The following is a 57,671-nucleotide window of genomic DNA, read 5'->3' as shown; positions in this document are numbered from 1 at the left end:
AAAGAGAAAAGAGTACACTTCACTTAGTAGTATCAGGAACTAAAGATGCTATAATGATGGTTGAAGCTGGTGGAGAAGAAATACCTGATGCATTAATGCTTGAAGCTATATTATTTGCACATGAACAAATTAAAGGAATAGTTGAATTCATAGAAACTATAGTTTCTGAAGTTGGAAAAGAAAAGATGGAAATAACACTTCATCAAGTAGATGCTGACGTTGAGAAAGCTGTTCGTGCATTTGCAACTGCAGATATGAAAGAAGCTGTTAAGACTATAGAAAAGCTTGAAAGAATGGAAAAGATGGATGCTGTTAAACAAGCAACTCTTGCTCATTTTGAAGAAGTAGTAGAAGATTTCGGTTCAGATATAGAAGAAACTCTTCAAGCTATAATAAAAGAAGAAGTTAGAAAACTTATAGTACATGAAAATATAAGACCAGATAACAGAAAGCCAGATGAAATAAGACCAATATGGTGTGATAATGGATTTATACCTAGAACTCATGGTTCAGGACTATTTACAAGAGGTCAAACTCAAGTTATGTCTATAACTACATTAGGTGCTCTTGGAGATGCTCAAACATTAGATGGACTTGATGAAGAAGAAAGCAAGAGATATATGCACAACTACAACTTCCCTGCATACAGTGTTGGTGAAGCTAGACCATCAAGAGGACCAGGTAGAAGAGAAATAGGTCATGGAGCTTTAGCAGAAAGAGCATTAGTTCCAGTACTTCCTTCAAAAGAAGATTTCCCATACGCAATAAGAGTAGTATCTGAAGTATTAAGTTCAAATGGTTCAACATCTCAAGGTAGTGTTTGTGGTTCTACAATATCACTTTTAGATGCTGGTGTACCTATAAAGGACATGGTAGCAGGTATAGCAATGGGTCTTATAAAGCATGATGACAAGGTTGCAGTATTATCTGACATACAAGGTATGGAAGACCACTTAGGAGACATGGACTTCAAGGTTGCAGGTACTGAAAAAGGTATAACTGCTATACAAATGGATATAAAAATAGCTGGAATAGATGAGCAAGTTTTAAGAGATGCGTTAACTCAAGCTAAGGCTGGTAGAATACACATATTAAATGAAATGAGAAAAACAATCTCAGCTCCAAAGGCAGAATTATCTAGATATGCTCCTAAGATAATAACAATGAGAATAAACCCAGATAAGATAAGAGACGTTATAGGACCTGGCGGAAAGGTTATAACTAAGATAATCGATGAAACTGGTGTTAAGATAGATATAGAACAAGATGGAGAAGTATTCATAGGTGGAATAGATCCAGATATGATAGCTCTTGCTCAACAAAGAATCAACGATATAGTTGCTGAGGCTGAAGTAGGACAAACATACACTGGTAAAGTAACTAGATTAATGAACTTCGGTGCATTCGTTGAAATACTTCCAGGTAAAGAAGGATTACTTCACATATCTCACATAGCACACGAAAGAGTTGCTAAGGTTGAGGATGTACTAAACGTAGGTGATGAAGTAACAGTTAAGGTTACTGAAATAGATGAAAAAGGAAGAGTTAACTTATCTAGAAAAGTACTTTTACCTAAGCCTGAAAAAGTAGAGAAAAAAGAAGAAAAGTAATATATAAATTACTCAATATAAGAAAGAGGAGGTCGTAATATACGACCTCCTTTTTTATATACTAATTATTATGAATTATCTGGTAAAGTTTGAGTGAATCAAATTTTTTATCCAATTAGCTGTTGACTTTATTTACCTGTATAATATATAATGATTATAGAAAATGAAACGATGTTCCGAATAATGGAACACGAAAAGAGAGGGGTTATTAATATGGATATAAGATATGCGAATCATCCAGCTGATTCAAAAAAATATGGGACACAAGAATTAAGAGAGCATTATTTAAAAGAAGAAATATTTACGCCAGATTCTATTGGCTTAACATATAGTCATGTAGATAGAATTATATTTGGTGGAGCAATGCCTATAAATGAAACATTAAGTTTAGTTGCAGGAAAAGAAATGGGAGTTGAGTTTTTCCTACAAAGAAGAGAAATGGGAGTTATAAACGTAGGAGAAGATGGTGTAATAATACTTGATGGTGCTGAATATGAAATAAAAAAGCACGATGGTATGTACATAGGTATGGGAGTTAAAGAAATATTATTTAAATCAAAAGATGGTGAAAAACCAGCTAAGTTTTATATAAACTCAGTACCAGCACATAAGGAATATCCAACAGTTAAAATAAATATAGAAGATGCAAGACCAGTTAGACTTGGGGAAAACGAAAACCTAAATAAGAGAACTATATACCAATATGTTCATCCAAATGTATGTCAAAGTTGTCAATTATTAATGGGTATGACAATGTTAGAGCCTAACAACGTATGGAATACTATGCCATGTCATACACATGAAAGAAGAATGGAAGTATACTTCTACTTTGATATGAAAGAAGATACAAGAGTTATACACTTAATGGGAGAGCCATCAGAAACAAGACATTTAGTAGTTGAAAATGAACAAGCACTAATATCTCCAAGTTGGTCAATCCACTCAGGAGTAGGAACAAGTAATTATACATTTATATGGGGAATGTGTGGAGAAAATCAAACATTTGATGATATGGACCATGTAAAGATGTCAGACTTAAAATAAAAACAGAGGGGCTAAAGGAGTATATATTATGGGATGTTTAAATGATTTTTCAATGGACTTTTTCTCACTAGAAGGAAAAGTAGCAATGGTAACAGGTGGAAATACAGGACTAGGTCAAGGATATGTAGTTGCATTAGCCAAAGCTGGAGCTGATGTAGTAGTTCCTACTCATAACAGAGATTGGGATGAAACAAGAGAATTAGTAGAAAGCTTAGGTAGAAAAGTTCATTTTGTTCAGGGAGACTTAACAAAAGCTGAAGATAGAGAAAACGTTGTTAAAGAAGCTGTTGAAGCTTTCGGAAAAATAGATATACTAGTAAATAATGCAGGAACTATAAGAAGAGCACCTCTTCTTGAATATAAAGAAGAAGATTGGGAAGCTGTAATGAACATAAACTTAAATGCAGTATACTACCTAAGCCAAATGGTTGCAAAAACTATGGTTGAAAACGGTGGAGGTAAGATAATAAACATAGCATCTATGTTATCTTTCCAAGGTGGAAAATTCGTACCACCATACACTGCAAGTAAGCATGGTGTAGCTGGTATAACTAAAGCATTTGCAAATGAATTAGCTGATAAAAATATACAAATAAATGCTATAGCACCAGGATATATAGAAACTGCTAATACAGCACCTATAAGAGCTGATGAAAAAAGAAACGAAGAAATATTATCAAGAATACCAACAGGTAAATGGGGTAAACCATTTGATCTAATGGGTGCAGTTGTATTCTTATCTAGTAAAGCATCTGATTATATAAATGGAACTATATTAGCTGTTGATGGTGGATGGTTAGTAAGATAATTATATATTAAAATCAAAGAACTATACTTATGCAAAACTAAGGGTATAGTTTCTTTGCATTTCACAGATAAGGAGATTGGGGATGAATAATATTTCTATAAAATATGATTTTAAAAGTTATCTTAATCTAGATATATATACATGTGTAGGTGAAATAGATAAGATAGCAAGATACTGCAAGGATAATTTTCAAGAAGAAGTAAATGAAGTAATAAGAATAGCTGATGATGTGGTTAATAAAACATTTAAATTTGAATGGAAATGGGATATGGAAAGAACCTATATACCATATACTTTTGAAGATGAAATAATTTGGGACATGATTCCTAATGATGACCCAGAGTGGATTTTTATGCTAAACAGACATAGATACTGGGTTACACTAGGACAAGCCTATGCGCTTACTAATGATGAAAAGTATGCAAGAGCCTTTGTAGAGCAGCTAAGCCACTGGATAAAAATTGTAAGACCAATTGAAAATACAGACAAGACAACGTGGAGAACTATCGACACAGGTATAAGATGCGAAAACTGGATAAAAGCATACACGTACTTCCAAAGTAGTGAATATATAACTCAAGAGTTTACTCATATATTTGTTAAATCTCTAAAAGAGCATATGGATTATTTACACAAAAATTACAAAGAGTCAGGCAAATTAAGCAACTGGGGTGTATTAGAAAACCATGGACTACTGGTTGCGAGTATATTTTTAGAGAAGATAATAGAAGAGAAAGACTATTTAAATATATCTATAGATAGATTACAAGAGCAGATAAATCTTCAGGTTATGGAAGATGGTATGCATTGGGAGCAGTCACCAATGTATTTAAATGAGGTGCTTCATTGTTATATGGATACTTTAATAGTATGCAAAAACAACAATATAGAATTACCAAATGACATAGTAGAAAAAACTAAGAAACTAGCTTATGCAGATTTCTACATGAAAAAGCCAAACCATACTCAAGTATGCCAAAGTGATAGTGATGATACTGATTTAAGAGACATGATAACCAAAGCAGCTTATTTATACAGTGATGAAGTCTTGAAATTTGGTGCATATGAAGAAATAGATTTTGAGAGTATATGGGACTTAGGTTATAAGTCTATAAAGGAGTATAAATCTATAAACACGAAAGCTCCAGATCAGGCATCTTATGCATTTGAAGATAGTGGTAACTATTATATGAGGTCAGGATGGGGAAGTGATGATAACTATATGTACTTCCACTGTGGGACTCTAGGTAGTGGTCATGGACATGCAGATTTATTACATGTCAGTATATTTGCAAATAAAGAAGATTACTTAATCGATTCAGGTAGATACACGTATATTGAAGGAGATGCTAAAAGAGAATACCTAAAAAGTTGTAGAGCTCATAATACAACAACTGTTGATGATACAGATTTTACAATTATAGATGGTTCTTGGGGTTATAAGAAAGTGGCAACACCTATAAAGCATCCATTTATAACTAAAGATAATTTTGATTACTGTGAAGGTTCACATTTAGGATATATCGATAGAGGCATATTTACAAATAGAAAAGTACTTTATATAAAGCCTAATATATGGATATTGGTAGATGAGTTTTATGGAGAGGGAGAGCATGAGTACAAGCAGCATTTCCATTTTGCACATGATGTATATCTTGATGAGCAGAAGACTATATGTAAAGGTAAAAATGGACGTTTAACACTACATCACCTAAATATATTAAATAGATCTATAGAAAAAACACCAGTATCTTATAACTACAACAAGTTAGAAGAGCAGGACACTCTAACAACAAGCTGTGAAAATAATGGATTTACTTCAATCATAACTGTAATTACATCACAAGACTATGAAGAAAAAAATATTAGTGTAGAAAAATTAGAGGTAAAAAACTGTAATGATAGATTACTAGATAATTTTGAAGCTGAGGCTATAAAAATATCAACACAAAATGAAACTTACACTGTGTTAGTTTGTCACAATGAAATCTTTAAAGGCAAAAAATTATTAAAGGTAAATAATTATGATATTTATGGAAAAGTCGTTCTAATCACTGAAAAAAAAGGTAAAATAACTAGAGAAGTTATAAAATATTAAAGACTTATGGGGGAACTATTATGAAAAAGATAAAAGTATTAAGTACACTAGAAAAATGTGGAGTAGTTGCGGTAGTACGAGGAAATACAAAAGAAATGGGTGTTAAAATATCACAAGCTTGTATAAAGGGGAATATAGGAGCTATAGAGGTTACATATACTAACAAATTTGCTAATGATATAATACGTGAACTTGATGAGATGTATGGACAATGTGAAGACGTAGTAATAGGTGCTGGAACAGTACTAGATCCTGAGACTGCAAGACTTGCAATACTTTCAGGGGCTAAGTATGTAGTATCTCCATCTTTTAATGAAGAGACTGCAAGACTTTGCAACAGATATATGGTTCCATATATTCCTGGTGTAATGACTATAAATGAAATAGTAACAGCTCATGAAAGTGGAGTTGATGTAGTTAAGATATTCCCAGGTAGTGCATTTGGACCAGGATACATAGGGGCAATCAAAGGTCCACTTCCTCATGCAAGTACTATGGTAACTGGTGGAGTAAATTTAGATAATATAGATACATGGGCTAAGGCAGGAGTAGATTTAGTTGGAATAGGTGGAGAACTAAATAAGCTTGGAGAAGTAGATAAGTTTGAAGAAATTACAGATATCTGTAATCAATACGTTGAAAAGTTTAAAGAAGCAAGAGGTAACTAGTATGAGAGTGGCTGGGTTTGGAGAGATAATGCTTAGATTATCTACAGATAAAGGGATGATGATTTCTAATTCTACAGGTTTAAATGTCCACTATGGAGGTGGAGAAGCTAATGTATTAATCTCTTTATCTAAATTTGGAATAGACTCAAGGTCAATAACTAGTGTTTCAAATGATGATATAGGAGATGCAATAATTGGTTATTTAAAGAGTAAGGATGTAGAGACTAAATTTATATCAAGAAGTGAGAAGAGAACAGGAATATATTTCTTACAAACGGGAAGTGGTAATAGATCCTCTAAAGTTATATATGACCGTGCTGATTCAGCTTTTAGTAATATGAAGATTGATGATTTAGATATTAAAGAGGCTTTAGATGGGGTAGATATATTCCATTTTTCAGGGATAACTTTAGCTCTATCTGAGGAGCTTAGAAGCTTAACATTAAAAATATTGAAGCACTGTAAGGAAAATAACATAATAGTAAGTTATGACTCTAATTATAGAGCAAAGCTATGGTCTTTAGAAGAAGCTAGTAAAGCTACTTTTGACATACTTCCATATGTAAATATACTATCAGCAGGGATATTAGACGCAGAAAATATTCTTAACATGAGTTGTGAATATGAAGATAAGTATGAAAAATTAAATTACTATTATGGTGAAATAAGCAAATTATACCCACATATTAAGCACATTTTCTCATCATTAAGAGAAAATATATCTGTAACTGTAAATACATTACAGTGTAATTATTATAGCGATAATAAGCTATACTCTTCTAAAATGCATACTATAGATGATATAGTAGATAGAGTTGGAGGAGGAGACGCATTAACAGCAGGTATTTTATATGGTGTCTTAAACAACAAAACTCCAGAGTATATTTGTGAATTTGCAACATCAGCATCTGTATTAAAACACAGCATAAAGGGAGATGCAAACTTAGTTTCTACAGAGGAAGTTGAAACTTTAATGAACCATGGTGTGGGAAAAATAGCTAGATAATAAAAAGAGTTGTCCAAAATATAAATGGACAACTCTTTATTTTGCTTATTAAATAATTAAAGATACTTAATAGTATTACTTATCTCTTTAGAGACCTTTCCTAAAGAATCCTTTAGGCCGATAAGATCTTCAACAGTTGAATATATGATTAAACCAGTAACACTCATTGCTAATTGTATTTTGCCATTACTTCCGTATATAGGCATAGATATACAAATTATACCAGAGTCATATTCATGCTTATCAAGAGCATAACCCTTTTCTCTTACTTCGTGTACTTCATCTATAAATTCATCTATATTCTTGATTGTTCTCTCTGTATGAATTTTAAAATCAACATCCTTCATTATCTCTCTGATTTCTTCGTCGCTATAATCAGAAAGTAATAACTTACCAGCAGCAGTACAATAACATGGAGCTTTTTTACCTACTTTAGATGACATGACAAATGTCTTATTTGAATTTGATGGCTCTATCTTATCTACGTAGATAATATTTGTATTGCTATCGTCTAGTGTAGACAGATGAACTGTTGCATCAACCGTATCTGCAAAGCGGCTAATAATAGGTCTTGAAACTTTAAATATATCCATATTTTTACTTACACAGTTTGATAAGTATAATAATTTGTACCCAAGATGGTACTGTTCTGTGTCTCTTGATTGATTCACGAAATCTCTAGACTTTAATGTTGATATTAATCTGTGCACAGTTGCTTTACTTAATCCAAGAGATTTAGAAATCTCCGTAATTCCGGCTCCATTAGGAAAATCAGCTAATACTTCTAGTATACTTAGTGCTCTATCAACTGATTGGACTAAATTATTATCGTTCATTTCTATCCCCTTAATTGAAAATTTAATTTATATTACTAAGATATACTATATAAGATTTTTTTAAAAGAGTAAAGTTGTAAATGTGGAAAAAGAAAAAGAACGCTAAAAATAAAATATATGGCAAAAAAGTATTTAAAAGAATTGACAAGGGTTTATATATTATTTATAATGAAATTAAGAAAAAGCGAAACACTGTTTCATAATATGGAACACTAGGGTTTGGGTTTTAATTTATATTATGGAGGTATGGCATGATTAAAGATATCAACATCGAAAAAATAGCGAAACATAATGTATTCAGGGAAAACGATTTTGTTTCGAAGGCAGAAGTTCAAGCTGCAATTGAGGAGTGTATAAAAAGAATCGAAAAAAACATGGATAAGTTTGGGGAAATGTATCCTACTCCAGCTACATTTGATAACAAGTACAAAATCATAGACAACATAGAGTGGACTACAGGTTTTTGGACAGGGATGCTTTGGTTAGCTTATGAATATACAAATGATGAGAAGTTTAAAAATTTAGCTGATAAAAATGTTGATTCATTTAAGCACAGAATAGATAACAAAATAGAAGTAGATCATCATGATATGGGGTTCTTATATAGTTTATCATGTGTAGCATCTTACAAGTTAACTGGTAATGAAGATGCAAAAGAAGCAGCAATTAAAGCAGCTGATCAATTAATAGGAAGATATCAAGAAACAGGTCAATTTATACAAGCATGGGGTGAGCTTGGTGCTAAAGATAATTACAGATTAATAATAGATTGCTTATTAAATATACCGCTACTTTACTGGGCACATAATGTTACAGGAGAGCAAAAATATTACGATATAGCATTTAAGCACTATACTACTTCATGTAATAATGTTGTAAGAGATGATGCATCAGCATTCCATACATTCTACTTTGACAATGAAACGGGTGCACCTCTAAAAGGAGTAACAAGACAAGGATTTAGTGATACATCTTCTTGGGCAAGAGGGCAAGCATGGGGAGTATATGGACTACCTTTAAATTATAGATACACAAAAGATGAGCAATGCTTTAGATTATACAAAGGGGTTACACACTACTTCTTAAATCGTCTTCCTGAGGACAACGTTTGTTTCTGGGATTTAATATTTAATGATGGGGATGATCAATCAAGAGATTCATCAGCAGCAGCTATAGCAGTATGCGGTATGCATGAGATGAACAAGTATTTACCAGAAGTAGATGAAGATAAAGAAACTTATAAGTATGCAATGCACACAATATTAAGATCATTAATAACTAACTACGCTACAAAAGAAAATGATGATGCAGATACACTATTACTTCACGGAGTTTACTCATGGCACTCAGGAAAAGGTGTTGATGAAGGTAACATATGGGGAGATTACTTCTACCTAGAAGCATTATTAAGATTCTACAAAGATTGGGAATTATATTGGTAAAATAATATTAAAATAAAAATTGAGGGGTGTTTATTATGGGTGTACCAGATATAAAAATGATGAGAATTGATGAAAGATTAATACATGGACAAGGACAAATGTGGTTAAGTGCTTTAGGAGCTAACTTAGTAATAGTAGCAGATGACGAAGCAAGCACTAACAAAATGCAACAAACATTAATGAAAACAGTAGTACCAGCATCAGTAGGGATGAGATTTTTCTCAATAGCTAAAACTTGTGAAGTAATACATAAAGCAGCACCACACCAAAAAATATTTATAGTTTGTAAAAGTCCTGAATCAGCACTTAAATTGGTTGATGGTGGAGTACCAATAAAAGAAATCAATATTGGAAACATACATAATCAAGAAGGAAAAGAGAAAGTAACTAGATCTATTTACTTAGGGGAAGAAGATAAAAATGCATTAAGAGCATTAAGAGATAAACATAGTGTTAAATTCAACACTAAGACAACTCCAATAGGTGGAGATGGAGCAGCAGAGGCGGATATAAGTAATTACTTATAAAATTTAATTAATAGGGGGATAAAGTAATGGAAATCGGAATATTCCAGTGTGTACTGATTGGTTTATGGACAGGATTTTGTTTGGGTGGACAGTTATTAGGAATATACACTAATCGTTCATTAGTATTAGCAACAGGAGTTGGTTTAATATTAGGTGATTTACCAACTGCATTAGCAATGGGTGCAGTTTCAGAAATCGCATTTATGGGATTCGGAGTTGGAGCAGGTGGTACAGTTCCTCCTAACCAGCTAGGGCCTGGTATAGTAGGTACTTTAATGGCTATAACATTAAAGTCTTCAGGAATGAACCCAGAAACAGCACTTGCATTATCTATGCCATTTGCAGTTGCATTCCAATTTATTATAACAGCAACATATACAGGTATGGCAGGTATACCAACAGCAGCAAGAAAAGCTTTAGAAGCAAAACAATTTAAGAAGTTCAGCTTCTTATCTCATTTATCATTTTGGGCATTTGTAGTAGTAGGATTTATAATAGGATTTGCAGCAGCATTTAGTGTTGAAGGAGCTCAAAGCTTAATAGCAATGATTCCAGTTTGGATAATAGATGGATTCTCAGTAGCAGGTAGAATGTTACCAGCAATAGGATTTGCAATGATACTTAACGTTATGGTTAAAAAAGAATTTACTGCATTTGTTGTATTAGGATTTGTTGCAATTACATTCTTTGAATTACCAGTTATAGGTGTGGCATTCTTAGCATTAGTATTTGCATTATATGATTACCATAATAAGCCGGTAGCGGTGGCAGTAAATCAAGTAGAAGGCATAGAGGAGGATTACTCAGATGGAATCTAAAAAGAACCCAGTATTAAAATTAAAAGATTATTTAATAGTAGCATTTAGATCGTTTTTCTTACAATCAGCTTTTAACTATGGAAACTACCAAGGTCTAGGATATGCTAACGTTATGTTACCAGCACTTAAAAAAATATATGCAAACAATGAAGACGCGCTAAAACAATCTGCGATTGAAAATATAGAGTTTTTCAACTCAAACCCTCAGACCTTACCATTTATAACTAGTATACATCTAGCTCTATTAGATAATGGTGAATCTGCTGAAAATGCTCGTTCAATAAAAATGGCTTTAATGGGGCCTTTATCAGGAATAGGTGACTCATTCTTCCAATTTGGTTTAGCTCCATTATTCTCAAGTATAGGTGCAGGTTTAGCTGCAGAAGGATTAATACTAGGACCAATATTATTCTTCTTAGGAATAAACGCATCTTTAATAGCAACTAAGGCTTTAACTGGATTCTATGGATACAAATTAGGTACTGAGTACATAGAATCATTAAGTGATAAGATGGCAAGTATATCAAGACTTGCAGCTATAGTTGGTATCACAGTAGTATCAGGTCTTGCAGTATCGTTTGTAAAGATAACTATACCACTTAAGTATGCAGCAACTTTACCAGATGGATCAGTTAATGAAATAGCATTCCAAACAATATTAGATAAAATAACACCAAACTTATTACCAGCATTATTTACATTATTTATATTCTACTTAGTTAGAAATAAAAAATGGAATGTATATCAATTATTAGCATTAACATTAGTTATAGGTATGGCTGGATCAGTACTTGGAGTAATAGCATAAGAAGGGGTGTAGTATGTATAATATATTAATAGTAGGACACGGAAATTTTGCAACAGGTATGAAGTCTGCATTTGACTTATTATTAGGAGAAAGTGATAGAGTTCATGCTCAAGATCTTTCAGGAGATATAACTCATGAGAAATTTGAAGATATAGTAAGTGATTACTTAAATAAACAGGATCAGTTAATAGTATTTGCAGATTTAATGGGAGGAGCTCCAAGCCAAATAGTAACAAGAAAAATAGCAGAACTAGCAAAATCAAAAGAGCAGTTTGTAGTTTCAGGAGTATCTTTAGGGCTTATGATAGATGTAGCTACAAACATATTAGTATTAAATGATGAAGAAAATATGTTAGAAAAGATAAATAATTCATTAGACTCAGTAAGAAATATTATGGGAGTTATGAGTTTAGCTGACTTTGAAGAAGATGAAGAAGTAGAATGTGAAGATATGATATAGAGTTTTAGTTTATATCAATTAAGGAGCAATAGCATGAGAGGTAGCACAATTTTATTGGTAGTAGTAATATTTGCAATGTATATTGCCACTATGGTAGTTATGCAAAATAAAAGAAAAAATCAAATGCAAATAGAGCAATCTAAAAGAGATGAATTTATTAAAGGTATAAAGGTTGGAGACTATGTACTGACTATGTCTGGAATATATGGATATATAAGAAAAATTAGCAACAATAGAGTTTCTTTAGAAGTTGCTAAAAATGTAGTAATAGAGATTGATGTACAGGCTATAATGGCTACCTTAGAAAATTAATCTATATAATAGAAAGAAAGCTACTAAGCATACTAAAAAATAGAAGAAGTAATAAAGAAGACGAGAATAAACTCTCGTCTTTTTTTATTACCAAGGAAATTATAACACTTCAAAGTATATTTTAGTGAACAATTTGCGAATCTATAAGTTCTGATATAATATAGATAAATAGGGATTTGTAGAGTGTCAAATACTTTTGACATGCGAAAAATAGGCAATATCAAATACTTTTGATGGTGAAAATTAACTGGAGGTTATAGACTAATGGTGCAGGAGGTCATTGTATGGAGATTGGAAAACAAATAAAAAAATATAGAACAGAAATGGAGCTCTCACAAGATGGATTAGCTGAAAAGATATTTGTATCTCGTCAAACTATCTCAAATTGGGAAAATAATAAAAACTACCCTGATGTGAAAAGCTTATTACTGCTAAGCTCTCTTTTTAATGTATCTCTTGACATATTAATTAAAGGGGACCTTGAAGAAATGAAAGAACAAATTAAAAAAGAAGACATTGATGTATTTAAACATGATAGAAATATTTTTAGCATATTGATGCTAGGCACTATTTTATTACCTATTCCACTTGTACGATTCATGGGAGATATTGGGTTTGGAATTTGGGGATTGATAGCTGTAGGATCAATATATTATGCAATTCGAGTTGAAAAACATAAAAAGAATTTTAATATCCAAACCTATAGAGAAATTATTACTTTTTTAGATGGTAAAAATATGGATGAACGTGAAAAGAATCAGGAGTATGGGAAACGAATATATCAGAAAATTTTGTTAGCAATAGGCTCTGGTTTAGTGACATTAGTAGTAGCGATTGTTATGATATTTATCTTATTCTAAAATTGTAGAATACATCTATCTAGTTAAGTTATAGAAATATGTCTTATTATGTTATCAACATTTTTAATTAAATCATATATTATAGTAAATAATTTGAAAAAAGGTGATAATTTTGAAAAAAGATACACTATCAGTTATGACATGGAATATTTATTTTGGAGCAAGCTTACTACCTTTATTTAACGCTTTACCTGCGCAAATACCTTTTAGAGTAACAGAAGTTTTTAGACAATTTTTAGCTACAAACTTTCCAATGCGTGCAAAAGCAATAGCTCGTATTATTAAGTTAAAAAATCCAGATATTATTGGGTTACAAGAAGCTGCCATATGGAAACTAATTCCACCTAATTCTAATGTAGTTGAATATGATTTTATAAAAATACTTCTTTGTGAGTTGAATAAGTTAGGATTATGTTACAAAGTAGCAATACTAAATAATAACTTTGAAGGTACGCTTCCAAGTAGCTCTAATAACTTAGTTAGCTTACATGATAGAGATGTTATATTAGTTCGTGAATATAGTGAAATAGAGATTATAAAAAGACAAGAGGCTAATTTTGTAAATAACTTAGTGGTAGATGTTGGAGGATTTCCAATAACAATATTACATGGATGGTCATATATTGATGCTTGTTTTAGAGGTACTATATTTAGATTATTAAATACACATCTAGAGGTAAATGATGAGAATATACAAATAGCCCAAGCAAACGAACTAATTTCTGGACCAGGAAATACAGCTTTCCCACTATTTTTTATAGGAGATTTTAATGCTAATGCTAATGATGGCAGTATAACTTATGAAAATTTAATTTCTGCAGGTTTTAAGGATGTATGGGATATTTCAGGTGTTGGAGATGGATTTACTTGTTGTCAAGATAATGACTTGCTAAATGCTTTTTCAACACTAAGTACACGAATTGATTTGATTTTGGTTAAAAATTTTGTAGACTTAGATGTTATTAGAGTTACCGTAGTAGGAGATAAGGATTCAGACAAAACTAAAACAAAATTATGGCCATCTGACCATGCAAGTGTTGTGGCAGAATTTAATATAGGGCAATATTGTTAATCCTATGATGATATTTAAAATATAAATAAAGTATTAAAAGATGACTTTCGATTTTTATGAAAGTCATCTTTTAATTTGTAAATAAAGAGCAATTAGTTATTAAAAAGTAGCTAGCTTGATATAGTAACCAATTCTATTGTAAATAGTATAATATATTAAATCTAGATATATAAACTGCTTTATAAAGAGAGGTGGATAGTATGGCTAAATATCCAAATGATAGTGTATACTCATGCAAAAATTACGACTGTAGAGAGTGTAATGAAAACTCGTGCCAAAATTGTGATTGCAGAGACTGTAGTGAGGACTCATGTAAAAATTGTGATCACAAAAAAGATTGTAAGCAAGAATACAAAATCCATTTTAATGATGAGCTTAGCATTGAATGTTGTGGAGATTTTGTGAAACAACGATTTGTTTTAAGTACAATTCTAAGAAATAATGTATCAGTTATTTATAATTCTACAAAGTTTCAAACTAGAGTAAAAAATGCACAGACTTTTATTAGTCAAAATCAATGTATTGAAGGTTTCCCATCAGGTAGAGTAATAGCAAGAAACTTATCATCAAACACATCAATAAGCTATACCGTAATTGGAGGCTCTGGCCAAGTTACTACTATAGAAGTAGGAGCAAAATCAGAAGCGGTTATTTTAGCTCAAGATATAAGTCGTGTAGAAGCATCTTCAGTTCGTTCTAAAGATCCAGCAAGGGTGTTATTTATATTTGATATAATAAATCCAATTAATGAGGATTAAGAAAATATTATATATTAAAGCTTGAAGTGTAAATTTGCATAAGGAAAGAGGTATATGTTATGGATAATTGCACGTGTAAAAAATGTACATGTAGTAAATGTAGTACATCTACTTATAATCACTTAGATGATACATCTACTGTTGATTGCGGTTGTAATATAGTAAGTCAGCAATTTTTTGTTGATGTAACAATAACTAATGGAGAGGAGAATCCACAGACAATTTATGAATCAACATTGTTTCCAGCAGTTGATCAGGAAGAGCTATCTAATATAAAGTTAACAAATGGAGGAGGCTCATGTGATGGAGTATATCCATCAGGAAGGGTGATAGCAAGAAACTTATCACAAACTACTGCCATGGTATATACAGTAACAGGAGAATGCGGAGATATTACATTAGAAGTAGCGCCAAATTCAGAAGCAGTAACACTAGCAAATGGAATAAGTGTGGTAAAAGCATTCTCAAAGCATCCAGGAGACCCGATTATAGGTAGGTTCTTCTTTGATGTAAGATATCCAACAGATCCAGTTATACCATCTAATGTAATAGGAGATTAAAATGAAGGCAGAATTTATTCTGCCTCTTATTTGTAGAATATACATACGGCTGTTATATATCAATAAACTCTAACTAATTTACTATGCATAAATAAGGCTTGTTTTTAATAGTATTAACTAAGATATAATTTGTACATATTTAGGAGGAAGTTCTCATGGTTATGATGGTAATCAACAAAAAAAAACTAAAGAAAATAGCTATATCAGTAGCGGTAATAATAGTAGCACTAGTAGGGATAGTATTAATGATAAATAGAGGTGATGGCTCTAAACCTACGTTTAACCTTAATGATGTAGCTGATATGCCATACTACCAAGGTACAAAACCAAATAGTGGATACGTTGCATTAACCTGCAACGTAGACCTAGGTTGGGAAAGCGAATACGTAGAATCAATACTAGAAACTCTCAAAAAAGAAGACGTTAAAATAACATTTAATGTAACTGGTAGATGGGCAGAGAACAATAAAGATCTCTTACTAAAAATCAAAGAACAAGGTCATGAAATAGGAAATCATGGTCACAAGCATCTAGACTATGCAAAGCTATCATATGAAGATAATCTAGAACAAATATCTACTTCTAAAAAGATAATTGAAGACATAATACAAGAAAAGACTAAATTCTTCCAAGCACCAGCAGGATCTTTTGGAGAAGGCACAGTAAAGGCAGCAAAAGAACTAGATTACATATGCTTCAAATGGGATATAGATACTATAGACTGGAAATATAGAGAACAGCCAGATGTAATAATAAACAGAGTTAATAATAAAGAAATGAAAGATGGAAGCATAATATTAATGCATCCAACTAATGCAACTACACAATGTATAGACGATATTATAAAAATAGTTAGAGATAAAGGATTTAAACCAGGAAGACTAAGTGATATATTCTAAAATGGAGCAACAGGATGCGAGCTTGCCAAGGGCACGTCACTCAAGCGTAGAGCATTTTATAGTTGAATAAATCACTTCACTAACCTATAATTTAATACATGTAGAGTAAGGAATCATCAGCAAATGTTAGAAAAATGGAGGACGAGTATGTATAAAAAACACACACTAAAGAATGGACTTACTATAATCGGGGAAGAAATACCATATTTAAAATCAATTGCACTTGGAGTTTGGATAAATGCTGGTTCAAGAATAGAGGACGAAAGTATAAGTGGGGTTTCTCATTTTATAGAGCATATGATGTTTAAAGGTACAAAAAACAGAACATCAAAGGATATAGCAAGTGAAATGGACAATTTAGGGGGACAAATAAATGCTTTTACGAGTAAAGAGTGTACATGTTATTACGTAAAGCTATTAGATGAACATATAGACAAAGGTATAGATATCCTGAGTGATATGATATTGAATTCTAACTTTGATCAGGCGGAAATAGATAAAGAAAGATCAGTAATATTAGAAGAGTTAAAAATGTATGAAGATTCACCAGAAGATCTAGCTTATGACATGTTAGTTGAAAATATATACAAAGATGATAAGCTTGGAATGAATATAATAGGAACTGTTAAGTCTTTATATGATATTAATAGAGAAAATATGTTAGAGTATTTTAATGATTATTATGTTCCTAATAATTCGGTAATATCTATATCTGGTAACTTTAAATTTGAAGAGATGGTTGAAAAACTAGAAAGTAAATTTAAAGATTGGAAAAGTAAAGAAGTAAATCTAGATATAAATGAAGCCAAGTTTAATTCTTGTTTTATATCAAAAAACAAAGATACTGAACAAGTTAACTTAGCAATGACATTAAAAGCAGTACCAGCAGATAATATAGAAGAAGCTTATGCACTAGCAGTTATTAATAATATATTCGGAGGAAGTATAAGCTCAAGGCTATTCCAAAGAATAAGAGAAGAGAGAGGTCTTGTATATTCTATTTATTCATCTCAAGCATTATATAGAAAAATAGGTGAGTTTGGTATATTTGCTAGTATGAGTAACGAAAACCTAGAAGAAGTATATAATTTAATTATAGAAGAAATTAAAAAAATAGGTAAGAACTACTTAACTAACGAAGAAATACATGCAAGTAAAGAACAGCTAAAGGGAAGTTATATATTAGGCTTAGAAAGTACAAGTAGCAGAATGATGTCAATAGGAAAAGATATGCTTTTAGGTAAAAGTGTAAAAACAACTGATGAAATACTAGAGTGCATAAATAATGTAGATATTGATACTGTAAACAGGGTTATTGATAAGGTATTTAACCTTGAAAACTTAGGAGTATGCATTGTTGGTAGGGATGTAGAAAAAATTATATTATAAGGAAAAAACCATTGGGGGGATAAACATGAATTTATCTGAAATAGCAGGTAAAGAGATAGTTAACTTAGTTACAGGAGAGAGACTAGGTGTAATTGGAGAATGTGACCTTATACTAGACGAAACTACAGGAAATATATTAGCATTGTTAGTACCTAAAGAAAGGGGATTTTTTGGACTTAGAAAAGATAAATCAGTACTTGAGGTACCTTGGAGAAGTGTTAAAAAAATAGGAAATGATATGATAATAATAGAGTACGACGGTATATATTAGGAGGATAGTATGGGGGTTTTAGTTCAGAAGTTTGGTGGGACATCGGTAGAATCATATGAAAAAATGGGTGAGGTTTGTAATATAGTTCAAGCCTATAGAGAAAAAGAAATAGATTTAGTAGTAGTAGTATCTGCTATGGGTAGAAAAGGTGCTCCATATGCTACAGATACGCTTATAGGATTATGTAATGGGGTAAATAAAATCCCTAAAAAAAGGGAGTTAGACCTTATAATGTCTTGTGGAGAGATTATATCAGGTACTATACTTGCTAGCATGTTACAAGGCAAAGGTATAGATGCAATATTCTTAACAGGAAGACAGGCAGGAATACTTACTAATAACAAGTATTCAGATTCTAAAATAATAAATATTAATCCGAAAAGAATAAAAAAAGAAATATCAGAAGGCAAAGTAGTAGTAATAGCAGGCTTTCAGGGAGGCACTGAAGATGGAGAGATAACTACTCTTGGAAGAGGTGGTAGTGACACATCGGCAGTAGCTATTGGAAAAGCTCTAGGTTGTGAAGAAGTTGAAATATATACTGATGTAGATGGTATAATGACTGCTGACCCTAGAGTAGAGCCAGATGCAGAAGTTTTAGAATTTATAGACTATGAAGAAGTATTCCAAATGGCAGATAAAGGAGCTAAGGTTATTCATCCAAGAGCAGTTCAACTTGCAAAAAGTGGAGATATAACTTTAGCTATAAAAAATACATTAAATCCAGAAGGTGATGGTACTAGAATAGGTTCTATGTACAAAAACCATAGCTCTGAAATTGAGTTTGAAGAGGATACTGGATTTATGACAGCAGTTGCTCATAAGGATAAGATAGCTCAAGTTAAAATCAAAGCTCAAGAAGCTGATTTTACGACTATATTAAATGAGATAGAAGAAAAGAATATAAGTTTAGATATGATAAACTTCTTTATAGAGGAAAAGGCATTTGTAATTGATGAAGAGGATATAAAGGTGTTAAGTGAGATACTAGATAGATATCATATTGATTACGAAATAAATGCAGACTGTGCAAAGGTGACATTGATAGGTCAAAAGATAACAGGTACACCTGGTATCATGGCAAAAGTAGTAAGATCCTTATCAAAAGCTGGTATATCATTGCTTCAAACATCGGATTCACATATGACAATATCTTGCTTAATTAATAAAGCAGATATGGCTAACGCTGTTCATGCAATACACAATGAATTTTATGTAAAATAAATAATAGTAAGAGAGCGATAGATTATATATCGCTCTTTTTTATTGTATATATAATAATTATTAGAAATTTAAACTAATGCTTGAATGTAGAAAATTTTAATACTACAATATAATTAACTAATCAAATATTTTTGACTAATCAATTATAAAATAGGGGTATTTAGGAGGATAATATGAATTACTTAGATTTATATTTAATAAGAAACAACTGTAAGAGATACGATGTACATAAAAAAACGGGAATTAGTCAACAGCTGCTTTCGACTCATACCAAAAAAGAAGTTGGAAAGTATTCAGTAAAGGTATTAACAGCATTAGCAGATACCTTAGGAAAAACATCTGGTGAGGTATTAGACGAACTTTTTGCCTTGGAAAAAGAAAATCTAGCATGGGAAGTATTTAATCCAGAGGAACTACTAATTGGCTTAAAAGACAAGTGGGACATTATAATAATCAAAGGTGCATACGCAAAAGAGATATATAAGCTAATGAAATATCAGTTATCAGAAACTGAACTTATGGGTATGGAATTAGGAAGTGCTGGTGTATTAAGCGTTTTTGCTTATGCAATAGATTCGGTTAGAGACCTTTTTAGTAATTTGGAGAAAATAGATAAGGACATAGAGACGAAATTAAGATTATATAAATTGAAAGAAGTTTCTGATGATAAATTAGTTTTGAGTTTAAAGCAATTAGACTATTAATATCTATATAATTATACCTTTCAAATTACCATACTTAAAATTAGAGACCTATTTATAAATACTAAATGAATTTTTTTGATATACATGGGAAAACTAGCTTAAAAAGGTAATCTGAGAGGAGCATAACAATGAGATATTATGAAGATGATATGATACATAAAAATTATATAGAGTTTTGTTCAAATAATAATCCTAAAAAAGATAACAATATAAAAAATCAACAAGAAGATCCTGATGAGGATGATTCAATGCAAGAAGAAGAGGAAATCCAAAATATTAAGCAGATGGGAGTTCCTGGTATGCCTCCTCAACCTCCAAAAAACATACAATGTATAACAATAATAGGAGAAATTGAGGGTCACTTCGTAGGAAATCCTCAAAAGAAAGCTACAAAATACGAACATATAATACCCATGATATATTCAGTAGAAGAAAGTGAAGAAATAAAAGGAGTACTAGTAATCTTAAATACTGTAGGAGGAGATGTAGAAGCTGGTCTTGCAATAGCAGAGCTTTTAAATAGTATCTCTAAAAAAGTAGTAACTTTAGTACTTGGAGGAAGTCACAGCATAGGAGTACCTCTTGCCACTGCAGGAGACTATTCATTTATTGCACCAACAGCAACTATGATTGTTCATCCAATAAGAACTAACGGACTTGTTATAGGTGTCAATGAAACATTTGAATATTTTAAAAAGATGCAAGACAGAATATCAAGCTTCATAACAAGAACATCTAAAATCGATAAAGATGAGTTAAATAGAATAATGCATGAAAAAGAAGACTTAGTTACTGATGTGGGTAGTGTTCTTATAGGTAAAGATGCAGTAGAATGTGGTCTTATTGATGAGGTTGGCGGTCTAAAAGATGCATTAAACAAATTAAAAGAGTTAATTAAAGAAGGTAATGAAGAAAATACTAACAAAGACATGTAAAATAAATAAATTGTTTAAATAATACGTTATATGTTATAATTAAAAATTATAAGCAAAAGTGTTAGTGTCAAGGCATTAGCACTTTTTGCTATGAATGGCAACTTATTAGAATACAAGAGGTGAGATTGGTGGCTAGTAAAAAGAAGAAGAAAAAGAAAAAAGATAATAAGTTAAACTTTAATTCAGAATATCACAATTTGGTAACAATATTTGTAGGTATATTTTTATTATACGGTCTAAATTCAAACTCAATGGGATGGATTGGTACTTTTATCCAATCTATATTTAAAGGTTTGTTTGGGGGGCTTTCGATTTTCATACCATTTATGGTAATTATAAGTGGAATACTTGGTTTCTTTGATGGAAATGAATACATATATAGATTAAAAAATACCAAGACATATTACTTAGGTATAATGTTTATATTTGTGTTTTATGGGTTATTAAATTCGAGAACACTGCCTGTTGACAGTCCGATTAGTCCAGAGATGATTAAACCAGTAATGGAAATGGGAGCAAATGGAGAAGGTTGTGGATTAGTAGCTACAACTATCACATACTATATCAAACAGGTATTTGGAATAACAGGTGGATGGCTTATAAGTATATTTGCACTTTTTATAGCAGTATTATTTACATTTAATATATCTATTAAAGATTTAATAAGCAATATAAAAGCAACGGCAAATAATTCATCTAAAGAAAACTTAACGTTTAAAGATAAGATGTCAAATTTAAAAGACTCTGCTTTAAATATGATAACTGATGAGGTCGATGAAAATACAGTAGTCAAAAAAGAAAGTTTCTTAAAAGGTGTTATGTCAAAATCAAAGAATAATTCTAAAGAAGAAGATAAAACAAATGTAGAAGATGCAATAGATGATAAAACTATTAAAATAGTAGGATTTAATAAGGCTGAAGATGAATACTTAGAAATACTAGAAGGTACTCAAAGTATGTCAGAGTTAGAGGTATTAAAAGAACTACAAAATGTCAATAAAGATAATAAGGTAGATAATACTCCTAAAGCTAAAGAAGTATCATCTAATACGAAAATTGGACTTGAAAGAACTCAACCATTAGATATAAAGGTTGAATCATATGCCAATTATAAAAAACCTACACTAGATCTTTTAAATAAATTAGACAAAAAATCTGATGATAATGGAAAGAAGAGAGTATTAAAAAATGCATCATTACTTGAGAAGACATTATCAGATTTTGGAGTAGAAGCAAAAGTAAATCAAGTTACAGTAGGACCTACTATAACAAGATATGAAATACAGCCAAGTCCAGGAGTAAAGGTAAGCAAAATAGTTAACTTAACTGACGATATAGCACTTAGCTTAGCAGCGAAGAGTATAAGAATAGAAGCTCCAATACCGGGAAAGAGCGCTATAGGTATAGAAGTACCTAATGAAGAGCCTCAAATGGTAACTGTAAGAGAAGTATTAGAAAGTGAAGAATTTAAAAAGTTTGAATCACCTCTTGCAATGGCACTTGGAAAAGATGTAGCTGGAAAGCCAATAATAGGTGATATAGGTAAGATGCCACATTTACTTATAGCAGGATCAACAGGTTCTGGAAAGAGTGTGTGCGTAAATACTTTAATCAGTAGTATATTATACAAAGCAAATCCAGACGAAGTAAAATTACTTCTTATAGACCCTAAGGTGGTAGAACTTGCAAACTACAATGATATACCGCACTTATTAATACCAGTAGTAACTGACCCTAAAAAAGCTGCAAATGCACTTAACTGGGCAGTAGTAGAAATGAATAGAAGATACAAGCTATTTGCAGAAACACAAGTAAAAGATATAACAAGCTATAACGAAAAATCTGAAGAGAAGCTTCCAAAGATAGTAATAATAATAGACGAACTTGCCGACTTAATGATGGTAAGTGCAAATGATATAGAAGACTATATCTGTAGATTAGCTCAGATGGCAAGAGCAGCAGGTATGCACTTAATAGTTGCAACTCAAAGACCATCGGTAGACGTAATCACAGGAGTTATAAAGGCTAACATTCCATCTAGAATTGCCTTTGCTGTTTCATCTCAAACAGATTCAAGAACTATACTTGATATGGGTGGAGCTGAGAAGTTACTAGGTAAGGGAGATATGTTATTCTACCCACTAGGCGCAGCTAAGCCAGTAAGACTTCAAGGGGCATTTATCTCAGAAAATGAATCGGAAAGAGTAATCGAATTCGTAAAAAATCAAGTTAAAGATGAAGTTAAGTATGAAGAGAGTATCATGGAGACTATAGCTAAGACTGCTATTACAAAAACTAGTGATGAAGATGACTTACTAAGTGAGGCAATCGAATTTATTGTAGAAAGTGGACAAGGATCTTCTTCTATGCTTCAGAGAAAGTTTAAGATAGGATTTAATAGAGCAGCAAGACTTATAGACTCAATGGAAGAAAGAGGGATTGTAGGTCCAAGTGAAGGAAGCAAACCTAGAAAGGTATTAATAAGTAAACAAGACTTACAAAACTTAGAAGGTGAATAAAATTGAAAACAATATCAGTAGAAAATGCTTTAAAACTTGAAAATGTAATTTTTATAGATGTAAGAACAGAAGCAGAACACAAAGAGGATAATATATTAGAGGCATTTAATATGCCTCTTTTCAAAGATAATGAGCACAACGAAGTAGGTACAATATATAAGACTTTAGGTAAGCATGAAGCTATACAAAAAGGATTCGATTATGTTTCATATAAGTTAAAAGATATGTATGTACAGGCTACAGCACTAGCTAGTGAATACGACAATATAGTGATATATTGTGCTAGAGGTGGAATGAGAAGTGGTAGTGTAGTTAATCTACTGTCATCTCTAGGGGTAAATGTATATCAATTAGAGGGTGGATATAAGTCTTATAGACATTATGTTTTAGATTACCTGGGAAATATAATGGACACTAAAAACTTCATAGTTGTTCATGGATTAACAGGAGCAGGAAAGACTGACCTTTTAAAATTATTAGAAGACGAAAATATAGATAACATAGACTTAGAAGGAATTGCAAAGAATAGTGGTTCAACATTTGGATTTATAGCTTTTGATGAAAAACCGCCATCTCAAAAGAATTTTGAAACTAAGATATTTGAAAAACTATTTTACTCAAAGAGCGACTATATATTTATAGAAAGTGAAAGTAAAAGAGTAGGGCACGTACTTATTCCAAGTGAAATATATGATGCAATAGTAAGAGATGGGTATCATATACTTCTAGAGTGTAGTCTTGAAAACAGAGTAAAGAGACTTTGTAGAGATTATATAGATGGAAAAGGACCAGAAAATATTGAAGTATTAAATCAATGTATAAGCAAGTTTAGAAAAAGATTAGGTAACAATAAGGTAGACGGATATATTGGCTTACTAGAAGAAGGAAAGTATGATGAACTAGTAGAAAAGTACTTAGTAGAGTACTACGACCCATTATACATGCACTCAGTAGATAAGTATAAATATAATCAGACAATAAATTTTGATAATCAAGAGAAAGCTTTAAAGGAAAGTATAGATTTTCATAAGGCAGCAGTGGAAGGAGCAATATAATGTTAAAAGTAGCACTAGAATCACTAGGATGTTCGAAAAACTTAGTAGATGCAGAAATAATGATGGGTATCCTAAATAGAAAAGGGTACAAGTTAGTTGGAGATTTTGATGAGGCAGACATAATACTAGTAAACACTTGTGGGTTTATAGAATCTGCAAAGCAAGAATCAATAGATACAATATTAGAACTTGCAGAATTAAAAGAAACTGCAAACTTAAAATTATTAATAGTAACAGGATGTTTAGCACAAAGATACTCAGATGAGTTAAAATCTGAAATACCGGAAATAGATGCAATAGTTGGAACAGGAAGTTACCAACAAATAGACGAGATAATAGCAAACCTAGAAAAAGAAAATCATATAGTAAGTCTTAATGATATAGAATTTGCATACAACGAAGATCTTCCAAGATATGTATCTACTCCAAGTCATATGGCATACTTAAAAATAAGTGAAGGATGCGATAAGCACTGTACTTATTGTATAATACCTAAGTTAAGAGGTAAGCAAAGAAGTAGAAAAATAGAAGATATAGTTAAAGAAGCTAAGGACTTAGCAGCTAGAGGAGTAAAAGAGCTTGTAGTTATAGCACAAGATAGTACTATGTATGGTTCTGATATATATGGAAAAGCTGTATTACCACAGTTATTAGAAGAGCTTGCAACTGTAGAAGGAATAAAATGGATAAGAATAATGTACTCATATCCAGAATCAATAACTGAAGAATTAGTTCAAGTTATCAAAAAACATGATACTATATGTAACTACTTCGATATGCCAGTGCAACATGCAAGTAATAATATATTAAAATTAATGAACAGACACACAACTAAAGAAGATATCTTAAATAAAATAGAAATGATAAGAAAGTATATACCAGATGCAACTTTAAGAACTACAATAATAACTGGATTCCCAGGTGAAACTGATGAAGACTTTGAAGAATTAATAGAGTTTGCAAAAGTTGCTAGATTTGATAGACTAGGTGCATTTACTTACTCAAGAGAAGAAGGAACTGCAGCAGATAAGCTTCCAGGTCATATAGAAGAAGAAGTAAAGGCACAAAGAAGAGACTCTTTAATGATGGTTCAGCAAGGTATATCTCAAGAGCTTAATGCAGCTAAAGTAGGAAATGTGTACGAAGTATTAATAGAAGAGCAAATAGAAGACAAGGTTTATATGGGAAGAACTCAAGGTGATGCTGAAGAGATAGACAGTATAGTTTATGTAAAATCAGGTCTTAAACTTAACGTAGGAGACTTTGTTAAGGTTAAAATAAACAATGCTTTAGAGTATGATTTGATGGGGGATGTAATGAATGAACTTGCCTAATAAATTAACTTTATTTAGGATATTTTTAATACCAGTATTTATAATCATGATGCTTTCAAACATTGAGTCTAAGTATTTAATATCATGTATAATATTCATAGTTGCATCAATAACAGATGCAATGGATGGACATATTGCAAGAAAGCATAACTTAGTAACTGATTTTGGAAAATTTATGGACCCACTTGCAGACAAGTTATTAGTAATTGCAGCTTTAACTTGTATGATAGAGGTAGGTCTAGTACCAGCTTGGATGGTAATAATAATAGTGTCAAGAGAGCTTACTGTAAGTATACTTAGAGCCATAGCAGCAGCTGATGGTAAAGTAATAGCAGCGAGTGGTGGTGGAAAGATAAAGACAATAACTCAAATGTTATCAGTTGTAGTATTGTTACTAGGAGCTCAATACAATAACTCTACAATACTTTTAGTAGGTGGAGTACTTATATTAGTAGCGACTTTAATCACTTTATATTCAGGATTTGAGTACTTATACAAAAACAAAGAATTATTTATGGAAAGTAAATAATTTAGATAGAGGGGGGAGTCGTGTTTCACGACCCCCTCTTTTTTTATTGTAAAAAATAAAACTATTAAATTAATAAGCATAAGAATACACATATGTTAGCATATATTATATAATAGAAGAATATTATATAAACTTTATTAAGGAGGGATTTTTTGATAGACTTAATGATTGTTAGTGCATTAGTGTTATTAATATGTATAACATCAAGTAAAATATTATATAAATTTGGTGTACCTATTTTATTAATATTCATAGCCTTAGGAATGGTATTTGGTTCTGATGGTATTGTAGGAATATATTTTGATAATTATGAACTTACAAAGCAAATATGTTCATTAGCACTAGTTTTTATAATGTTTTATGGAGGATTTGGTACCAACTGGAATATGGCAAAGCCAGTAGCTGTTCAGTCAGTACTTATGTCAACCTTAGGAGTAGTTATTACTGCCGGTTTGACAGGATTATTCTGTGTAAAGGTTCTAGATACCAATATACTTGAAGGTATACTTATAGGTTCTGTAGTTGCATCAACAGATGCTGCTTCGGTCTTTGCAATACTTCGTTCTCAAAAACTAAACTTAAAAGGATCCATCGCTTCAATACTAGAAATTGAAAGTGGAAGTAATGATCCATTTGCATATATGTTAACTATTATTACATTGGGATTGATGGGCAACATTGATCATAGTACAATACTACCTATGCTTTTAAATCAGGTTGTAGCAGGAGTTATATGCGCAATTGTATTATCAAAGTTAACTATTTATTTATTAAAGAATGTAAATTTTGAGATAGAAGGATTTTACACAATATTTATTACTGCAATTGCAGTATTATCTTATTCATTAAGTGAGTACTTAGGTGGAAATGGATATTTAAGTGTATATATTTCAGGTATTATTATAGGTAACAGTAAAGTGCCACATAAAAAGAGTATATTCCAATTCTTTGATGGAGTATCGTGGATTATGCAAATCATGCTATTTTTCTTATTGGGATTATTAGCTTTCCCATCTAAAATACCATCAGTAATGATACAAGGTATAGCAATATCAATATTTATGATTCTTATAGCAAGACCAATTGCAACCTTTAGTATATTAAGTTGGTTCAAAGTGCCATTAAAACAACAGATTTTTATTTCTTGGGTAGGTCTTAGAGGAGCAGCATCAATAGTTTTTGCTATATATGCAGTTACCTACAATGTAAATATTGAAAATGATATTTTTCATATAATATTTTTTATAGCATTATTTTCTGTTGCAGTCCAAGGAACACTTATACCTACTGTAGCTAGAAAGCTTGACCTAATAGACGATGATTCCTCAGTGTTCAAGACGTTTAATGACTACAAAGAAGAAAATAATACTAAGTTAATAGAAGTAACAGTAGATGAGAAGAGTAATATTGCAAATAAATCAATAATGAACGCTAACATACCAGAAGATATTCTTGTAGTAATGATAAAGCGCAGGGGTGACGTATTAGTTCCAAATGGCTCTACAGTAATACTTCCAGAGGATGTTTTAGTTGTAACAGGAAATAACTTTGAGAAACTAAGCCAATATAAAGAAGAAAAAAGTGCAAAAATAATGGAAATCAAGGTTTCTACAAATAGTAATATTGCAAATAAACAAATAATGAATGCTAATATACCAGAAGATATTCTTGTAGTAATGATAAAACGCAGGGGTGAAGTATTAGTCCCAAATGGAAATACAATCATTCTTCCTGAAGATATATTAGTTATAACTGGAAATGACTTTACTATTATAGATAGTTTAAATATTATATAAACTAACAAAGTATAGTGTTGATTTCCTGATCTAAAGTAAGCGCTTAAATAAAAAATCTGTAAAATACTATAAGATAGATCCTATATAATGGACACGAAATAATATGTCTATATATAGGATCTTATTTTGTGCAGTTAAATATAAATTCTGAAAATAATACTTGCACTATAACCGTATTACTAATATAATACAGTTATAGCTGTACTACTGAACTAGTACGGTAATACGGAGGTGAATATATGAATTTTATACCCAACGATAGAGAGCCAGTCTATCTACAAATAATAAGATACATAAAACAAAAGATTGTAAGGGGAGAGCTAAATCCAGGTGATACTATAGCTTCAAGAAGAGAGATGGCTGTAAATTTAAAGGTAAATCCAAATACAGTTCAAAAGTCATATAAGGAGATGGAAGATATGGGGATTATAAATACAATAAAAAGTTATCAAAGTAGTATAACAACTAATGAGAATATAATAAATAACATAAAATCAGAACTTATAAAGGAGTCAATGCAAGTATTTATAGAAAATATGAAAGCTATAAATGTGGAAAAAGAAGAAATATTAAAAATAATAAACGATAATTATTAAGGGGGAAACTTAATTGATAGAAGTAAAAAATGTAACCAAGAGATATAAAAGAATAAAAGCACTGGATAATATATCTTTTAACATAGAAGAGGGAAAAATAACTTGTATACTTGGAATCAATGGTGTTGGAAAATCAACAACACTAAAAATAATTTCAGGTCTTGTAAAACCGGATAAGGGAGAAGTTTTAATTGATGGAGAAAAACTAAGTTATAAAATTTATGATAAATTAGCTTTTGTTCCAGACTTTGATATAAACTTTTCTCAATTCACAATAAAAGAAAGTTTTGAATTTATGAAGATCTTTTATAAAAACTGGGATAATGAAAAAGCATATGAAATGCTTGAAATGTTTGACTTAACTGATGATAGGAAAATATCAAAGCTTTCAAAAGGAAATATTGGAAGAGTAAAAATCATATTAGGATTTGCGCAAAATGCAAAATACACATTACTTGATGAACCATTCTCAGGTATAGATATATTTAAAAGAGAAGAGTTTTTAGCCGTCATGACAAAATACATAAATGATGAGCAAAGTATAATACTAACAACTCATGAAATAAGTGAAATAGAAATGTTAGCTGATGAGGTTATTTTAATAGATGAAGGTAAAATTTCTTTAATATTTAATGCAGAAGAAGTTAGGGAAAATGAGGGGATGTCAATAGTAGATAAAATGAGGGAGGTATATAAAGGTGAATAATATATTAACTTTATATGATATGGAGTTTAAGAGAATATACAAAATATTTTTTGCATGTCTAGGATTATTACTTGTAGCCAATATAGGTGCGACCGTTCTTAGTATGTATAATGTAGTTAGGAGTATAGCACTTCAAGAAGGAGTAAACAAAAGTCTAGATATTTTAAGAGGTAGTAAAGGGTTAACTTATGTATATCATTATTTAATTAATGAGTTAGCTTCAATGACTACATTTACTTTTGCAATAGCAATATTAATGTGCTTAGGTTATGCACTTGTAATATGGTATAGAGATTATTACTCAAAAAATAAAACAATAGCTGCATTATTTATGCTTCCGCAACCAAGGTTTAATATATATATATCTAAGCTTTTACTTATTGTAACTTTAATATTTTTAGTTATATCATTTCAAGTTCTATTTTGGTTTATCGATTTAAGTATATTAAAAATAGTATTAAATATAAATAATAAAGGTTTTACAGATGTATTTAGTACAATACTTTATAATAACATAACATTAATGAAATTAATATCACCTAGTATATCAACATTTATAATGATAGATTTTTTAGGGGTAATATTAGCAGTAGTAGTTATATTTACAGGAGTACTTATTCAAAGAAGTTATAAAAAACTTGGAGTTTTCTTAGGAATTATATATATTGGAGCTGTAATTATGTTATATATTTTCTTATCAGGATATTATGGAATATATACAGATATATTATTAAAAGTGCATCTAGCGTATTATGCAGTGATATTTGCTGGATCTATGTATTTATCAAATAAATTATTAAATAAAAAGGTATATTTATAGGAGGTAAATTATGAATAAAAAAATATCAAGAATAGCTTTAGGATTATCATTATCTTCTATAATAGTACTAGGTATACTTATAAATTCAAATTCTCCAAAAGATAAATTAAAAGATATAAATGGAGATAGAAATTCTTTAGGTGATGTAACTATATTATCACAAGAAAGATTGGGATTCTACTCAACAAAGATTATAACTTTATATAAAGATAATTATGAAGTAAATAATAATAGTAAGCAGTTAGCAAATTCAAATGAGGTTTATTCAAAAATATCTAATGAAAATAGAACTTTCCTTAGAAATAGCGTTATAAGCGATAATAATTATTATGAAACTAATGATAGTATAGGATATATAGGTTACCTTGATGAATACTATGACAATGAGGATGTATACATTATGACTACTATACATGAGAAAAATCTAAAAACAAATAAAACTACAGAAGTAGATATAAAACTCCCAACAAAATTTAAACAATCCAATAACAGTAACTACAAAAGCATAATAGCTAAATATAAAGATGATCTATACCTGGTAGTACATGGCGTAGATGGTATATTATATAATGACAGTGGTGAAATAGTAGATGAAGGTAGAGATTTTATTAAATTCTATAAAATAAATTTAGATAATAAAGAAGTAAAAGAACTAGATATTAAGACTGAATTTAATGAAAATGGAAAATACAAAGTAGTGGAAGATGGCATGTTTGTAAATAACAATAAGATTTATTTTAAAATGGAAAATAAAGAAACTAAAAAATATAATTTAGCTTATTATGACTTAGCAAGTCAAAAAGTTGAGACTATAAAAACAGAAATAAGTCTAGAAACAGATATGTCTTTATATGAGAGTTCAGTTGAAGATAACAAATTAAACTTACTATATACTAATAAAGATATAAAAGACAAAATAGCACTTCACTTAACTACTATTGATTTAAAATCTGGAGATATATTAAATGACAATGTAGTGTATGAAATGGATAAATTGAATAGATTTAACGATGCAACTAATTTTAGAGTAGTGGATAATAAACTTTATGTAACACTAAAGTCACATAAGATTGATAAGCAGGAAGTAAGAACAAAAGATAGAGAGTATGCAGATAGTATAGCAGTATTTGATGAAAAAACTAAGAAGTTACTATATGTAGGAGAGTATTCTCAAGGGTCTGGTTATTATGAAGGGAACTATATACTTAAAAATGAAGAAGTATAAAATAAATAATAATCTATGAATATTTAGATAGAAAAAGGTGGGGAGTCGTGTTTCGCGACTCCCTCCTTTTTCTTATAAAAATTTACCTTTAAATCCTCCACCTTTTACTTCATTTACATCATTTATACATATTAAAGCTTTATCATCAACAGAATAAACCAATTCTTTAAATTTAGCTATTTCGCTAGTTTTTACAATACAATATAATAATTTTTTCTTATGGTGTGTGTAAGCTCCTTCTGCTTCTAAATATGTAACACCTCTTCTTAATTTAGTCATTATGTAATGTGCTATTTCCTCATCGTAATCGGATACTACCATTATTGATTTTTGACTATTAAAAGAATCTTTGACTATTGCCATTGTATGAGATGCTAGATACATTGCTATTAAAGTATAAAGTGATAACTTAAATCCAAATAAAAGTCCTCCAGCACTAACAACAAACAAATTTACAGTAACAAATGTATTTTTCATTTCAATATTAAATTGTTTCTTTAGTGCTGCAGCAATTATATCTAATCCACCTACACAGGCTCGAGATTTAAAAATCAATCCCATACCAGCACCATTGAGTAAACCACCATATATACATTGAATCATAGTATCATTAATCTGTACGTATTTGTATAAATCCTGAGTTACACCAAGTGCAAAAGAGAATAAAAACATATTTATAAAACTCATTATTAAAAAATCTTTATCTAAATATTTTATCCCGACTATAAATATTGGTATGTTAATTAGGAATGTACTTACACCTTGATTTATTCCAAATATTGTATGAAGAATTACACCGATTCCAGCAACCCCTCCACTTAGAAGCTTAGCTGGAGTTAGAAAAGCATTTATACCCATTGCACATAAAAATATACCAAATACCATTAACATACACCTAAAAATATAGTCATAACTTTTTCCTATAGACACATCTTTATTTCTCATGTATATTTCTCCTTAATAAATATATTTATAATACATAATATTAATCAGGTATAGCTTATATGATTCGTGAATATTTTAAAGGTCATAAAATTAGTAAAAAGTAACTACATGAACTATGGTCTTCAATGTTACTAAAACGTAACATTGGAGGTTAAAAAGTAACCTTAGTATAAGGAATAAATCACTAAAAAAGTTTAAAATATAAATATAGAAAACAAAGAACAAATAAATGCGGAGGGGAATTTTATGAAAGAAATATTAAAAATAAAAGATGTATCAAAGGATTATGGAATAAAAGGATTTAAAACTAACGTACTGAGAAACATATCACTAACGGTCAATGAAGGTGATTTTGTATCAATAATGGGGCCATCAGGTGCAGGTAAGACAACTCTACTTAATCTGATGTCTACTCTTGATAAAGCAACATCAGGAGAGATAATACTAGATGGAATAGATGTGTCTAAGGTGAAAAATAAAGAATTATCTAAGTTAAGAAGGGATAAAATCGGATTTATATTTCAAGATTATAATCTTTTAGACAACATGACACTTATGGATAATATAGCACTTCCTCTAGCATTAGGTAAAAAGAAAAGTAAAGAAATAGAAGATAGAGTCATAGAAATAGCTAAAAAGTTTGGCCTAGCTAATCATCTAAACAAGTATCCTTATCAATTATCAGGTGGTCAAAAACAAAGAGGTGCAGCCGCAAGGTCTTTAATTACAAATCCATCAGTAATATTTGCTGATGAACCTACAGGAGCATTAGACTCTAGATCTGCATATGAGCTATTGGATTCGCTAGATAGAATAAATAAAGAAAATAATGCGACTATAATAATGATTACACATGACCCTATAACCGCAAGTTACTCAAATGAAGTATATATGATAAATGATGGAAATATAAAATGTAAGTTAAATAAAGGGGAAAGTAGAAAGGAATTTTATCAAAAGATAATGGATATGTTGTCAGCTATGGGAGGTGAATTGTAAGTGAGTGTATTTAGTATTGCTTATAATAATTTTAAAAATAACTTAAGAACATATATGGCATTTTTTATATCAATGGTATTTTCGGTAGTGGTATTAACCAACTTTGAAATACTAAAGTATGGTGAGACTATAAAAGTATTACAAGGAGAAAATAGAAAATTTACAGAAGCAATGCTTATATCTGTAATAGTAGTATTAGCAATATTTTTATTTTTCTTTATATGGTATGCGACCAATGTATTCTTTAAAAATAGAGTGAAAGAAATTGGTATACTATCATTTATGGGATTAGATTTATTTACAATAGGTAAAATATACTTTGTTGAAAATATGCTAATAGGAATAAGCTCATGTATAATGGGACTAGCAATAGGCATAGTATCAGCAAGATTTTTTCAAGTTATAATTATAAAACTGTCAGGATTTGAAATAGATGTTTCCAATGATTTTAGTATAAAAGCAATAATTTCAGCTAGTGTAATATTTATTTCTATATTTTTAATTATGACTATAAAAGGTTTCGTTACTATAAGCAGAAGTAGTGTAATTAATTTAATAAATGCTTCAAAGAAACAAGAAAAGATACCTAAGGTGGGTCTATTATTATATTTGTTAGCAATAGTATCAGTAGCGATAATTGTATATGGGTATTACCTTTCGATGGATATAAGAAGTGGAAATATAATGGATATAGTTCCTATTATATTAATAATAGTAGTTGGGACTTATGGTTTATTTAAATCTGTAATACCAGTAATATTTAATATGTTGATGAAGAATAAAAAGATATTATTTAATGGAGAAAACATAATCGCAATAAATAATATTAATTACAGACTAAACAAAAATTATAAAACATATGCAATTATTTCTATAGTAATAACAGCTACTATATCTACACTTGGAGCTGCTGTTGCCATAAAGGCTATTCAAGAAAATGCCGAGGATCAAAGAAATATATATACAGTAAGTATAGTATCATCAAATAAAGATGAAGCTAACCAGGAAAATATAGAAACTATAATAAAGGATACTAATGAAGTAAATTACTCTATAAATCCTGAATTAACAGTGATAGAAGATAAAAATAATAAATATATTGGAGATTTAGGCCATGTATTGATGAAATATAGTGATTTAGTAAATATACTTAAAGCAAATGGTCAAGAAGAGTCAATAAAAGAATTAGGCAAAGAATTAGTTGAAGGAAAAGATATAATAGAGCTAAAAAGCCCTCAGACAATAGCATCTGTAGCTGAAAAAGAATTTATGGCAGAAATAGGTGGAGTGAAATACAATATATCTAAAGGTGAAGTGAAAGTTCCTGTTTTAGGTACAGGATTTAATCAATCTATAAAAGTTATTAATGATAAAGAATATGAAAAATTAAGAAATAAAGGACAACAATTATATTTTTATGGTGCTAAAATAAAAAATGAAGCTAATAGCCAAGAGGTGTTTGACAATCTTGAAAAGCAGTTAAATATAAAAGATGGCTATATCCGAAACGGATATAAAGCACAAAATGAAAGCCAATGGATGAAATTTGCTTATGCAGTTTTAGTATTTTTATTTATAGTGTTCATAATGGTTGCAGGAAGTATAATTTACATGAAAATATACAATGATGCATATGAAGATAAAGAAAAATATAATATATTGATAAAAATAGGTGCTACAGAAAGAGAAATAAATAAAGCTATACTAAAAGAAGTAGTTATATTTTACGCATTACCTATGATAAGTGCCACTATATCTAGCTACTTCGCACTTAGACTGGCAGGAGATTTATTGATGACAAATTTATTTAATATATATATATTAAGTTTAGTTATATGCTTTATAATATTTATATTATTTGGCGTAATTTCAGTAAATAAATTCAAAAAAACAATAAAATATAGTAATTAATAGATGTGATTTACTAATAAATAAAGAGACTCTTAACATAAGAGTCTCTTATTATAGTTGTGTATATAATATCTTTACATGAGATAGTTATTTATAGTATAAATAAAATAGCAAAATGAATGGAGATGAGGTTAATGAACAGAATATTACTGATAGAAGATGATATAGATTTAGCAAAAGAAACATCTTTGGCTTTAGAAAAATGGGGATTTTATGTTGATTTAATCGAGAACTTTGAAAAAATTTTAGAAGAGTTTATTGATAAAAAACCAGACGTTGTTATTATGGATATAAACCTACCCTTATACAATGGATTTTATTGGTGTGAAAAAATAAGAGATATTTCAAATGTACCTATTATATTCTTATCATCAAGAGATTCGGATATGGATTTAATCATGGGTATAAATAACGGAGGGGATGATTATATAACAAAACCATTTTCTATAGATGTTTTAGTTACTAAGGTAAAAGGAATAATAAGAAGAGCTTATAAATATAGTGACTCAAGTAGTATTATGCATTACGATGATTTAATATTTGATATAGAAAAAGGAACTATAAAGTATAAAAATAAGTGTGAAGATTTAACAAAAAATGAGATAAAGATATTTACAAGTCTCTTAAAAAATAAAAATAAGGTAGTATCTAGGGAAAGTCTTATGATGTCTCTTTGGGATAGCGATGAGTTTGTAACAGACAATGCTTTAACAGTAAATATAAATAGACTAAGAGGAAAGATTAAGGATATAGGGTTTAATGATATGATTAAAACTAAGAAGGGAATGGGATATATAATCCAATGAGTATGATAGAGTATATAAAAAATAAGTTTAGGTATATATCATTTATATTCATAATACTTGCTATAACTAATATATATTTATTTTCATTAAATTCATTTAAAGATAGGTATGGAGAATTAATTTACTTAGATATACTTCTTATAATAATTATTGCGGTGTTTTTTATTTTAGATTATAGGAAATGGCTAAATAAATATAAAGGCATTTATGAGTGTATAGAGGAGAATAATGATATAAGTGAATACTTAATTTATGGTGATTCTTTTGAAGAACGTATAATGAAAGATATTATATCAAGCATAAATAATAACAATAATAAAGATATAAGAAAATACAAAGAATCACTAAAAGAACTAGATGAGTATATAGCTAAATGGGTACATGAAATAAAAATACCTATATCATCACTTAATATAATTACAGATAGACTAGAAAACATTGATGAGAGCATAAGTGTAAAAAATCAAGTCGAGAAAATAAATTTTTTAGTAAATTCTATATTATATGGTAGTAGAAGTACAAGCCTATTTGAAGATATGTTTATAAATAAAGTTAATTTAGTAGATATAATCAAAAAATCTATAAAGAATAACTCCTTTCTTCTTATTAGAAATAACATAGATATTGATATAAAGGAATTAGATTATCAAGTTTATACAGATTCAAAATGTATGTCATATATACTAGATCAAATCATAAATAATGCTATAAAATATTCTAAAGAAACCGGGAAGGTAGAGTTTAAGGCTACTAAAGAAGAGAATTGCATGATATTATCAATTAAGGATTATGGGATTGGTATACACAAAGAAGATTTAAAGCGAATATTTGATAAAGGATTTACAGGAACTAATGGAAGAGAAAAGATTTACAAATCAACAGGTATGGGTCTTTATTTTTCTAAAAAAATAATAGATAAACTTGGTCATAAGATAGAGGTATACTCTGAAAAAGGTATTTATACAGAGTTTAAAATATATTTTTATAATATTATAGATTATCTAAATGTAGATAATCATTAAAAAAAGAGGGCGTCGGTTTTTACGACTCTCTCTTTTTGTTATAAATTACAAACATATATCAATAAAATAATAAAAACTTGAGAATCATAAGTAGAGATAAAAATTATTAAAATGAAAGGATATATAATTATGTGCACTGCATTAACTTTAACAACAAAAGATGGTTATCATTTATTTGGAAGAAATATGGACTTAGAATACTCATTTAACCAATCAATAGATCTTGTACCTAGAAACTTTAGCTATATAAATAAAATAACAAACGAAACTGAAAAAACAAAGTATGCTATGATTGGTATGGGAATAATAATGGATAACCATCCATTATTTGCTGAAGCTATGAATGAAAAAGGACTAGCTTGTGCAGGTTTAAATTTTCCTGGATATGCTCATTGGGAAGAAACTTCTATAGAAGGTAAAACTAATATAGCGCCATATGATGTAATACTTTGGATACTAGCAAACTTTGAAACTATTGAACAGTTAAAGCCTGAATTAGAAAAATTAAATATTGTTGGAAAGCCATTTGCTAAGTCAACACCTCTTCCAACGCTTCATTGGATAGTAACAGATAAAAAAGGTGATTGCATAGTAATAGAAAAAACAAAAGATAAATTAACTGTATTTGATAATAAAGTGGGAGTGCTAACAAATTCGCCTACATTTGATTGGCACATTACCAATTTAAATAATTATATGGGCATAACTCCTTATCAGCCAAGTGATATGACATGGAGTGATCAACAATTAAAACCATTAGGGCAAGGTGCAGGTGGATTTGGGCTTCCTGGAGATTTTTCGTCAACATCTAGATTTGTAAAGGTAGCATTTTTAAGAAGTAATGTAGCTTTTAGTGAAGCCGAAAATTCAGGAATAATTGAGTTTTTCCATATACTTAATGGCGTAGCTTTTGTAAGAGGTTCAGTAGAAACACCTGAGCAAAAAAATGATATTACTCAATACACTTCTTGTATGTGTCAAGAGAAGGGAATTTACTATTACAACACATATAACAATAATCAAATAAGAGTTATAGATATGAATAAAGAAAACTTAGATGATGATAAAATTAAGATATTTGAATATAAAGATAAGTTAAACATGGAGTATGAGAATTAGTTTATTAAAGCTATAAATAGGGGGAAGTCGTGTTTTACGACCCCCCTATAAATATTATATTTCTAATATAAAAAATACCTGATAACTATGGTTTATGATTAATCTTAACATATTTTAAAATACTATAAGTTCTAAAAATAGAAGATACCACCAATACTCCAAGAGAAATGGATCCGCCAACAAAAATTGTAGTAGTACCTGTAGCTATAGCCGAATTAAAATTGTTTTGAACCAAATAAAACATAGTATTATAAAGTCCAAGCCCAGGTATTAAAGGTATAACACCTGGTATAACAAAAACCGTAGAAGGTTTTTTCATAACTCTAGCCAATAGCTCCCCGCAAATAGCAACTAAAGATGCAGCAAGAAAATTTGACGTCATAACATCAAGCCCAGCTCTATTTAATAAGACATAGAAAACCCAGCCAAAAGTACCAATAATACCAGTAGGGATTAGCGATACCACTGGAGCACAATTAAATATAGCAAATCCAATAGCTGCTAAAAAGGAAAATATGATATGTATACTTAAAGGAAGATCAATCATTATAGTACTCCTCCTGACTTAAAATATATATTGAGAATAACACCAATACCGCTGGCAATACAAATAGCAGTAATAGCTACATCTAAGATGAGTGTCATACCAGATATTAAATCACCAGAAATTAAATCACGAATAGATTTTATAAAAGGAACTCCTGGAAGCAATGGCATTATAGATCCAACTATAAGCATTTTTGGACTAGGTATTATATTAGCTAAAGTTAACGACACACCAACTAATCCTATAAAGAAAGAGGCAACTATAGTTGAGAACGTCGAAATACCACTTATTTTTAGTACCCTATTGTAGCAGAGATTTGCAAGTACAGAAGTAATAAGTGTTAGTATAAATACAACAGTATTATCTCCACCTGCCAATACTGCAAAGCTTGCAGATCCTACAGCAGTAGCTAAGTTTACAACGTATCTTGGATAGGGACTACTTACTTCTAGCTTTTTCAACTCATCTAAAGCATCATTGGAAGATAAGTTAGGTCTATTAACAAACTCTCTAGAAAAGGAGTTTAATAAATCCATCTTTGCTAAATTAGTAGCTCTATATCTAATAGTTTTCATAAAGCTATACCCATCGAATCGTTCATCTGAAATTATTATAACAGTAGGTGTAGTGAAAACACTTATATGATTAAACCCTCTAGATTTACAAATTCTAATTACGCTATCTTCTACACGATAGGTTTCTGCACCGCAAGAGAGCATAAGTTCACCAAAAAATAGTGCTAATCTGAGAATATTTTTTTTATCTTTATCATTATATTCTGGACACATGATTCCTCCTAAATAAAAATTACGCAATTATTGCATATAATGCTATCATTGACTATTATGGTGAAATGTATTACATAAAAATCCATAATATATAATAAATGTAAAATAAGTTTCGTATGCAAATAAAAATAGAGTACCTAGGTACTCTATTTTATTACGCTACATATAGTTAGTTGTAATATTATTTAAATTGATTTGTATATTTTTGATTCTTTTCTTCTTTACATTGGCATCCATCTTTATATTCTGGACAAGTTCCTTGTAGTCTTTTCTTTGTAGTGCAAGACATTTTAACATCACTGTTGCTATTAAACTTTGGTTGTTTGTTTTTCATTAAGTTGTCCTCCTAGTAATAGTTTTAATACATTCTTATTATTATCTACTTTGGCAAAAATATTGTATTAATTTGTTTGAAACTAACAATTTAAATTTATAATATATCAAAACAATAAATTTATTTTATTTAAAATAAGATGAAAAAGATGTAATTATTCTTGTAAAATCATGTTATTATTTAAACAAATACATAGGCTTAAAAAACTTATTCAACATATTGGCATCACTACATTGTCATAATATTTGGACTATTCCTTTTTTGTTGAATATTAAGACACTATGTGCTACGATTTACGTGAAGTAATAAATTTAAAGGGGAGGGGTGTCAAATGAATATCAGTCAAAAATTGTCTGAGTTGAGGGAACTTATGAAGGAAAGAAATATGGATGCATATATTATTCCTTCAGCTGACAATCATCAAAGTGAATATGTAGGGGAACATTTCAAAGCAAGAGCTTTCATATCTGGTTTTACAGGATCAGCAGGAACAGTGGTTGTGACAAAAGATGATGCTGGGCTGTGGACTGATGGAAGGTATTTTATTCAAGCTGAAACTCAGCTTCAAGGAAGTGGCATAAGGCTTTTTAAAATGGGAGAACCAGGAGTACCAACAGTAGAAGAGTACCTTTACTCAACACTTACTGACAATGGAACACTAGGATTTGACGGAAGAGTAATTGCTGCACAAGAGGGAATCTCTTTTGAAGAAAAGCTATCAAGTAAAAATATAAGCATTGCTTATAATGAGGATCTTGTGGATATTATCTGGAAAGATAGACCTGCAATTTCACAAAAACCTGCTTTTTTACTAGATGTAAAGTATGCTGGTGAAAGTTTTTCATCAAAACTTAGAAGACTTCGTGAAAAGATGCAAGAATCAAATGCTACTACTCATATAATTACAAGCTTAGATGACATTGCATGGTTGTTTAACATTAGAGGAGATGATGTTGAGTACTCACCTTTATTTCTTTCTTATTGTGTAGTAACAACAGACTGCGTGCATCTTTTCGTTGATGAGAACAAATTAAATAATGATATTGAGAAAACGTTATCGAATGAGACGGTTATAATTCATCATTACAATGATGTATATGATTTTATTAAAGGTATACATAAAGATGAAGTAGTAATGGTTGATTTAAGAAAAATTAACTATGCAATTCTTAATAACATACCAAATGATGTAAAAAAAGTGGAAAAAGAAAATCCAACAATACTTTTTAAGGCTATAAAAAATAATGTTGAATTAGATAACATAAGAAAAAGCCATATAAAAGATGGTGTAGCCTTTACAAAGTTTATGTACTGGATAAAAAATAACATAAGTAATATGGAAATAACTGAAATAAGCGCATCAGACAAGCTTGAAGATTATAGACGTGAGCAAGAAGGGTTTATTAGTCCAAGCTTTGCACCTATATCAGCATACAAAGATCATGCTGCTATGATGCATTACAGCGCAACTGATGAATCTAACTACAAGTTAGAACCAGAGCATTTATATTTAGTTGATACTGGAGGAAATTACTTTGAAGGTACTTCAGATATTACAAGAACAATTTCACTAGGTCAAATTAGTGAAGAATTAAAAATCCATTTCACTGCAGTTGTCAGGGGGATGATTAATCTTTCAATGGCAAAATTCTTATATGGAGCAAAAGGATTCAACCTTGATGTACTTGCAAGACAGCCAATATGGCAACTTGGTATAGACTACAAGTGTGGAACGGGACATGGAGTTGGATATCTTTTAAATATCCACGAAGGACCTGCAGGATTTAGATGGCAGATAGTTCCTTCAAAACATGAGACTGCTGTAATTGAACCTGGTATGGTAATAACTAATGAACCAGGAATTTATATTGAGAACTCTCATGGTATTAGAATAGAAAATGAGTTGATTGTAAAGTCAGCTGAAAAGAATGAATTTGGACAATTTATGGAGTTTGAACCTGTAACATATGCGCCTATTGACCTTGATGCTATAGAAGTATCTGAGCTAAACAAGCAAGAACGCAATTATATTAATAATTATCATAAATTAGTTTATGAAACAATATCACCGTATCTTTTAGATGAAGAAAGAGCTTGGCTAAAGACATATACTAGAGAAATATAACACTATTATAATCTTGAAAGGATTTGAAATTATGAGCACAAATGTAGTAAGTAAGAAAAAGAAATACCCTCTAGGATTTTATTTCTGTGCAACAACTTTCTCTTTTGAAAGAGCTGCATATTATTCTTCAAAGTATTTAATCTATATGTTCTTAACAGCATCAATAATAACTGGGGGACTTGGAATAGATAAAGGGCAAGCTGCAATAATGCAGGCGAATCTTGTTGCATTTACATATCTTTCTCCAATAATTGGAGGATACATATCAGATAGATGGATAGGTGCAAGATATACTATACCAGTAGGTATGTTTTTAATGGCAGCAGGATATTACTGCGGATCAATAGCCGAGTCTACTTCAATGGTAATTGCTATGATTGTACTAGTTTCAATAGGTACAGCGTTCTTTAAAGGTAACGTATCAGCTGTAAATGGGCAATTATTTGATAACCAAGAAGACTTAGATTCAGCATTCTCAGTACAATATTCTTTTGTGAACATAGGATCTTTTATAGGAACTACAGCAGTTGGTTTTCTTTACATGAAGACATTTGCAAAAAATGGAGTACTTGGCTTTTCTCAATGTTTCTTATTAGCTGCTATTTTATGTATAATAGGTGGGATATGGTTTATAATTGGATGGAGATTCCTAGGAAATGCTGGAAAGAGACCATTTAAAGAAGGTGTTGTTGCAGAAAAGGTTGAGATAAAAGAAAAGACTCCTCTTACAAAGACTGATAAGAAGAGAATTGGAGCTATAGTACTTGTATCATTCTTCTCTGTAGTATTCTGGGTGTTCTGGTACTTAACTTATCTTGCAGTGTATGATTATGGTGCAGAGTTTGTTAACTTACTTGTTGGTGGATTTGAAGTTCCTCTTGCTTGGTTTGACTCTTTAAATGCATTAGTTTGTATAATACTAGGTCCAGTACTTGCTGGAGTATGGGCAAAACTTGCTAAGAGACCACAAGGAGATATGAGTATATTTAGAAAGCTTGGACTAGGTCTTATATTCTTAGGACTTTCATTCTTAATGCTTGTTGGTGCTGAGCTTACAAGAGGAGCTGGTAAAGCTAGTATAATGTGGATAGTAATGTTTGGTATACTTTTAAGTATTGGTGAAATGCTATTCTCACCACTTGGAAACTCTTTTGTAAGTAAGTATGGACCTAAGCAAATACTATCAGTTCTTATGGGAGTGTGGATAGTTGCTACCTTTATTGCGGCTCAAGGATATGGATATATATATAGCTTCACTCTAAACTTTGACTTTATAAAAGTTTATACTATAATTCCAATAATCACATTTGTTACAGCAATAGTACTATTTGTATACGATAAGAAACTAAGTAGTCTTGTTGAAGAAGATGAAGCAGTTGAGGCTACTAACTAGAAATATTAATAAATCGAATAATAATTATAAGTAAAAATAATTGCTTATAATTAAAGTTATAATGAAAGACCGTATTAGCAAATAAGCTGATACGGTCTTTTTTATTACAATGAATCTTTTATTATAGTTTTAAAATTATCTATAAAACTTTATAGAATCTTTAAAATTATAAATTAACATCTAAATATAACTTAACAACAAATATTTGGAGGTGCTCTTATGAGAAAATATATTTTAAAGGTAGATAACGTGTCAAAAAGTATTAAAAGAAAAAAGATAATAAATAATATTAGCTTTGAAGTAAAAGTAGGAGATATATGCGGTTTTATAGGTCCAAATGGAGCAGGTAAGACAACTATGATAAGACTTATTACAGGACTTATTACTCCAACAGAAGGAAATATTTATATAGACAATTACGATGTCAATAAACAAAGAAGAGAAGCATTAGAAAACTTAGGAGCCATAGTTGAAGCACCTATATTCTTTTCATATTTGACTGGAGAGCAGGTACTTAACAATTTATCTACACTAAATGAAAATATGAGTAAAAATGAAAGAAAAACAAAGGTTGAAGAAGTATTAAAAATAGTAGGACTTTACGATAGAAGAAAGGATAAGGTATCAACTTATTCATTAGGTATGAAGCAAAGGCTAGGTATTGCACAGTCACTACTTAATAATCCGAAAATAATAATTCTAGATGAACCAGCCAATGGACTAGATCCTATGGGTATGATTGAGCTTAGAGGATTGATTTTGAAATTAAATAAAGAAAAGGGTATAACATTCTTTATCTCAAGTCATTTGCTAGATGAACTTCAAAAAATATGCGAAAAGCTTGTAATTATAAAAGAAGGAAATTTAGTTTGGTGTGGGGATACTAGGGATTTAATAGATGAATCAGAAAGTAATAATTTAGAAGAAATCTTTGTAAGTCTTATGACTAAGTACTAGGAAGGTGATAGATTATGAAGAGTTTATTTATCAGTGAATTTCAAAGATTATACTACAGAAAATCTACTTGGGCTTGCTTTTTAGCGATACCTGTTTTATTAATAGCCTCAGCTAAATACTATTTAGGGGTTAACATTACTATGGAGGTATCTAATCCACAGTTTACAAGCTTTTTAAATTTTCCGGTTGCAGCTATGCAAGAGCAACTAATTTTAGGTTTTAACATGATAGTTGTATTATTAATGATTTTATCAGTTACACAAGAAGTCAGAAATGCTTCTATTAGAATGGTACTTATTCGTAAGTTTAAGCCAATTGAGGTATTTATGGCTAAGTTTTTAGTAATAGTAGCTACGATTTTTATATACTTAGTAGCTTATCTAATACTTGGATATATAATTGGATTTATTATTTTTCCTAAGATGGATAATGTGTATATATTTTATTGGGGTAAAGCTTTTGATGAAGCTCAAGCATTTATTTATACAATCAAGTATTACCTAATATCATTTTTGACCCTATTATCTATAGCATCAGTAATGTTTTTTATAGCAACAATAAGCAAAAGTGTTGTAATTGCATTAGGATTAAGTGCATCTATACTTCTAGGTCTAATAGCTTATCCTACAATTATTCAGATTTTACTATTTGATAATATAAATCTAATTAAATACCAGTTGCTATCTATTACTCAAGTACAATACCAAGGTATAGCAATGATGATAGGAGAAAAGAATAGCTTTAACGTATTCAATCTATCAATAATAGGCAGCTATATACTAATTTTCTTGTTAAGTAGCTATGCTGTTTATAAGAAAAATGATAACTTAATGTAGGAGGAATTAAAGATGAAAAATATAATTTTATGTGAACTAGATAGAACGATTAAAAGTAGAAAGAATAAAGTATTATTTGCTGTATCAATTATAATATTTATTTTACTAGGTTTATTTATAAAGATGTTTAATGTTGGATTTTATGATCCAGAAACAACAATAGCTTTAAACTCATTAAATACTGCACCTTTTATAATTAGAGAGATACATTTATATTTACTATTTGTATTTTGTCCGATGATATTTATAGAAAGCTTTAACCATGAAAATACTAGTGGTGCGTATAGAATGGTTTTAGTTAGAGGATATAAAAAGAAAGACTATATAATAAGTAAGTTAATAAGCTGTGCAATAATTACAGCAATATTTACTATAATTATATATATTGTAGGAACATTATTTGGATATTTAGTAATGGATAAAGTAGAAGTTACAAAATATTTTAATATTAATAAAGAGTACAATCTAATCGGAGCATTATTTTATAATTTAAAGTTTTATATACTAGAATACCTTATCATGCTTACGGTACTTGGTATAAGTTCTATTATAGGATTATTATCCAAAAATTCAGCTATAGCATACATTTTATCAATAGGAGTATGTGTAGGATCAATATACATTAGTGATAGTTTTGAGTTTTTCCTTACTAGTACAAAAACAATTTTTGATGTGCTAGCTAACATGAACAGTACTTTTGTAATTACATGTATTATAATTATAGTATTATCTAGCTTATCATCAATTTATATATTTGATAAGAGAGACTATTTAAATTAATATCCAAATAGGAAAGGAATTACAATGGAAAAAGTATTAATAATAGATGATGATGAAGAGATACTTTCTTTACTTGAAGATGTTTTTATAGATGAAGGATTTTTAACTTACACAGCCAAAAGTGCAGATAAAGCCTTAGATCTCATAAATAACTCTCCTAGTATAATTTTATTAGACGTTATGATGCCAGGTAAGAATGGATTTGAACTATGCAAAGAAATTAGAGAAATTGTATCTTGCCCTATTATATTCATAACAGCAAAGGTTGAAGAAAATGATATAGTAAAAGGATTAGCTTTAGGTGGTGATGACTACATAACAAAGCCATTTAGCGTTAGAGAAATAAGAGCAAGAGTCAGGGCTCATCTAAGAAGAGATAAAAGAGATAAAGAAAACGAAAATAAATTTTTAATATTTAAGAATCTAAAGATAGATTTAAATGCTAGAGAAGTTTACTATTTTGATGAAATAATAAAACTGACTAAAAGGGAGTTTGATATTATGGAACTTTTAGTACTTAATAAAGGTCAGGTATTTTCTAAGGACAGAATTTATGAAAAAATTTGGGGATATGATGCGGAAGGTGATTCAAGTACAGTAGCTGAGCATGTAAAAAAGTTAAGATCAAAGTTTCAGTATATAAACAAAAATTTTTCTTTTATTTCAACAGTGTGGGGTGTAGGTTATAAGTGGAATAACAATGAAGAAGGAGTAAAGGAGTAATGTTTAAGAAGTACTCTTTAAAAAAACAATTTATATCAACATTTGTTTTAGTACTAGTTTGTAGCATGATTTCAGTAGTAGTTACAGTAATTATAGGGATATCATTAATAAATGGCAAAAATATAAAACCAGCAAATTATTATGAAAATATGATTCCAAAAATAGAATCATATATAAAATCTAATAATATAAAATTATTAGATAAAGACTATAAAAATAAGCTATATGAACTAATACCTTCAAAAGGAATAAAGTATGAGGTAATTGACCTAGATAATACTACTAGCTATGGAACATTAGAAAGAAACTTAGATAATAAAAAAGAAATAATAGATAGGATAAATACATCTTATGTAGATAAGAAAAACAATGTAGACAAATACATTCCTATTATTAGTGAAGATTACTATTTAAAAGGAGTTGTAATTTTAAACTACACTCTAGAGGTTAGCTCAGATAATATACCTCAGAGCATAATATCATTAGTTTCTATAACTATACTAGTTTCACCATTTATCTATATAATGCTATTTTCATATCTGTTTGGTAGAAAGCTAGCAATAAATATTAATGAACCTTTAAATAAACTTAAGTGGGCATCTAGTAAAATAAGAGAGAATGATTTAGATTTTGACTTAGAATATCCTTATAATAATGAGTTGGGAGAGGTAATAAGTTCTTTTGATGAAATGAAAAAAGAATTAAGTAGTACTTTAAACAAACAGTGGAGTATAGAAGAAGAAAGAAAAGAGATAATTTCAGGACTATCTCATGATTTAAGAAGCCCACTAACTGTAATAAAGGGTAAGGTAGATATGTTATTAGAAGGTTCTTACAAAAATGAAACTAGATTAATAACTTACTTAGAATCAATTAATAAATCTACAGATAGGGCGGTTATGTTAGTAGAAGATTTAAATACTATAAATAAGCTTGAAAATTCTAAGTTTTATATTTTACCTTCAGATAATAATATTGTCAACTTCTTAAATGAAAAACTAGAAGGGTTTATGGCTTTAGCGCATGAAAAAGCTATTAGTATAAACTTAGTTTTAGAAAATATAGATAATGAAGTAGTGTGGAGATTTGATGAGACTGCTATTTCAAGAGTTTTAGATAATATTATTACTAATGCAATAAGATACACTGATAATAATGGAAATATAGATATAGAGATATGTATAAAAGAAAATAGATTATATTTTAAAATAAGCGATACCGGTAGAGGATTTAGTAATAATGATTTAAAGTTTGCTTTAAATAAATTTTACAGAGGAGATAAAGCTAGAGGTGTAAGTTCAGGAAATTCTGGCTTAGGATTATATATTTGTAAAATAATAATTGAAAAACATAACGGTGAAATTATGATTTCAAATAGTGAAAACAAAGGAGCCAATGTAGAATTTTATATTAAAAATGCATCAAAAGGATATTGTTCAAAATAGGACAATATCCTCTTTTTATATAGTGAATAAATATTAAATAATCTTAGGTATTAGTTTTAAATATTAAAAGTTTGTTTCTCTAAATATAAAGTATAATATGGTAGTTAATTGTAGTATAATGAAGATGTAAGTTGCAACATGTAAAATATTGGAAAAGGTGTGGTTACGTGAGAGCAAATAAAAGAAACCTAATAACTATGATTACTATTATTTTTATAGTTGGATTCGCAGGAAATATTTATGCAGAAGATTATATAAAATTTGAGAATATAACCATAGATGATGGTCTATCACAATCTACGGTAGAATCTATATTTCAAGATAGTCGAGGATATATATGGATAGGAACTAATGATGGTTTAAATAGATACAATGGTTTTGAAATGAAGGTATATAAATCTAAAAAAAACGATAAAAATACTATAGCTAGTAACCATATTCTATCAATTGAAGAAGATAAAAAAGGAAACCTATGGGTTGGAACGGATAATGGTATAAGTAAAATAAATTTAAATGACACCTCTATTGTTAACTATAAATACGATAGTGATAATAGTAAATATTATAATATACATAGCATTTTGATAACAAAAAATGGAGATGTAATAATTGGGACTTGCGGTGGTTTATACTATTACAATGAAAAAAGTGATGATTTTGAAAGAATACTTGATGGAGATAGTATATTAACTAGTCAAGATGTTATAGATATTAAAGAAGATAAAGATAAAAATATATGGATAGCAACAGGTAAAGGATTAAATAAAGTAGATATAAAAAATAAAAAGATATACAAGTATAGCTCACAACAAGAAAATTCTATAAGTAGTAATAAAATCAATTCTCTTATGTTTGACAATGATGAAAACCTATGGATATCTACGGATGATAGTGGTATAAATAAATTAAACATAAAGACTAATGAGGTAGAAATTTATGCATTTGATGAAGATGATAAATTTTCTATACCTTCAAATGTCACAAGAGATATGCTGCAGGATCAAAATGGTACTATATGGATAGCTACAGAAAAAGGTTTGAGTAATCATATAGGGAGCGGCAAATTTGCTACATACAATAATAAGAATTATGATAATAACAGTTTAGTTAATAATATTGTATATACTGTTATGGAAGATAGTACGGGGATGATATGGGCTGGTACTTATACAGGAATAAGTACATTTGATCCAACAAATCAAATAAAGCAATATAAGAGTGATCCTTTAGATAAAAATTCTTTAAGTGATAATGTAATACATGGAGTTTATGAAGATGAAGATGGTCTATTATGGGTGGGTACAAGAGATAAAGGCTTAAATATAGTAAATCGAGAAAATGATGAATACGTAAAGTTTTATGAAGGCAATACTGATTATGATCTAAATAGCAATTCTATAAGGGTAATCACAGGTAAAGATAATATTATATGGATAGGAACTAGGAATGGAATAAATGAAGTAAATAAAGATACCATGGTTATAGAGAAGTATACTGTAAATAAAGGGTTGGTAAGTAATAATATAAAAAGTATACTACTCGATAGTAAGGGATATTTGTGGATAGGTACACCGGATGGTCTTGATATATTAGATACATCGACTAAAGAAATTATAAATATGACATCTGTTCTAAACGAAAATGACATATTAGATACATATATAGAAGAAATTTATGAGGATTCTGATGGTATTTATTGGATAGGTAATTTTATATTAGGTGGGCTAATAAAGATCAATCCTTATGATAAAAGTATAAAAACATATATGACCTACGATATTGATAGCGAAGAATATGATGAAGATAGTATTAAGAGTATAAGATCTATAACAGAAGATAAAAAAGGAAATCTTTGGATTGGAACTAGTGATGGATTAGTTAGGTTCAATAAATCTAGTGAATCATTTAAGAGATATACTGATAAAGACGGTCTTCCAAATAATACTATTTATGGAATATTAATTGATGATGATGGAAATCCATGGATAAGTACTAATAATGGAATTTCAAAATTTGATTTAAAAATTAATAAGTTCAGTAACTTAAGTAGTACAGATGGATTACAGAGTAGTGAGTTTAACGGGAAAGCGTACTATAAAAGTAAAAGTGGTGAATTTTTATTTGGGGGGGTAAAAGGTTTAAATAGCTTTTATCCAGATAAAATATTAAATTCATCATATAAACCAATTATCACATTCGATAATTTTGAGGTAGAAGGTAAAATCTATAGCAATATAAATGGATTAAGTTTTAAATATAATGACAATTCAATCAGAATAAAATATTTTATAACAGAATATAAAAAAAATAATAATATACAGTTTCGTTATAAATTAGAAGGATCTATGGATGATTGGATAACCTCAAGCAGCAATGAAGTGATATTCAACGAATTAGACTCAGGAGAGTATACTTTTAAGATACAAGCAAGAAGTCAAAATGGGAACTTAAGTAAAATGAGTAGAGTAGGATTTAAGATCGAACCTCCTTTGTGGCGAAGTGATAAAGCTATAGTATTATATACTGTGCTAGTTCTAATATTAATATATAGACATGCTACCAAAGTGAGACGATTGGATAAATTAGTAGGCAAGAAGACAGAAGAACTAAGTAAACAAATGGAAAGAAATAATGAACTTTTAAATAAAATAATAGAAGTTGAACGGAATAAAAATAACTATTTTGTAAACCTATCTCATGAGCTTAGAACCCCACTAAATGTTATAAGTTCAGTAGAACAACTAATTACAAACTTAAGTAAGTCAGAAGAAGGTATAGGTAAAGAAAAATTAGAGTACTATCTAGATGTAATGAGAAAAAATCTTACTAGATTATTAAGTTTAATAAACAATATAATAGATACAACCAAAATTGAAAATGGGAAGTATAATATTATTTTAGAAGATCAAGACATAGTTTATATAGTAGAAGAGACTACATTAGGATTAAAAGATGCTATAGAGTCATTTGGTATTAATCTTATAATTGATACAAATGTAGAAGAAAAGATGGTAATATGCGATAAGTATGAAATTGAAAGATGTATTGTAAACCTAGTAAGTAATGCATCAAAATTTACACCTAAGAATGGAAGTATTAAAGTTGATATTAAAGATTTAGGTGAAAGAGTAATGATAAGTGTTGAAGATACAGGTATTGGTATAGATAAAAAATATCATGAATCAATTTTTGATAGATTTAACCAAGTTGTTGATAAAAATACAGAGGTTAAAGGTGGAAGCGGTTTAGGATTAACGATTACAAAGCATATTATTGACCTTCATAATGGAGAAATATATGTTGAAAGTGAAAAAGATAAGGGGACTAAATTTACAATTATTTTACCCGTATCGTAATTAATAAGAAAAACGGTGTAGTCTTTATTAGGCTACACCGTTTTAATTTTAATTACAAAAATAATAAAATTAATCCTAAATAAATTAAAAAATATTTACTATATATGAATAATTGACGATGAATAATTATTCATATATAATAATAAATAATTAGAACGGATGTTTGATTAAGTTTAAAGAAGGGATGATTTATAATGAGTATACAAGCAGAAAAACTAGAAGCTCTTAACAGTGCTTTAGGTAAGATAGAGAAAGAATTTGGTAAAGGTTCAGTTATGAAGCTTGGTGAAGCATCAGGTATGTGTATAGATGTAGTTCCAACAGGTTCAATAGGATTAGATATAGCAGTGGGTATAGGTGGTCTTCCAAAAGGAAGGATAATTGAGATATATGGTCCAGAGTCATCAGGTAAGACTACTGTAGCGCTTCACTCTGTAGCTGAAGCACAAAAACAAGGTGGGATAGCAGCATTTATAGATGCAGAACATGCTCTAGATCCAGTATATGCAAAGGCATTAGGTGTAGATATAGATCATCTAATCATATCTCAGCCAGATACAGGAGAACAAGCACTAGAAATAGCAGAGGCACTAATAAGAAGTGGAGCAATTGATATAATAGTAGTAGACTCTGTTGCAGCACTTGTTCCAAAGGCGGAAATAGAAGGAGATATGGGAGATTCGCATGTTGGTCTTCAAGCAAGACTTATGTCTCAAGCTTTAAGAAAACTAACAGGCACAATTAAAAAGCAAAACTGTGTTGCAATATTTATAAACCAGCTTAGAGAAAAGGTTGGTATAATGTTTGGGAATCCAGAGACTACAACTGGAGGACGTGCACTTAAATTCTATGCTTCAGTAAGAATTGATGTTAGAAAAGTAGATACAATAAAGCAAGGTGACATGGTAATGGGAAGTAGAACTAGGGTTAAAATAGTGAAAAATAAAGTAGCACCTCCATTTAAGCAATGTGAATTTGATATTATGTATGGTGAAGGTATATCAAAAATAGGAGACCTATTAGATATAGCTACAGATATAGATCTAGTAAAAAAATCAGGTTCATGGTTTAGTTATAATGATACTAAGATTGGACAAGGTAGAGAGAACGTAAAAAAGTTCTTAGCTGATAATCCAGATTTAGTACAAGAACTGGATGAAAAGGTTAGAAAACACTATAAATTAGATGAAAATAAAGAAAATATATCACAAGAAGATGATTTATTAGAAAATATTGAAGAATAAAGCATAACACATCTCCTATTAACTTGACACAACATAGAAAAAATTATAAAATTAAGTGAGGATAAAATATCTAAATTTAATTTTCCAGTAAATGTTTTCTAAAAAATATAAAAATGAGGCATTTGCTGTAATTACTAAGAAAATTATGCGATTGATTGAATTTATCATAGAGTATGATTTACTTGTAATAATAAAATGATTTTAAAAGTGTAAGGATGACGTTTTGGGATAATTAACAAAGGAGGTGGATGTCATACAAACTATATTAATTGCTGTAATAGGTACAGCCGTAGGTATTATAGCTGGGTATTTTGTTAGAAAGAATATATCTGAAACAAAAATTGGCCAAGCTGAAAACTTAGCCAAAGAAATAATAGATAAAGCTAACAAAGATTCAGAAACAGTACAAAAAGAAAAGCTATTAGAGGCTAAAGAAGAAATCCATAAGTGGAGAACCGAAGCAGAGAGAGAAAATAAAGAAAGAAGAAATGATCTTCAAAAATTTGAAAAAAGGGTTATTCAAAAAGAAGAAGTATTAGATCGAAAGTTACAAAACTTAGAATCTAAAGAGACTAGCCTAAGTGACAAATTAAAGAATGTAGAGAAAAAAGAAAAAGATATCGACACTATAAAAACTCAACAATTAGAGAAGTTAGAAAATATATCGGGAATAACTTCTGACAAAGCTAAAGAAATTATATTAACTAATGCAGAAAGAGATGTTAGACGTGAGATGTCTATAATGATAAAAGAAATAGAATCTCAAGCTAAAGATGAAGCAGACAAAAAATCAAGGGAAATTATAGGATATGCCATCCAAAAGTGTGCAGCAGATCATGTTGCAGAAACTACTGTTACAGTAGTTAACTTACCTAATGATGAAATGAAGGGTAGAATCATAGGTAGAGAAGGCAGAAATATAAGAACTCTAGAAACATTAACAGGAATAGATCTTATAATTGATGATACTCCTGAAGCTGTAATATTATCAGGATTCGATCCTATAAGAAGAGAAGTTGCAAGAATTGCACTTGAAAAGCTTATATCTGATGGAAGAATACATCCAGCAAGAATCGAAGAAATGGTTGAAAAAGCTAAAAAAGAAGTAGATAATATAATAAAAGAATTTGGGGAACAAGCTACATTTGAAACAGGAGTACATGCAATACATCCTGAATTAGTTAGATTACTAGGAAGACTTAACTATAGAACAAGTTATGGTCAAAATGTACTTAAACATTCTATAGAAGTTGCCCATATAGCAGGAATAATGGCTGCAGAAATAGGAGCTGATGTTAAATTAGCCAAAAGAGCAGGATTATTACATGATATAGGTAAAGCAGTGGATCACGAAATGGAAGGAACTCATGTTGAAATAGGTATGGATTTACTTAGAAGATACAAAGAATCTAAGGATGTTATACATGCTATGAGTACACACCATGGAGATTATGAGCCACAAACAGTTGAAGCTGTGCTTGTAACAGCAGCGGATGCAATATCTGCAGCTAGACCAGGAGCTAGAAGAGAAACTCTAGAGGCTTATATAAAGAGACTTGAAAAATTAGAAGAAATAGCTAATTCTTATGAAGGTGTAGAAAAATCATTTGCTATCCAAGCAGGTAGAGAAGTTAGGATAATGGTTAAGCCAGAAGCTCTTAATGATGAAGATATACATTTATTAGCTAGAGATATGACTAAGAAAATAGAGGATGAACTTGAATATCCTGGACAAATAAAAGTAAGTATAATAAGAGAAACTAGAGCAATTGAATATGCAAAATAAGAAAGAGGGTTTTTACCCTCTTTTTTTTATTTTATAAATTAATAGACATATATTTAAATAAAAAATGTCAATAATATAAAAAGGAAATTATATATTAGAAAAAATGAAACTGGGAATAATAACTATAAAACTACAGGAGGAGCTATATGTTAAATAAATTAGCAGTAAACCAATACGTAAAAATGGTAAAACCAAATGATACTAAAAATGATAAGAGAATGGAAGTAGAATATGGTGTTGTGCTTAATGAACATGATAATAAATACGATGTAATGAGCGTCGGATTTGAAAATAAGAATGGTGTATTTTTAGAGTACTCAACAAATGTTGAGAATTTAGTTCAAACTTATACAACACAAGAAACAGCTTTTGACGAAGTAAAAGAAAATGAAGTTAGAAGAAAAATGGATAGATGGTTAGAAAGAAATTATAAATAAAATTAAGGGGGAGAGTAGAATATACTCTCCCTTTTTGTCAAAACCAAATATAGCCAATTATATCTGAAAATGGTATAATTAATATAAAATAAGGGGGGAATATAAGTTGAGCCAATACATGAATATTAATTCTCAATTAGATGCTTTAAAAATAAAAGAGATAGAAGAAATCTTTTACAAAAATATAGAAGAAGATGTTAATGTAGTGCCCAAAGTTACTCCTTTTAAAGGGATAAATACAGACCTGATGTACATTAAAGATAACAGTGTCTTATTTATAAAATTTATGGATACTACTGAAGATTTATTCTATATATTAGAAGAAGAACTCCTTGAAGTTATGAATGAAGAATATGACTTTTTAAAGATAAAAATGACTCAGATGGAAAGAAAAATAAATTATAATTATATCTTTATAATGCCATATGTAGAAATAAATGAAAGTTATGGATTTGAAGATTTTGTAAAAAATAATATTATAGATAAAAATAAGCTTAAAGAAGTTATGGAAGATAAGCATTTATTAAATGAATACTTAAAAGAATCTAATGATGATATAGATTTAAATCTATTTATGTTAGATATTTGCCCAGAGTATTATCTTATAAATGATAATATTCACTTAAATAAGAACTTCAAGAAAATATCTTTTTCAAATGAGGATTACAAATATAGTGCTACTATGTTAGAAGAAGATCAAATTAAAGATGTGACTTCTATTAAATATGGAAATACCTTATTTAAAGGAGGAGCCGCAACATCTAAGACTACAATTATGCTAGCTAGGGCTATTAAATTAGCTAGAGTGTATCCACATCATAAATTTTTAATATTTACCTACTCTAAGCAATTATGTACAGAACTAAGAGAGAAGGTTGAATTGCTAAATAGGGACAATAATAATTTAGAAATACACACATTTAGCTCATTCGTTTTTAAGCTTGCTAAAAAATATAATCTTGTACTAGATTATAATATGCTTAAGAAGGACTATGACAAGGTCTTCAATAACTTAATAAAACAAGCTAAAAATATAATAAAAAATAAGCATATGTTTAAAGGTATATTTATTGATGAGGCCGAAAGTTTCTCAAAACATGAATTAGACTTTATACAAGAGTTTTTATATCAATCAAAATATATTTTCAACGTGTTTTATTGTGAGTCTTTAAACATTTACAACAACCTAAATATATTTAAAAATGTATTAGAAGATATAAATTTTGATGAAGAAATCATTTTAAGAAAAAATTATAGACAATCAGAAGAAATCACTAAATTTACAAACTGTTTTGTAAAAAACTCTAATGATTATATAAGAGCTTTGAGGCCAAATATAAAAAATGATGTATTTATGGAGACCAATCCAATTAGAGGTGGAAATAAATCTGTAGACATAATAAAGGTAAGTGATTTAGATGAGCAAATAAGTTCTGTTTTATGGGAAATAGACTATTTAATAAACAAAAAAGGATTAGAGTATTCAGAAATAGCTATAGTATATCCGTATAATAAGAAAAAACTGAAGAGTGGGAAAACTATTTACTTCCAATATATGATGAAAAAAGCATTAGAAGAAGCCGAAATACCTTATATATATGCTGAAGATAATTTAACTAATATAAGTAAAAAAATAGGCGTAACAATATCAAATATTTACACTATTAAAAACTTAGAGTATAAAGCAGTTATATTATGTGAGTTAGAGATGCTATACAACCAAACTATAAGTGACAAAGAGCAAGATTATCAAATAAATGACTTTGTAGGGGATTTAAATAAGGTTTATTTAGCAATGAATAGAGCTAGTGACTATTTAAGCATTATAACCACGTTCAATGAAGGCTCAAGTGATATTATAAAGCTACTAATGGACTCAAAATAGGTAATTAGCAAAATAATTAACTACAATAAAAAAGAAGCACCTACGTGCTTCTTTAATCTTATGCTAAGAATTGGAAGTATAATAGTACTATAATACCTAACACGATTCTATAGTAACCAAATACTTTAAAGTCGTGCTTCTTAATATAATCCATAAGGAATTTTATTGCAAGTATAGATACTACAAATGCTACAACTGATCCGGTACCTAATACAAGCCATTCAAATCCTGTGAATGAGAAACCTACTTTTAATAGTTTTAAGGCACTAGCTCCAAGCATCGTAGGTATAGCTAAGAAGAATGAGAACTCAGCTGCTACAAATCTAGATGCACCAAGAAGTGTGGCACCTATTATAGTTGATCCTGATCTTGATGTACCAGGTATAAGTGCTAAACATTGGAATAAACCTATACCAATAGCTAACTTATATGTAAGTTGAGAGAAATCTTTAACCTTAGGTTTGTTGTTTCTATTCTCGATTAATATCATTATTATACCATAAGCAATAAGTGCTATAGCAACTACAGTTGAGTTAAAGAATAC

General features: G+C 29.7%; 54 protein-coding genes (1 of these 54 running past the window's edge). 48 read left to right on the top strand and 6 right to left on the bottom strand.

The annotated features are described in order from the left end of the window. The 6 genes from CHL78_RS11795 to CHL78_RS11770 all read left to right on the top strand — a co-directional run. Positions 1 to 1,610 carry the 3' portion of a polyribonucleotide nucleotidyltransferase gene (locus CHL78_RS11795; RefSeq protein ID WP_094366714.1) on the top strand. Its footprint begins 505 nt before the window's first position, so the window shows 1,610 of its 2,115 coding nt (coding positions 506–2,115); its start codon lies beyond the left edge, outside the window; it ends in the stop codon at positions 1,608 to 1,610. Between the two features lie 213 nt (positions 1,611 to 1,823). Continuing rightward, positions 1,824 to 2,654: a 5-dehydro-4-deoxy-D-glucuronate isomerase gene (gene kduI, locus CHL78_RS11790; protein ID WP_094366715.1), complete on the top strand. Its 831-nt coding sequence runs from the start codon at positions 1,824 to 1,826 to the stop codon at positions 2,652 to 2,654. A gap of 28 nt (positions 2,655 to 2,682) precedes the next feature. Continuing rightward, positions 2,683 to 3,462, top strand: a complete 780-nt coding sequence (kduD, locus tag CHL78_RS11785) for a 2-dehydro-3-deoxy-D-gluconate 5-dehydrogenase KduD (protein ID WP_094366716.1) — start codon at positions 2,683 to 2,685, stop codon at positions 3,460 to 3,462. Between the two features lie 82 nt (positions 3,463 to 3,544). After that, entirely contained in the window at positions 3,545 to 5,560 is a 2,016-nt protein-coding gene (locus tag CHL78_RS11780; RefSeq protein ID WP_094366717.1) for an alginate lyase family protein, read from the top strand. A gap of 20 nt (positions 5,561 to 5,580) precedes the next feature. Beyond that, on the top strand, positions 5,581 to 6,228 hold the full coding sequence (locus CHL78_RS11775) for a bifunctional 2-keto-4-hydroxyglutarate aldolase/2-keto-3-deoxy-6-phosphogluconate aldolase (RefSeq protein ID WP_094366718.1): 648 nt from the start codon (positions 5,581 to 5,583) through the stop codon (positions 6,226 to 6,228). Then, positions 6,164 to 7,234, top strand: coding sequence for a sugar kinase (locus CHL78_RS11770; protein WP_243446428.1), 1,071 nt, complete (start codon positions 6,164 to 6,166; stop codon positions 7,232 to 7,234). The genes CHL78_RS11775 and CHL78_RS11770 overlap by 65 nt, the downstream gene beginning before the upstream one ends. A gap of 56 nt (positions 7,235 to 7,290) precedes the next feature. Here CHL78_RS11770 and CHL78_RS11765 read toward each other — a convergent pair whose 3' ends face one another. Next, positions 7,291 to 8,070 (bottom strand): IclR family transcriptional regulator, encoded by a 780-nt coding sequence (locus CHL78_RS11765; protein ID WP_094366720.1) that lies wholly within the window; start codon positions 8,068 to 8,070, stop codon positions 7,291 to 7,293. Between the two features lie 251 nt (positions 8,071 to 8,321). On the opposite strand from CHL78_RS11765, the gene CHL78_RS11760 reads away from it, so the two are divergent. From CHL78_RS11760 to CHL78_RS11640, 25 genes are all read left to right on the top strand, one after another. Then, a complete protein-coding gene (locus CHL78_RS11760; RefSeq protein WP_094366721.1) occupies positions 8,322 to 9,512 on the top strand; it encodes a glycoside hydrolase family 88 protein in 1,191 nt (396 codons plus the stop codon). Positions 9,513 to 9,547: 35 nt separating this feature from the next. Then, positions 9,548 to 10,039 carry a PTS sugar transporter subunit IIB gene (locus tag CHL78_RS11755; protein WP_094366722.1) on the top strand — a complete coding sequence of 164 codons (492 nt, stop codon included), beginning with the start codon at positions 9,548 to 9,550 and terminating at the stop codon, positions 10,037 to 10,039. Between the two features lie 26 nt (positions 10,040 to 10,065). After that, a complete protein-coding gene (locus tag CHL78_RS11750) occupies positions 10,066 to 10,857 on the top strand; it encodes a PTS mannose/fructose/sorbose/N-acetylgalactosamine transporter subunit IIC (RefSeq protein ID WP_094366723.1) in 792 nt (263 codons plus the stop codon). Continuing rightward, on the top strand, positions 10,847 to 11,665 hold the full coding sequence (locus CHL78_RS11745; RefSeq protein ID WP_094366724.1) for a PTS system mannose/fructose/sorbose family transporter subunit IID: 819 nt from the start codon (positions 10,847 to 10,849) through the stop codon (positions 11,663 to 11,665). The genes CHL78_RS11750 and CHL78_RS11745 overlap by 11 nt, the downstream gene beginning before the upstream one ends. Positions 11,666 to 11,678: 13 nt before the next feature. Next, positions 11,679 to 12,125, top strand: a complete 447-nt coding sequence (locus CHL78_RS11740; RefSeq protein WP_094366725.1) for a PTS sugar transporter subunit IIA — start codon at positions 11,679 to 11,681, stop codon at positions 12,123 to 12,125. Positions 12,126 to 12,158: 33 nt separating this feature from the next. After that, positions 12,159 to 12,437 (top strand): preprotein translocase subunit YajC, encoded by a 279-nt coding sequence (yajC, locus tag CHL78_RS11735; RefSeq protein ID WP_094366726.1) that lies wholly within the window; start codon positions 12,159 to 12,161, stop codon positions 12,435 to 12,437. Between the two features lie 284 nt (positions 12,438 to 12,721). Then, positions 12,722 to 13,297 (top strand): helix-turn-helix domain-containing protein, encoded by a 576-nt coding sequence (locus CHL78_RS11730; protein ID WP_094366727.1) that lies wholly within the window; start codon positions 12,722 to 12,724, stop codon positions 13,295 to 13,297. A gap of 112 nt (positions 13,298 to 13,409) precedes the next feature. Continuing rightward, on the top strand, positions 13,410 to 14,369 hold the full coding sequence (locus tag CHL78_RS11725; RefSeq protein WP_243446427.1) for an endonuclease/exonuclease/phosphatase family protein: 960 nt from the start codon (positions 13,410 to 13,412) through the stop codon (positions 14,367 to 14,369). A 200-nt stretch (positions 14,370 to 14,569) separates the two neighbouring features. Beyond that, positions 14,570 to 15,127, top strand: a complete 558-nt coding sequence (locus CHL78_RS11720; RefSeq protein ID WP_094366728.1) for a hypothetical protein — start codon at positions 14,570 to 14,572, stop codon at positions 15,125 to 15,127. 59 nt (positions 15,128 to 15,186) lie between these two features. Continuing rightward, complete coding sequence (locus CHL78_RS11715; protein WP_094366729.1) at positions 15,187 to 15,687, top strand: hypothetical protein; 501 nt, start codon at positions 15,187 to 15,189, stop codon at positions 15,685 to 15,687. 155 nt (positions 15,688 to 15,842) lie between these two features. Next, entirely contained in the window at positions 15,843 to 16,586 is a 744-nt protein-coding gene (locus tag CHL78_RS11710; protein WP_094366730.1) for a polysaccharide deacetylase family protein, read from the top strand. Positions 16,587 to 16,733: 147 nt separating this feature from the next. Beyond that, positions 16,734 to 17,975: a M16 family metallopeptidase gene (locus CHL78_RS11705; protein ID WP_094366731.1), complete on the top strand. Its 1,242-nt coding sequence runs from the start codon at positions 16,734 to 16,736 to the stop codon at positions 17,973 to 17,975. A 25-nt stretch (positions 17,976 to 18,000) separates the two neighbouring features. Next, the gene (locus CHL78_RS11700) at positions 18,001 to 18,246 is read left to right on the top strand and encodes a YlmC/YmxH family sporulation protein (protein ID WP_094366732.1); all 246 of its coding nucleotides are present in this window, start codon (positions 18,001 to 18,003) and stop codon (positions 18,244 to 18,246) included. 9 nt (positions 18,247 to 18,255) lie between these two features. Continuing rightward, positions 18,256 to 19,470, top strand: coding sequence for an aspartate kinase (gene dapG / locus CHL78_RS11695; RefSeq protein ID WP_094366733.1), 1,215 nt, complete (start codon positions 18,256 to 18,258; stop codon positions 19,468 to 19,470). A gap of 173 nt (positions 19,471 to 19,643) precedes the next feature. Next, complete coding sequence (locus tag CHL78_RS11690; RefSeq protein WP_094366734.1) at positions 19,644 to 20,174, top strand: helix-turn-helix domain-containing protein; 531 nt, start codon at positions 19,644 to 19,646, stop codon at positions 20,172 to 20,174. A 248-nt stretch (positions 20,175 to 20,422) separates the two neighbouring features. Further along, positions 20,423 to 21,109, top strand: coding sequence for a ClpP family protease (locus CHL78_RS11685; protein ID WP_094366839.1), 687 nt, complete (start codon positions 20,423 to 20,425; stop codon positions 21,107 to 21,109). Between the two features lie 128 nt (positions 21,110 to 21,237). After that, on the top strand, positions 21,238 to 23,628 hold the full coding sequence (locus CHL78_RS11680) for an FtsK/SpoIIIE family DNA translocase (RefSeq protein WP_094366735.1): 2,391 nt from the start codon (positions 21,238 to 21,240) through the stop codon (positions 23,626 to 23,628). A gap of 2 nt (positions 23,629 to 23,630) precedes the next feature. Next, complete coding sequence (gene mnmH / locus CHL78_RS11675) at positions 23,631 to 24,683, top strand: tRNA 2-selenouridine(34) synthase MnmH (RefSeq protein ID WP_094366736.1); 1,053 nt, start codon at positions 23,631 to 23,633, stop codon at positions 24,681 to 24,683. Continuing rightward, positions 24,683 to 26,017 carry a 30S ribosomal protein S12 methylthiotransferase RimO gene (gene rimO / locus CHL78_RS11670; protein ID WP_094366737.1) on the top strand — a complete coding sequence of 445 codons (1,335 nt, stop codon included), beginning with the start codon at positions 24,683 to 24,685 and terminating at the stop codon, positions 26,015 to 26,017. The genes mnmH and rimO overlap by 1 nt, the downstream gene beginning before the upstream one ends. Then, positions 26,004 to 26,546 (top strand): CDP-diacylglycerol--glycerol-3-phosphate 3-phosphatidyltransferase, encoded by a 543-nt coding sequence (gene pgsA, locus CHL78_RS11665; RefSeq protein ID WP_094366738.1) that lies wholly within the window; start codon positions 26,004 to 26,006, stop codon positions 26,544 to 26,546. Before rimO ends, pgsA begins: the two co-directional genes overlap by 14 nt. Positions 26,547 to 26,698: 152 nt before the next feature. Next, the gene (locus CHL78_RS11660; protein ID WP_094366739.1) at positions 26,699 to 28,342 is read left to right on the top strand and encodes a potassium/proton antiporter; all 1,644 of its coding nucleotides are present in this window, start codon (positions 26,699 to 26,701) and stop codon (positions 28,340 to 28,342) included. A 239-nt stretch (positions 28,343 to 28,581) separates the two neighbouring features. Beyond that, on the top strand, positions 28,582 to 28,938 hold the full coding sequence (locus CHL78_RS11655; RefSeq protein WP_094366740.1) for a GntR family transcriptional regulator: 357 nt from the start codon (positions 28,582 to 28,584) through the stop codon (positions 28,936 to 28,938). Between the two features lie 13 nt (positions 28,939 to 28,951). Next, positions 28,952 to 29,644 carry an ABC transporter ATP-binding protein gene (locus tag CHL78_RS11650; protein WP_094366741.1) on the top strand — a complete coding sequence of 231 codons (693 nt, stop codon included), beginning with the start codon at positions 28,952 to 28,954 and terminating at the stop codon, positions 29,642 to 29,644. Beyond that, the gene (locus CHL78_RS11645) at positions 29,637 to 30,464 is read left to right on the top strand and encodes a hypothetical protein (protein WP_094366742.1); all 828 of its coding nucleotides are present in this window, start codon (positions 29,637 to 29,639) and stop codon (positions 30,462 to 30,464) included. Before CHL78_RS11650 ends, CHL78_RS11645 begins: the two co-directional genes overlap by 8 nt. A 10-nt stretch (positions 30,465 to 30,474) precedes the next feature. Next, positions 30,475 to 31,689 (top strand): hypothetical protein, encoded by a 1,215-nt coding sequence (locus CHL78_RS11640; protein WP_094366743.1) that lies wholly within the window; start codon positions 30,475 to 30,477, stop codon positions 31,687 to 31,689. A gap of 72 nt (positions 31,690 to 31,761) precedes the next feature. Here the strand turns inward: CHL78_RS11640 and CHL78_RS11635 are convergent, their stop codons facing one another. After that, a complete protein-coding gene (locus CHL78_RS11635; RefSeq protein ID WP_243446426.1) occupies positions 31,762 to 32,634 on the bottom strand; it encodes a YitT family protein in 873 nt (290 codons plus the stop codon). A 246-nt stretch (positions 32,635 to 32,880) separates the two neighbouring features. On the opposite strand from CHL78_RS11635, the gene CHL78_RS11630 reads away from it, so the two are divergent. The 5 genes from CHL78_RS11630 (at position 32,881) to bsh (ending at position 38,491) form a co-directional block, all read left to right on the top strand. Further along, positions 32,881 to 33,633: an ABC transporter ATP-binding protein gene (locus tag CHL78_RS11630; protein ID WP_094366744.1), complete on the top strand. Its 753-nt coding sequence runs from the start codon at positions 32,881 to 32,883 to the stop codon at positions 33,631 to 33,633. Next, positions 33,634 to 35,544, top strand: a complete 1,911-nt coding sequence (locus CHL78_RS11625; RefSeq protein ID WP_094366745.1) for an ABC transporter permease — start codon at positions 33,634 to 33,636, stop codon at positions 35,542 to 35,544. It abuts the gene before it with no gap. Positions 35,545 to 35,678: 134 nt separating this feature from the next. Next, positions 35,679 to 36,350 (top strand): response regulator transcription factor, encoded by a 672-nt coding sequence (locus CHL78_RS11620; protein WP_094366746.1) that lies wholly within the window; start codon positions 35,679 to 35,681, stop codon positions 36,348 to 36,350. Next, positions 36,347 to 37,372 carry a sensor histidine kinase gene (locus CHL78_RS11615; protein WP_094366747.1) on the top strand — a complete coding sequence of 342 codons (1,026 nt, stop codon included), beginning with the start codon at positions 36,347 to 36,349 and terminating at the stop codon, positions 37,370 to 37,372. The genes CHL78_RS11620 and CHL78_RS11615 overlap by 4 nt, the downstream gene beginning before the upstream one ends. Positions 37,373 to 37,501: 129 nt before the next feature. Continuing rightward, complete coding sequence (bsh, locus tag CHL78_RS11610) at positions 37,502 to 38,491, top strand: choloylglycine hydrolase (RefSeq protein WP_094366748.1); 990 nt, start codon at positions 37,502 to 37,504, stop codon at positions 38,489 to 38,491. Positions 38,492 to 38,576: 85 nt separating this feature from the next. On the opposite strand, the gene CHL78_RS11605 is transcribed toward bsh, so the two are convergent. The 3 genes from CHL78_RS11605 to CHL78_RS20770 form a co-directional block, all read right to left on the bottom strand. Continuing rightward, positions 38,577 to 39,038 (bottom strand): threonine/serine exporter family protein, encoded by a 462-nt coding sequence (locus CHL78_RS11605; protein WP_094366749.1) that lies wholly within the window; start codon positions 39,036 to 39,038, stop codon positions 38,577 to 38,579. Continuing rightward, positions 39,038 to 39,826: a threonine/serine exporter family protein gene (locus CHL78_RS11600; RefSeq protein ID WP_094366750.1), complete on the bottom strand. Its 789-nt coding sequence runs from the start codon at positions 39,824 to 39,826 to the stop codon at positions 39,038 to 39,040. The genes CHL78_RS11605 and CHL78_RS11600 overlap by 1 nt, the downstream gene beginning before the upstream one ends. A gap of 181 nt (positions 39,827 to 40,007) precedes the next feature. Then, a complete protein-coding gene (locus CHL78_RS20770) occupies positions 40,008 to 40,160 on the bottom strand; it encodes a hypothetical protein (RefSeq protein WP_158540686.1) in 153 nt (50 codons plus the stop codon). Between the two features lie 331 nt (positions 40,161 to 40,491). Between CHL78_RS20770 and CHL78_RS11595 the strand changes: the two genes are divergently transcribed. From CHL78_RS11595 to CHL78_RS11540, 12 genes are all read left to right on the top strand, one after another. After that, positions 40,492 to 42,285: an aminopeptidase P family protein gene (locus tag CHL78_RS11595; RefSeq protein ID WP_094366751.1), complete on the top strand. Its 1,794-nt coding sequence runs from the start codon at positions 40,492 to 40,494 to the stop codon at positions 42,283 to 42,285. Positions 42,286 to 42,316: 31 nt separating this feature from the next. Further along, entirely contained in the window at positions 42,317 to 43,678 is a 1,362-nt protein-coding gene (locus CHL78_RS11590) for a peptide MFS transporter (RefSeq protein ID WP_094366752.1), read from the top strand. Positions 43,679 to 43,897: 219 nt separating this feature from the next. Further along, positions 43,898 to 44,635, top strand: a complete 738-nt coding sequence (locus CHL78_RS11585; RefSeq protein ID WP_094366753.1) for an ABC transporter ATP-binding protein — start codon at positions 43,898 to 43,900, stop codon at positions 44,633 to 44,635. Between the two features lie 14 nt (positions 44,636 to 44,649). Beyond that, positions 44,650 to 45,471, top strand: a complete 822-nt coding sequence (locus CHL78_RS11580; protein ID WP_094366754.1) for an ABC transporter permease — start codon at positions 44,650 to 44,652, stop codon at positions 45,469 to 45,471. 12 nt (positions 45,472 to 45,483) lie between these two features. Next, complete coding sequence (locus tag CHL78_RS11575; protein WP_094366755.1) at positions 45,484 to 46,251, top strand: hypothetical protein; 768 nt, start codon at positions 45,484 to 45,486, stop codon at positions 46,249 to 46,251. 24 nt (positions 46,252 to 46,275) lie between these two features. Next, complete coding sequence (locus tag CHL78_RS11570; RefSeq protein WP_094366756.1) at positions 46,276 to 46,974, top strand: response regulator transcription factor; 699 nt, start codon at positions 46,276 to 46,278, stop codon at positions 46,972 to 46,974. Beyond that, positions 46,974 to 48,419, top strand: a complete 1,446-nt coding sequence (locus CHL78_RS11565; protein ID WP_094366757.1) for a sensor histidine kinase — start codon at positions 46,974 to 46,976, stop codon at positions 48,417 to 48,419. The genes CHL78_RS11570 and CHL78_RS11565 overlap by 1 nt, the downstream gene beginning before the upstream one ends. A gap of 167 nt (positions 48,420 to 48,586) precedes the next feature. After that, positions 48,587 to 51,775, top strand: a complete 3,189-nt coding sequence (locus tag CHL78_RS11560; RefSeq protein WP_243446425.1) for a ligand-binding sensor domain-containing protein — start codon at positions 48,587 to 48,589, stop codon at positions 51,773 to 51,775. A 194-nt stretch (positions 51,776 to 51,969) separates the two neighbouring features. After that, a complete protein-coding gene (recA, locus tag CHL78_RS11555; protein WP_094366758.1) occupies positions 51,970 to 53,019 on the top strand; it encodes a recombinase RecA in 1,050 nt (349 codons plus the stop codon). Between the two features lie 244 nt (positions 53,020 to 53,263). Then, positions 53,264 to 54,805 carry a ribonuclease Y gene (gene rny, locus CHL78_RS11550; protein ID WP_094366759.1) on the top strand — a complete coding sequence of 514 codons (1,542 nt, stop codon included), beginning with the start codon at positions 53,264 to 53,266 and terminating at the stop codon, positions 54,803 to 54,805. 146 nt (positions 54,806 to 54,951) lie between these two features. Continuing rightward, positions 54,952 to 55,242: a hypothetical protein gene (locus CHL78_RS11545; RefSeq protein ID WP_094366760.1), complete on the top strand. Its 291-nt coding sequence runs from the start codon at positions 54,952 to 54,954 to the stop codon at positions 55,240 to 55,242. 106 nt (positions 55,243 to 55,348) lie between these two features. Continuing rightward, positions 55,349 to 57,127 (top strand): DEAD/DEAH box helicase, encoded by a 1,779-nt coding sequence (locus CHL78_RS11540; protein WP_094366761.1) that lies wholly within the window; start codon positions 55,349 to 55,351, stop codon positions 57,125 to 57,127. A gap of 58 nt (positions 57,128 to 57,185) precedes the next feature. On the opposite strand, the gene CHL78_RS11535 is transcribed toward CHL78_RS11540, so the two are convergent. Beyond that, positions 57,186 to 57,671 (bottom strand): undecaprenyl-diphosphate phosphatase (locus CHL78_RS11535; protein WP_147295819.1); only part of this gene is annotated, 486 nt, incomplete at its 5' end.

The sequence above is a fragment of the Romboutsia weinsteinii genome (assembly GCF_002250835.2).
Taxonomy (GTDB): domain Bacteria; phylum Bacillota; class Clostridia; order Peptostreptococcales; family Peptostreptococcaceae; genus Romboutsia_A; species Romboutsia_A weinsteinii.
This window is presented reverse-complemented; position numbering and strand designations above follow the sequence as displayed.

Bases quoted from the DNA above. Each gene is read 5' to 3' on its own strand.
- kduI (WP_094366715.1), top strand. From the start codon at position 1,824: ATGGATATAAGATATGCGAATCATCCAGCTGATTCAAAAAAATATGGG.
- kduD (WP_094366716.1), top strand. From the start codon at position 2,683: ATGGGATGTTTAAATGATTTTTCAATGGACTTTTTCTCACTAGAAGGA.
- CHL78_RS11780 (WP_094366717.1), top strand. From the start codon at position 3,545: ATGAATAATATTTCTATAAAATATGATTTTAAAAGTTATCTTAATCTA.
- CHL78_RS11775 (WP_094366718.1), top strand. From the start codon at position 5,581: ATGAAAAAGATAAAAGTATTAAGTACACTAGAAAAATGTGGAGTAGTT.
- CHL78_RS11765 (WP_094366720.1), bottom strand. From the start codon at position 8,070: ATGAACGATAATAATTTAGTCCAATCAGTTGATAGAGCACTAAGTATA.
- CHL78_RS11760 (WP_094366721.1), top strand. From the start codon at position 8,322: ATGATTAAAGATATCAACATCGAAAAAATAGCGAAACATAATGTATTC.
- CHL78_RS11755 (WP_094366722.1), top strand. From the start codon at position 9,548: ATGGGTGTACCAGATATAAAAATGATGAGAATTGATGAAAGATTAATA.
- CHL78_RS11750 (WP_094366723.1), top strand. From the start codon at position 10,066: ATGGAAATCGGAATATTCCAGTGTGTACTGATTGGTTTATGGACAGGA.
- CHL78_RS11745 (WP_094366724.1), top strand. From the start codon at position 10,847: ATGGAATCTAAAAAGAACCCAGTATTAAAATTAAAAGATTATTTAATA.
- CHL78_RS11740 (WP_094366725.1), top strand. From the start codon at position 11,679: ATGTATAATATATTAATAGTAGGACACGGAAATTTTGCAACAGGTATG.
- yajC (WP_094366726.1), top strand. From the start codon at position 12,159: ATGAGAGGTAGCACAATTTTATTGGTAGTAGTAATATTTGCAATGTAT.
- CHL78_RS11730 (WP_094366727.1), top strand. From the start codon at position 12,722: ATGGAGATTGGAAAACAAATAAAAAAATATAGAACAGAAATGGAGCTC.
- CHL78_RS11720 (WP_094366728.1), top strand. From the start codon at position 14,570: ATGGCTAAATATCCAAATGATAGTGTATACTCATGCAAAAATTACGAC.
- CHL78_RS11715 (WP_094366729.1), top strand. From the start codon at position 15,187: ATGGATAATTGCACGTGTAAAAAATGTACATGTAGTAAATGTAGTACA.
- CHL78_RS11710 (WP_094366730.1), top strand. From the start codon at position 15,843: ATGGTTATGATGGTAATCAACAAAAAAAAACTAAAGAAAATAGCTATA.
- CHL78_RS11705 (WP_094366731.1), top strand. From the start codon at position 16,734: ATGTATAAAAAACACACACTAAAGAATGGACTTACTATAATCGGGGAA.
- CHL78_RS11700 (WP_094366732.1), top strand. From the start codon at position 18,001: ATGAATTTATCTGAAATAGCAGGTAAAGAGATAGTTAACTTAGTTACA.
- dapG (WP_094366733.1), top strand. From the start codon at position 18,256: ATGGGGGTTTTAGTTCAGAAGTTTGGTGGGACATCGGTAGAATCATAT.
- CHL78_RS11690 (WP_094366734.1), top strand. From the start codon at position 19,644: ATGAATTACTTAGATTTATATTTAATAAGAAACAACTGTAAGAGATAC.
- CHL78_RS11685 (WP_094366839.1), top strand. From the start codon at position 20,423: ATGCAAGAAGAAGAGGAAATCCAAAATATTAAGCAGATGGGAGTTCCT.
- rimO (WP_094366737.1), top strand. From the start codon at position 24,683: ATGTTAAAAGTAGCACTAGAATCACTAGGATGTTCGAAAAACTTAGTA.
- pgsA (WP_094366738.1), top strand. From the start codon at position 26,004: ATGAACTTGCCTAATAAATTAACTTTATTTAGGATATTTTTAATACCA.
- CHL78_RS11655 (WP_094366740.1), top strand. From the start codon at position 28,582: ATGAATTTTATACCCAACGATAGAGAGCCAGTCTATCTACAAATAATA.
- CHL78_RS11640 (WP_094366743.1), top strand. From the start codon at position 30,475: ATGAATAAAAAAATATCAAGAATAGCTTTAGGATTATCATTATCTTCT.
- CHL78_RS11635 (WP_243446426.1), bottom strand. From the start codon at position 32,634: ATGAGAAATAAAGATGTGTCTATAGGAAAAAGTTATGACTATATTTTT.
- CHL78_RS11630 (WP_094366744.1), top strand. From the start codon at position 32,881: ATGAAAGAAATATTAAAAATAAAAGATGTATCAAAGGATTATGGAATA.
- CHL78_RS11620 (WP_094366746.1), top strand. From the start codon at position 35,679: ATGAACAGAATATTACTGATAGAAGATGATATAGATTTAGCAAAAGAA.
- CHL78_RS11615 (WP_094366747.1), top strand. From the start codon at position 36,347: ATGAGTATGATAGAGTATATAAAAAATAAGTTTAGGTATATATCATTT.
- bsh (WP_094366748.1), top strand. From the start codon at position 37,502: ATGTGCACTGCATTAACTTTAACAACAAAAGATGGTTATCATTTATTT.
- CHL78_RS11605 (WP_094366749.1), bottom strand. From the start codon at position 39,038: ATGATTGATCTTCCTTTAAGTATACATATCATATTTTCCTTTTTAGCA.
- CHL78_RS11600 (WP_094366750.1), bottom strand. From the start codon at position 39,826: ATGTGTCCAGAATATAATGATAAAGATAAAAAAAATATTCTCAGATTA.
- CHL78_RS20770 (WP_158540686.1), bottom strand. From the start codon at position 40,160: ATGAAAAACAAACAACCAAAGTTTAATAGCAACAGTGATGTTAAAATG.
- CHL78_RS11595 (WP_094366751.1), top strand. From the start codon at position 40,492: ATGAATATCAGTCAAAAATTGTCTGAGTTGAGGGAACTTATGAAGGAA.
- CHL78_RS11590 (WP_094366752.1), top strand. From the start codon at position 42,317: ATGAGCACAAATGTAGTAAGTAAGAAAAAGAAATACCCTCTAGGATTT.
- CHL78_RS11585 (WP_094366753.1), top strand. From the start codon at position 43,898: ATGAGAAAATATATTTTAAAGGTAGATAACGTGTCAAAAAGTATTAAA.
- CHL78_RS11580 (WP_094366754.1), top strand. From the start codon at position 44,650: ATGAAGAGTTTATTTATCAGTGAATTTCAAAGATTATACTACAGAAAA.
- CHL78_RS11575 (WP_094366755.1), top strand. From the start codon at position 45,484: ATGAAAAATATAATTTTATGTGAACTAGATAGAACGATTAAAAGTAGA.
- CHL78_RS11570 (WP_094366756.1), top strand. From the start codon at position 46,276: ATGGAAAAAGTATTAATAATAGATGATGATGAAGAGATACTTTCTTTA.
- CHL78_RS11565 (WP_094366757.1), top strand. From the start codon at position 46,974: ATGTTTAAGAAGTACTCTTTAAAAAAACAATTTATATCAACATTTGTT.
- recA (WP_094366758.1), top strand. From the start codon at position 51,970: ATGAGTATACAAGCAGAAAAACTAGAAGCTCTTAACAGTGCTTTAGGT.
- CHL78_RS11545 (WP_094366760.1), top strand. From the start codon at position 54,952: ATGTTAAATAAATTAGCAGTAAACCAATACGTAAAAATGGTAAAACCA.